General features: G+C 41.1%; 59 protein-coding genes and 3 tRNA genes (1 of these 62 running past the window's edge). 32 read left to right on the forward strand and 30 right to left on the reverse strand.

Annotated elements, in window-relative coordinates:
* Positions 1-296 precede the first annotated feature (296 nt).
* The 5 genes from EHQ64_RS05745 to EHQ64_RS05765 are packed head-to-tail and all read right to left on the reverse strand — an operon-like array spanning position 297 to position 5,651.
* The gene (locus EHQ64_RS05745) at positions 297-680 is read right to left on the reverse strand and encodes a PilZ domain-containing protein (protein WP_135648539.1); all 384 of its coding nucleotides are present in this window, start codon (positions 678-680) and stop codon (positions 297-299) included.
* Positions 681-687: 7 nt separating this feature from the next.
* Positions 688-1,434 (reverse strand): NRDE family protein, encoded by a 747-nt coding sequence (locus EHQ64_RS05750; protein WP_135648540.1) that lies wholly within the window; start codon positions 1,432-1,434, stop codon positions 688-690.
* 2 nt (positions 1,435-1,436) lie between these two features.
* The gene (lsa66, locus tag EHQ64_RS05755) at positions 1,437-3,209 is read right to left on the reverse strand and encodes a fibronectin-binding adhesin Lsa66 (protein ID WP_135648541.1); all 1,773 of its coding nucleotides are present in this window, start codon (positions 3,207-3,209) and stop codon (positions 1,437-1,439) included.
* Between the two features lie 34 nt (positions 3,210-3,243).
* Entirely contained in the window at positions 3,244-3,795 is a 552-nt protein-coding gene (locus tag EHQ64_RS05760) for an NUDIX hydrolase (protein WP_135648542.1), read from the reverse strand.
* A complete protein-coding gene (locus EHQ64_RS05765) occupies positions 3,792-5,651 on the reverse strand; it encodes a carbon starvation CstA family protein (protein ID WP_135648543.1) in 1,860 nt (619 codons plus the stop codon). The genes EHQ64_RS05760 and EHQ64_RS05765 overlap by 4 nt, the downstream gene beginning before the upstream one ends.
* Positions 5,652-5,757: 106 nt before the next feature.
* Here EHQ64_RS05765 and EHQ64_RS05770 point away from each other — a divergent pair, with 106 nt between their 5' ends.
* Positions 5,758-6,669: a DnaJ domain-containing protein gene (locus EHQ64_RS05770; RefSeq protein WP_135648544.1), complete on the forward strand. Its 912-nt coding sequence runs from the start codon at positions 5,758-5,760 to the stop codon at positions 6,667-6,669.
* Here EHQ64_RS05770 and EHQ64_RS05775 read toward each other — a convergent pair whose 3' ends face one another.
* Entirely contained in the window at positions 6,670-7,128 is a 459-nt protein-coding gene (locus EHQ64_RS05775; RefSeq protein ID WP_135648545.1) for a YHS domain-containing (seleno)protein, read from the reverse strand.
* 46 nt (positions 7,129-7,174) lie between these two features.
* Here EHQ64_RS05775 and bufB point away from each other — a divergent pair, with 46 nt between their 5' ends.
* Both bufB and EHQ64_RS05785 read left to right on the forward strand, forming a co-directional pair.
* Complete coding sequence (gene bufB, locus EHQ64_RS05780) at positions 7,175-7,990, forward strand: MNIO family bufferin maturase (protein WP_135648814.1); 816 nt, start codon at positions 7,175-7,177, stop codon at positions 7,988-7,990.
* Complete coding sequence (locus EHQ64_RS05785; protein ID WP_135648546.1) at positions 7,987-8,733, forward strand: HvfC/BufC N-terminal domain-containing protein; 747 nt, start codon at positions 7,987-7,989, stop codon at positions 8,731-8,733. The genes bufB and EHQ64_RS05785 overlap by 4 nt, the downstream gene beginning before the upstream one ends.
* Here the strand turns inward: EHQ64_RS05785 and bufA2 are convergent.
* Together bufA2 and EHQ64_RS05795 are read right to left on the reverse strand one after the other, a co-directional pair.
* Positions 8,723-8,980, reverse strand: a complete 258-nt coding sequence (gene bufA2 / locus EHQ64_RS05790; RefSeq protein ID WP_135648547.1) for a BufA2 family periplasmic bufferin-type metallophore — start codon at positions 8,978-8,980, stop codon at positions 8,723-8,725. The two genes, EHQ64_RS05785 and bufA2, sit on opposite strands and share 11 nt — an antisense overlap.
* A gap of 170 nt (positions 8,981-9,150) precedes the next feature.
* Positions 9,151-9,738: a YceI family protein gene (locus tag EHQ64_RS05795; RefSeq protein WP_135648548.1), complete on the reverse strand. Its 588-nt coding sequence runs from the start codon at positions 9,736-9,738 to the stop codon at positions 9,151-9,153.
* 178 nt (positions 9,739-9,916) lie between these two features.
* Between EHQ64_RS05795 and EHQ64_RS05800 the strand changes: the two genes are divergently transcribed.
* Positions 9,917-11,479, forward strand: coding sequence for an LA_3751/LA_3752 family putative glycosyltransferase (locus EHQ64_RS05800; protein WP_246048602.1), 1,563 nt, complete (start codon positions 9,917-9,919; stop codon positions 11,477-11,479).
* Positions 11,480-11,487: 8 nt separating this feature from the next.
* Here EHQ64_RS05800 and EHQ64_RS05805 read toward each other — a convergent pair whose 3' ends face one another.
* From EHQ64_RS05805 to EHQ64_RS05815, 3 genes are read right to left on the reverse strand one after another with little or no spacing between them, the layout of a single operon-like run.
* A complete protein-coding gene (locus EHQ64_RS05805; protein WP_100721952.1) occupies positions 11,488-12,183 on the reverse strand; it encodes a glycosyltransferase family 2 protein in 696 nt (231 codons plus the stop codon).
* Positions 12,180-12,974 carry a hypothetical protein gene (locus EHQ64_RS05810; protein ID WP_135648549.1) on the reverse strand — a complete coding sequence of 265 codons (795 nt, stop codon included), beginning with the start codon at positions 12,972-12,974 and terminating at the stop codon, positions 12,180-12,182. The genes EHQ64_RS05805 and EHQ64_RS05810 overlap by 4 nt, the downstream gene beginning before the upstream one ends.
* Before the next feature lie 10 nt (positions 12,975-12,984).
* Positions 12,985-14,097: an LIC_10450 family protein gene (locus EHQ64_RS05815; RefSeq protein WP_135648550.1), complete on the reverse strand. Its 1,113-nt coding sequence runs from the start codon at positions 14,095-14,097 to the stop codon at positions 12,985-12,987.
* 439 nt (positions 14,098-14,536) lie between these two features.
* On the opposite strand from EHQ64_RS05815, the gene rpsT reads away from it, so the two are divergent.
* The 10 genes from rpsT to EHQ64_RS05865 all read left to right on the forward strand — a co-directional run bounded on the left by rpsT (position 14,537) and on the right by EHQ64_RS05865 (position 24,164).
* On the forward strand, positions 14,537-14,809 hold the full coding sequence (rpsT, locus tag EHQ64_RS05820; RefSeq protein ID WP_135648551.1) for a 30S ribosomal protein S20: 273 nt from the start codon (positions 14,537-14,539) through the stop codon (positions 14,807-14,809).
* A 16-nt stretch (positions 14,810-14,825) separates the two neighbouring features.
* Positions 14,826-14,898: transfer RNA gene (locus tag EHQ64_RS05825), tRNA-Val, on the forward strand.
* Between the two features lie 37 nt (positions 14,899-14,935).
* Positions 14,936-16,327, forward strand: coding sequence for a phosphoglucosamine mutase (glmM, locus tag EHQ64_RS05830; RefSeq protein WP_135648552.1), 1,392 nt, complete (start codon positions 14,936-14,938; stop codon positions 16,325-16,327).
* 3 nt (positions 16,328-16,330) lie between these two features.
* The gene (glmS, locus tag EHQ64_RS05835; RefSeq protein ID WP_135648553.1) at positions 16,331-18,163 is read left to right on the forward strand and encodes a glutamine--fructose-6-phosphate transaminase (isomerizing); all 1,833 of its coding nucleotides are present in this window, start codon (positions 16,331-16,333) and stop codon (positions 18,161-18,163) included.
* 5 nt (positions 18,164-18,168) lie between these two features.
* Positions 18,169-19,212: a GlmU family protein gene (locus EHQ64_RS05840; protein ID WP_135648554.1), complete on the forward strand. Its 1,044-nt coding sequence runs from the start codon at positions 18,169-18,171 to the stop codon at positions 19,210-19,212.
* A gap of 18 nt (positions 19,213-19,230) precedes the next feature.
* A complete protein-coding gene (locus EHQ64_RS05845) occupies positions 19,231-20,838 on the forward strand; it encodes a carboxyl transferase domain-containing protein (RefSeq protein ID WP_135648555.1) in 1,608 nt (535 codons plus the stop codon).
* Positions 20,839-21,157: 319 nt separating this feature from the next.
* A complete protein-coding gene (locus EHQ64_RS05850; RefSeq protein WP_135648556.1) occupies positions 21,158-22,456 on the forward strand; it encodes an ammonium transporter in 1,299 nt (432 codons plus the stop codon).
* Positions 22,457-22,492: 36 nt separating this feature from the next.
* Positions 22,493-22,837 (forward strand): P-II family nitrogen regulator, encoded by a 345-nt coding sequence (locus EHQ64_RS05855; RefSeq protein ID WP_008595143.1) that lies wholly within the window; start codon positions 22,493-22,495, stop codon positions 22,835-22,837.
* Positions 22,838-22,980: 143 nt separating this feature from the next.
* A complete protein-coding gene (locus tag EHQ64_RS05860; protein ID WP_135648557.1) occupies positions 22,981-23,406 on the forward strand; it encodes an SRPBCC family protein in 426 nt (141 codons plus the stop codon).
* A 29-nt stretch (positions 23,407-23,435) separates the two neighbouring features.
* Complete coding sequence (locus EHQ64_RS05865) at positions 23,436-24,164, forward strand: L,D-transpeptidase family protein (RefSeq protein WP_210410815.1); 729 nt, start codon at positions 23,436-23,438, stop codon at positions 24,162-24,164.
* Here EHQ64_RS05865 and EHQ64_RS05870 read toward each other — a convergent pair.
* The 8 genes from EHQ64_RS05870 to fusA all read right to left on the reverse strand — a co-directional run bounded on the left by EHQ64_RS05870 (position 24,161) and on the right by fusA (position 31,529).
* Entirely contained in the window at positions 24,161-24,424 is a 264-nt protein-coding gene (locus EHQ64_RS05870) for a hypothetical protein (RefSeq protein ID WP_135648559.1), read from the reverse strand. The two genes, EHQ64_RS05865 and EHQ64_RS05870, sit on opposite strands and share 4 nt — an antisense overlap.
* 273 nt (positions 24,425-24,697) lie before the next feature.
* On the reverse strand, positions 24,698-25,561 hold the full coding sequence (prmC, locus tag EHQ64_RS05875) for a peptide chain release factor N(5)-glutamine methyltransferase (RefSeq protein WP_135648560.1): 864 nt from the start codon (positions 25,559-25,561) through the stop codon (positions 24,698-24,700).
* 7 nt (positions 25,562-25,568) lie between these two features.
* Positions 25,569-25,645: transfer RNA gene (locus tag EHQ64_RS05880), tRNA-Arg, on the reverse strand.
* A gap of 28 nt (positions 25,646-25,673) precedes the next feature.
* A complete protein-coding gene (locus EHQ64_RS05885; RefSeq protein WP_135648561.1) occupies positions 25,674-26,315 on the reverse strand; it encodes a Crp/Fnr family transcriptional regulator in 642 nt (213 codons plus the stop codon).
* Positions 26,316-27,371: a tetratricopeptide repeat protein gene (locus EHQ64_RS05890; protein ID WP_135648562.1), complete on the reverse strand. Its 1,056-nt coding sequence runs from the start codon at positions 27,369-27,371 to the stop codon at positions 26,316-26,318.
* Between the two features lie 24 nt (positions 27,372-27,395).
* Positions 27,396-28,625, reverse strand: coding sequence for an amidohydrolase family protein (locus tag EHQ64_RS05895; protein WP_135648563.1), 1,230 nt, complete (start codon positions 28,623-28,625; stop codon positions 27,396-27,398).
* 43 nt (positions 28,626-28,668) lie between these two features.
* Positions 28,669-29,316 (reverse strand): LIC_10271 family cell wall hydrolase, encoded by a 648-nt coding sequence (locus EHQ64_RS05900; protein ID WP_425460393.1) that lies wholly within the window; start codon positions 29,314-29,316, stop codon positions 28,669-28,671.
* 92 nt (positions 29,317-29,408) lie between these two features.
* Positions 29,409-31,529: an elongation factor G gene (gene fusA / locus EHQ64_RS05905; protein ID WP_135648564.1), complete on the reverse strand. Its 2,121-nt coding sequence runs from the start codon at positions 31,527-31,529 to the stop codon at positions 29,409-29,411.
* A gap of 355 nt (positions 31,530-31,884) precedes the next feature.
* Here fusA and EHQ64_RS05910 point away from each other — a divergent pair, with 355 nt between their 5' ends.
* Positions 31,885-33,453 (forward strand): TrkH family potassium uptake protein, encoded by a 1,569-nt coding sequence (locus EHQ64_RS05910; protein WP_135648565.1) that lies wholly within the window; start codon positions 31,885-31,887, stop codon positions 33,451-33,453.
* 2 nt (positions 33,454-33,455) lie between these two features.
* Here the strand turns inward: EHQ64_RS05910 and EHQ64_RS20170 are convergent, their stop codons facing one another.
* Complete coding sequence (locus EHQ64_RS20170; protein ID WP_167882364.1) at positions 33,456-33,623, reverse strand: hypothetical protein; 168 nt, start codon at positions 33,621-33,623, stop codon at positions 33,456-33,458.
* A gap of 413 nt (positions 33,624-34,036) precedes the next feature.
* Here EHQ64_RS20170 and EHQ64_RS05915 point away from each other — a divergent pair, with 413 nt between their 5' ends.
* From EHQ64_RS05915 to EHQ64_RS05925, 3 genes are all read left to right on the forward strand, one after another.
* Entirely contained in the window at positions 34,037-34,936 is a 900-nt protein-coding gene (locus tag EHQ64_RS05915) for a decaprenyl-phosphate phosphoribosyltransferase (RefSeq protein ID WP_135648566.1), read from the forward strand.
* A gap of 18 nt (positions 34,937-34,954) precedes the next feature.
* The gene (locus EHQ64_RS05920) at positions 34,955-35,470 is read left to right on the forward strand and encodes a redoxin family protein (RefSeq protein ID WP_135648567.1); all 516 of its coding nucleotides are present in this window, start codon (positions 34,955-34,957) and stop codon (positions 35,468-35,470) included.
* Between the two features lie 72 nt (positions 35,471-35,542).
* Positions 35,543-36,322 carry a hypothetical protein gene (locus EHQ64_RS05925; protein WP_135648568.1) on the forward strand — a complete coding sequence of 260 codons (780 nt, stop codon included), beginning with the start codon at positions 35,543-35,545 and terminating at the stop codon, positions 36,320-36,322.
* On the opposite strand, the gene EHQ64_RS05930 is transcribed toward EHQ64_RS05925, so the two are convergent.
* On the reverse strand, positions 36,319-37,575 hold the full coding sequence (locus EHQ64_RS05930) for an SH3 domain-containing protein (protein ID WP_167882365.1): 1,257 nt from the start codon (positions 37,573-37,575) through the stop codon (positions 36,319-36,321). The genes EHQ64_RS05925 and EHQ64_RS05930 overlap by 4 nt on opposite strands.
* Before the next feature lie 128 nt (positions 37,576-37,703).
* Between EHQ64_RS05930 and EHQ64_RS05935 the strand changes: the two genes are divergently transcribed.
* Together EHQ64_RS05935 and EHQ64_RS05940 are read left to right on the forward strand one after the other, a co-directional pair.
* Positions 37,704-38,180 (forward strand): SgcJ/EcaC family oxidoreductase, encoded by a 477-nt coding sequence (locus EHQ64_RS05935; protein ID WP_135648570.1) that lies wholly within the window; start codon positions 37,704-37,706, stop codon positions 38,178-38,180.
* A gap of 133 nt (positions 38,181-38,313) precedes the next feature.
* Positions 38,314-38,967 carry a DsbA family oxidoreductase gene (locus tag EHQ64_RS05940; protein WP_135648571.1) on the forward strand — a complete coding sequence of 218 codons (654 nt, stop codon included), beginning with the start codon at positions 38,314-38,316 and terminating at the stop codon, positions 38,965-38,967.
* On the opposite strand, the gene EHQ64_RS05945 is transcribed toward EHQ64_RS05940, so the two are convergent.
* A complete protein-coding gene (locus tag EHQ64_RS05945) occupies positions 38,964-39,851 on the reverse strand; it encodes a hypothetical protein (protein WP_135648572.1) in 888 nt (295 codons plus the stop codon). The genes EHQ64_RS05940 and EHQ64_RS05945 overlap by 4 nt on opposite strands.
* Before the next feature lie 180 nt (positions 39,852-40,031).
* On the opposite strand from EHQ64_RS05945, the gene EHQ64_RS05950 reads away from it, so the two are divergent.
* Both EHQ64_RS05950 and EHQ64_RS05955 read left to right on the forward strand, forming a co-directional pair.
* Positions 40,032-40,595, forward strand: coding sequence for a polyhydroxyalkanoate synthesis regulator DNA-binding domain-containing protein (locus EHQ64_RS05950; RefSeq protein WP_135648573.1), 564 nt, complete (start codon positions 40,032-40,034; stop codon positions 40,593-40,595).
* 90 nt (positions 40,596-40,685) lie between these two features.
* Positions 40,686-41,564: a HEAT repeat domain-containing protein gene (locus EHQ64_RS05955; protein WP_135648574.1), complete on the forward strand. Its 879-nt coding sequence runs from the start codon at positions 40,686-40,688 to the stop codon at positions 41,562-41,564.
* 230 nt (positions 41,565-41,794) lie between these two features.
* Here the strand turns inward: EHQ64_RS05955 and EHQ64_RS05960 are convergent.
* Positions 41,795-41,868, reverse strand: a tRNA-Val gene (locus EHQ64_RS05960).
* 327 nt (positions 41,869-42,195) lie between these two features.
* On the opposite strand from EHQ64_RS05960, the gene EHQ64_RS05965 reads away from it, so the two are divergent.
* Positions 42,196-43,047 carry a metal-dependent hydrolase gene (locus EHQ64_RS05965; protein WP_135648575.1) on the forward strand — a complete coding sequence of 284 codons (852 nt, stop codon included), beginning with the start codon at positions 42,196-42,198 and terminating at the stop codon, positions 43,045-43,047.
* A gap of 16 nt (positions 43,048-43,063) precedes the next feature.
* On the forward strand, positions 43,064-43,915 hold the full coding sequence (locus tag EHQ64_RS05970; RefSeq protein ID WP_135648576.1) for a metal-dependent hydrolase: 852 nt from the start codon (positions 43,064-43,066) through the stop codon (positions 43,913-43,915).
* Between the two features lie 71 nt (positions 43,916-43,986).
* On the opposite strand, the gene EHQ64_RS05975 is transcribed toward EHQ64_RS05970, so the two are convergent.
* The 3 genes from EHQ64_RS05975 to EHQ64_RS05985 form a co-directional block, all read right to left on the reverse strand.
* Positions 43,987-44,283 carry a YciI family protein gene (locus EHQ64_RS05975; RefSeq protein WP_135648577.1) on the reverse strand — a complete coding sequence of 99 codons (297 nt, stop codon included), beginning with the start codon at positions 44,281-44,283 and terminating at the stop codon, positions 43,987-43,989.
* Positions 44,284-44,347: 64 nt separating this feature from the next.
* Entirely contained in the window at positions 44,348-45,433 is a 1,086-nt protein-coding gene (locus EHQ64_RS05980) for a fatty acid desaturase (protein WP_135648578.1), read from the reverse strand.
* 117 nt (positions 45,434-45,550) lie between these two features.
* Complete coding sequence (locus tag EHQ64_RS05985; RefSeq protein ID WP_135648579.1) at positions 45,551-46,834, reverse strand: UvrD-helicase domain-containing protein; 1,284 nt, start codon at positions 46,832-46,834, stop codon at positions 45,551-45,553.
* Between the two features lie 132 nt (positions 46,835-46,966).
* On the opposite strand from EHQ64_RS05985, the gene EHQ64_RS05990 reads away from it, so the two are divergent.
* On the forward strand, positions 46,967-47,473 hold the full coding sequence (locus tag EHQ64_RS05990; RefSeq protein ID WP_135648580.1) for a GAF domain-containing protein: 507 nt from the start codon (positions 46,967-46,969) through the stop codon (positions 47,471-47,473).
* A gap of 32 nt (positions 47,474-47,505) precedes the next feature.
* Here the strand turns inward: EHQ64_RS05990 and EHQ64_RS05995 are convergent, their stop codons facing one another.
* Positions 47,506-48,408 (reverse strand): prohibitin family protein, encoded by a 903-nt coding sequence (locus tag EHQ64_RS05995; protein ID WP_135648581.1) that lies wholly within the window; start codon positions 48,406-48,408, stop codon positions 47,506-47,508.
* Positions 48,409-48,537: 129 nt separating this feature from the next.
* Here EHQ64_RS05995 and EHQ64_RS06000 point away from each other — a divergent pair, with 129 nt between their 5' ends.
* Together EHQ64_RS06000 and EHQ64_RS06005 are read left to right on the forward strand one after the other, a co-directional pair.
* On the forward strand, positions 48,538-48,888 hold the full coding sequence (locus EHQ64_RS06000) for a hypothetical protein (protein WP_135648582.1): 351 nt from the start codon (positions 48,538-48,540) through the stop codon (positions 48,886-48,888).
* A gap of 49 nt (positions 48,889-48,937) precedes the next feature.
* Entirely contained in the window at positions 48,938-49,591 is a 654-nt protein-coding gene (locus EHQ64_RS06005; protein ID WP_135648583.1) for a DedA family protein, read from the forward strand.
* A gap of 6 nt (positions 49,592-49,597) precedes the next feature.
* Here EHQ64_RS06005 and EHQ64_RS06010 read toward each other — a convergent pair whose 3' ends face one another.
* Both EHQ64_RS06010 and EHQ64_RS06015 read right to left on the reverse strand, forming a co-directional pair.
* Entirely contained in the window at positions 49,598-50,491 is an 894-nt protein-coding gene (locus EHQ64_RS06010; protein WP_135648584.1) for a hypothetical protein, read from the reverse strand.
* Between the two features lie 147 nt (positions 50,492-50,638).
* The gene (locus tag EHQ64_RS06015) at positions 50,639-51,457 is read right to left on the reverse strand and encodes a hypothetical protein (RefSeq protein WP_135648585.1); all 819 of its coding nucleotides are present in this window, start codon (positions 51,455-51,457) and stop codon (positions 50,639-50,641) included.
* A 417-nt stretch (positions 51,458-51,874) separates the two neighbouring features.
* Here EHQ64_RS06015 and EHQ64_RS06020 point away from each other — a divergent pair, with 417 nt between their 5' ends.
* The 5 genes from EHQ64_RS06020 (at position 51,875) to EHQ64_RS06040 (ending at position 55,936) form a co-directional block, all read left to right on the forward strand.
* Complete coding sequence (locus EHQ64_RS06020; RefSeq protein ID WP_135648586.1) at positions 51,875-53,080, forward strand: DUF4785 family immunoglobulin-like domain-containing protein; 1,206 nt, start codon at positions 51,875-51,877, stop codon at positions 53,078-53,080.
* 65 nt (positions 53,081-53,145) lie between these two features.
* On the forward strand, positions 53,146-54,222 hold the full coding sequence (locus EHQ64_RS06025) for a DUF262 domain-containing protein (protein WP_135648587.1): 1,077 nt from the start codon (positions 53,146-53,148) through the stop codon (positions 54,220-54,222).
* On the forward strand, positions 54,219-54,839 hold the full coding sequence (locus tag EHQ64_RS06030; protein WP_135648588.1) for an MAE_28990/MAE_18760 family HEPN-like nuclease: 621 nt from the start codon (positions 54,219-54,221) through the stop codon (positions 54,837-54,839). Before EHQ64_RS06025 ends, EHQ64_RS06030 begins: the two co-directional genes overlap by 4 nt.
* Positions 54,840-55,085: 246 nt before the next feature.
* A complete protein-coding gene (locus tag EHQ64_RS06035; RefSeq protein WP_135648589.1) occupies positions 55,086-55,424 on the forward strand; it encodes an ArsR/SmtB family transcription factor in 339 nt (112 codons plus the stop codon).
* A 2-nt stretch (positions 55,425-55,426) separates the two neighbouring features.
* Positions 55,427-55,936: an SRPBCC domain-containing protein gene (locus EHQ64_RS06040; protein WP_135648590.1), complete on the forward strand. Its 510-nt coding sequence runs from the start codon at positions 55,427-55,429 to the stop codon at positions 55,934-55,936.
* A 48-nt stretch (positions 55,937-55,984) separates the two neighbouring features.
* Here EHQ64_RS06040 and EHQ64_RS06045 read toward each other — a convergent pair whose 3' ends face one another.
* Positions 55,985-56,406 carry the 3' portion of a hypothetical protein gene (locus tag EHQ64_RS06045; protein ID WP_135648591.1) on the reverse strand. 343 nt of this gene lie beyond the right edge of the window, so 422 of the gene's 765 nt are visible here — the last part of the coding sequence; its start codon lies beyond the right edge, outside the window; the stop codon is at positions 55,985-55,987.

Consider the following 56,406-nt stretch of genomic DNA (forward strand, 5'->3'; position numbering starts at 1 on the left):
AAGTTTTATGATACGCGTGCTTCGATCGGCGCGAGGTACCACCACACCGGCCCCCACCCTAAGTAGGGTGGGGAATGCTTTTACACCAACTGTCTCCGGAACGTGGAATCTAAATTCAGCAATGTATAAACTATTTCTGAGAAGGTCGCAGATAGAAAAAGTGCATATCCGAAAACTACGCGACAGCGATGTGAAGGGGAAGTCTCGAAGAGACCGAAGCGAATGCGTAGCCCGTAGCAGCGCGGTCCGAGCGAAAGCGAGGAGTCGCCCAATCTTATAATTAGGAGTTAAAAAACTTAAGATAAAGGTTTTTTGTCTTTATCGAAGAACTTCTTATGGATCAGATCTTGGATGAGATCCTTATCGTCTTCGGCTAGGCTAATAAAGATCACGTTTGCTTTTTTTCCGGAAACTCGGATCACTTCGGATTCGAGCTCCATATTTTTGCCGTTAATATTTCCGAATAGGATGATACGATCACCTTCGAAAACGGAAGTGCGAGTTTCGATACCCGCTCCGCCTGTTCCGATATCAACTATGAATACCGGAAATCTTTGGGTTCTCCCCTTGACTATAAAATCACCGTCTATAGTGATCTTGACACGAGCATTCTTCCTCTTTTGTTGAGAGGGGTCCCGGTATTCGTATTTGTCGTCGAAAAGGGAATTCGTGCCCGCCATACGACAATCATGCAGAAGTTCGAAATTCAGTCAAAGTGAAATTGTAATCTTCTTCAGGTCCCTCTTCGCAAGGTTGAGAATTCTTGTAGGAGAAATAAACGGAGGCCCGGTCCAAAGTAATAACTGTCCTAGAGACAGAATGTGCGTCCCTTCTATGCATACAAGGAGACAAAGCACCTTGTTCAGGAAGATGAGAAGATAAGAAAGATTTTGCCATATGTATGAAATCTTGTGCATCAGGAAGTTCGGATGGTCGAAAATGAGAATCGAAAGTCTCTCTCCTGGAGATCTGGGCCTTAGGCCCTTGAGTAAAGGAGCTACCGAAAACAGCAAAAGTTTCTGAGTCCATTTCCGTTTTGTAGGAGTTCCCATCCCAAATGAAAATTTCGGTCTTCTCCTTTTGTACTCTAAAAAGTTTGAAAGGATAGTATTTCTCTAATTCGGAAACCGAGTAAGATTCTGGAGTTCTTTCTCCTAGAAGGACCGACCGGACCAATAATCCTCTACTTACAGGATTTCTGAGTAATTTTAAGGTAGCTTCGTAGAAATTTACCAAACAGATAATTTCTCCTGTTTGGGAAATTCCGATCCATGTTCCTCCTGCCTCTCCGTCGATAGGAGCGATCGCTTTTCCGGATGAGGATTCCAACAATTGGGGAGATAAGGAAGGTTTTCTTTTGAAGGATTCGTCTCTATTAAAGCCAACTCCTAAGATCCCTTTGCTTGGATTACGATATATAAAAGAAGTGCACATATTTATTTAGACACGCTCAGAAAGAAATCCAGTCTTTCGTTTCGATCCGCTTCGTAAGATCCGTTTCCCGGAATTAATGGAAGAGTCTCTCCATATCCTCTATATCTATATCTTCCGAATTCATAATCTTTTCCGAATAAAGATTGGAATACCTTCTTCGCTTTTTCTTCCGAGTATCTTAAATTATATTCGTCGTCTCCTCTATGAGAAGTGTGAATTTGAAGTTCTACTTTATAACCTGGAAATTTACCCAGTGTGGATTTTAGTTTAGAAGGAAGAGTCCACCATCTATTCTCAAAGATCCGATTCGGTACTGAAAAACGAAAACCGTCTTTTTCTCTCGTGATTAGGATATCCGTTTTAAGATCTCCTAATTCTTCTTCTTTTTCTTCTCCGAAAATATCCTTATAAGAAAGAACAACCTTAAGGTCCGCAAAGGAACCGATCCTTCTGCCTTGATCATCTAATCCGTACCAAATTAATTTGTCAGGGCCGTTACCTGTTCCGGTCCAGTTTCGGACGATCCTTTCTTCCGGTTTGTCTCCATCGTAGAAAGATTCTATAATATTGATTTTCCAAGAAACGATAGGTAGGCCTTTGGATCTTACCCGGATCTCAACTACGTCTTTCTGCCAGTCCCCATCCGGGGTGAAACCGTTCGGAGAAACATCGTAGGAGAATTTCGCCTTTTGATCGGAAAGTGTGAATTTTTTGGCTAAACTAGTATAACGATCATAACGGTTGAATATCGTTAGACGATACATGTATGTCCCGGATCCTAAAGGTTTACCTTCCTTATTCTTAGGTTCCCAAATCAATTCCGCGGGAGGTTCTCCTAAAGATTTTTGAGAGAATACAAGATTATCTTCTTTTACTTCGTTTTTGAAAACTTCCAACTCGTAAGAATCAGATTTTAATTTAGAGGAAACGAATGAAGAAAACTTAATGCGATTGAGAGGGTTTGCCGGATCTGCCGGAAAAAGATCACCTTCTACGTTTAGATCTATCCCTGCGGACTCAGACTTTATGGTAATATTTTCTATTTTATCCGAGGATTCGTTACCTGCAGGATCTCTTCCGGTAAGTTTGTATGTGTATAAACCTTGAGAGACTAATTTTCCATTGGAATCAGTCCCATCCCAAACCAACTGAAAAGGAACTTCTTTCGCTCTCCAAGTATATGCTTTTAAGGATCTTCCTTCCTGGTCTAAAAATTCTCCTACAAAGATATCTGCGGATTCACCTGAAGTTTTTTGTTGGATGATAATTTTGGATAAATTCCTGTCTTCGGTCAATAGAAGTTTCGTTTTACAATTCACTTCCGATTTAGGAGGTCTTGCGTCTAAATAGAAAGTGGACTCTTCCGAAAGTATCTTTTCCTTATTCGCAGTTAGAAGATATAATTGGTAGGTATAATATCCGTCTCCTACAGGATTTCCGTTTTCATTTTCTCCATCCCATTCTAGAATAGAAGGAAGATAAATATCTTCCGGAGCGAATTCATTCTCGTCTCCGAATATGGTGAATCCTTTTTTTCTGATCTTCCCCGCTTCGAATTTACGGACAGTTTCTCCGGACGCGCTTCGGATAGTCAGTTCCCAGTCTTGCAATTTAGGTAAAGAAGAAGTTTGGATCTTGAAACGGATTAAGTCCGAGACTCCATCCCAGTTGGGCGAGAAAGAGCCTGATTCAGTGCTGATCAAAGAATTTGCGGAGACGGAAACGGAGAAGAATACTCCCAAAATCCAGAAAGAAGGAAAAAATTTTCCGAACATGCTACTAGGAAATTCCTTCCGAGAAAAAATGCACTTATGTTTTATCCTCTAATTTTCTAGTTCGAATGGAACCTAAATGGATCCCAGTATCAGGGATCTCCGATTTTTCAGTATAACGTTTTAATGCGAAGGTGACTGAAGCGAATGCGAGCTCTTCCCAAGGAATTTCGTTCGGAGAAAATAGTTTAACTTCTTCCGATTCAGGGCTTTCTGAAAAAATTCCGTCCACTAAGTTTGCAAGAAAGAACATATAAACTTGGCTGATATACGGAATACTATAAACGGAATGAAGACGAACTATATCGATCTTGGCGTTAGCTTCTTCTGCAGTTTCTCTGGCGGCTCCCTCTTCTACAGTTTCTCGATTTTCTAAAAAGCCCGCAGGTAATGTCCAATATCCTTTTCTGGGCTCGATCGCGCGTTTACAGAGAAGTATTTTTCCTTCCCAGATAGGTATGGTTCCAACGATTACCTTTGGATTTTGGTAATGTATGGTCCCACAGTTCTCACATACATATCTAGTGAGACTGTCTCCCTCCGGGATTTTTTGGATTACTTCGGATCCGCAGACGCTGCAAAATTTCATGCTTTAGAAAACCTTCTCCAAGCTAAAATCGCTTCTATCAAAAGCCAAAGGGTCAAGAAGATCAAAACTCCTCCCACTCCGGCTAATAAATAACTCGGGGATTTGGAGAATAAGAAATCGTAGAAGTTGATTACCATCGCCCATAGTGTTGCACCTAATACGAATATCATAGGGATAAAACTAGTCCAGGTCTTTTTCTTGGAATATAGAAGATAGACTGTGATCACAAGAAGAGCAAGCCCGGCGAGAAGTTGGTTTGTAGTCCCGAATAGTTTCCAAAGAGCAAGCCCGGCGGTAGTCTTCTTGCCACCCTGATCTATTTGTAGGAAAGCAAAAAATCCGATTGCGACGCATGCGAGAATACTGGATACATAACGATTTCCTAAAATTTTCTTGATCGTTTCGGATCCGAAACTTTCGGCAATTTCTTCTATATTATATCTTAATAATCTAGTAGCGGAATCCAGAGAAGTTAATGCAAAACTTACCACCACGAGTGCGATGAATCCTTGTGCAAAACCTTCGTCGAATCCTAATTGAGAAATAAATCTTCCTGTCCCGTAAATATAAGCTCCTACGGAAGGCGCAAGTCCTTGGATACCCGACCAAGACTTATAGAAGGAAGACCATTCTGCAGCCGATGCAAATCCTATCGTGCAGGCTACCACAGAGGTAAGTCCCAATAAAGATTCTCCGATCATTCCACCGTATCCGATCACTCTCGCGTCTATTTCTCGATCTAATTGTTTTGCAGTAGTTCCCGAGCTAACCAATGCGTGAAAACCGGAAACAGCCCCGCATGCAATCGTGATGAACACAAACGGTATAATATCCATATCCACTTTTTCGGAACGGATCGCTTCCGCATTAAAGGAGGAGAATTCTCCGAAAATACTTCCTTTTACGAAGCCGAAATAAATTGCGATGATCCCTAAGTATAGAAGGAACGAATTGATATAATCTCTACTCTGCAAGAGCAACCATACCGGAGTTACCGAAGCAAGAAATGCATATGCAAGAAGTATAATTTTCCAGAGAGGAACTCCCGGGGATTTATCTATATCATTTAGTCCGGTCCAAGTAAGGATCGATTCGTTCATTCCCGCTACCATTACCACCAAAGTAAGCGCTACGGAGGCATAAGTAAGAGGGCCGAGTTTCATTCCTTTTTTATAATGAAGCCAACCCACTAAAACTGCAAAGATCATGATCCCTGCCGTTGGAATTACGGCCTCCGGGAAATGGCTTCTAAGTTTAATCGGAGAAGAAGGAGTTTCCACTCTAATATCCGAAGAATGAACATGATCCTTAATACTAGGAGTTGTAGTTTGGGTTTGTTCTATCTGAACCGGAGTTGGTGCCGGCAATTTTAATTTTGGATCTGCGGAGAACATTTCCGCAAGAACGATCACAAAAACTCCCATTGCAAGAGCTACTAAGAAGAAGATGATTGCATGAAATAAACTTCTTGCCCTTGGACCTAAAAGATCCTGAGCAACCTGTCCGATAGATTTTCCCTGATTCCGGACTGAAACTACGATCGCACCGAAATCATGCACACAGCCTACGAAAATCCCACCTAAAACTACCCAAAGCATCGCAGGTAACCAGCCCCAGATCACTGCAACAGCAGGTCCTAGGATCGGAGCAAGACCCGCTATGGAAGCATAATGATGTCCGAATAATACGGCAGGTTTTGTAGGAAGATAATCCACACCATCATTGAACTTATGAGCAGGAGTATCTCCTGTAGTCTCTTTGAGTTGGAAGACTGATTTGGATAAATATCCGGAATAGAACTTATAACCTAAAAAATAGAGAACGAAACAACCTAAAACCGCGAGAAGGGGTAACATGTGGGAAAAATCTCGTTTAAGCCGGTCCCGATCAAATCTTTTTTCTCGGGAAAATAGGTGGACAAACTCGATTTGAGGCAGAGGGTCTAAAGTATAGGGTCTCGCTTTGACTACTCGCAGTTTTGATCAGGTAAAAACTTCTTTAGAGGACGTAATTTTCGAAATACAGTCTTCCAGTACTGATTGTGAGTGGTTTATTTCTTCTGACAAATTGATCGAAATTTTAGAGATTCGCAGAGAGGATTATTTCAAACTTTTATATTCTCTCAGAGGAGAGCGGGAATATTCTTCCAGAGGCTCCCAAGGATTTACCCAGGATCATGCGGATATGTTGATCCTGTTAATGGAAAAAGTCCTTAAAATCGAGGGCCTTGCTTATGAATTCGCAAAAGCAGGGGTCTACTTCGACGATATCTATTTGGACGAATTCCGTTCCTTCTTAAAAGAGATCATACTCTCCAAATTGGAAAGGCATGATCTGGATAAGGAACTCCTACTTCTTCTGATCTCTTCCACAAAAAAATTCGAAGATGCATTTGATTCTTACTTCGATGATAAGTTCGATATGCAACGACTTGTGGATAACGGGATCACTGAGTTTTTGGATAGAAAAGGTTTCTCTTCGGATTACGGAGCGGATGTTTTTTTAAAAGGATACTTCTTTCAGATATTAAACACTAAACTATTCCCGGTCCGCCAGATCACTTCCGAATACAGAGATAGGGCATATTACGAAATTTTCGGAAGATTCAGGGAAGAAGAAAGAGAGAAGACTAAAAAGAAGAAGTCAAACTTCCGCAAAAAATTCTCCTCTAGATCCTTTTACGAGGACGAAGATGTGGAAACAAGAGAGCATCGAGAATTTTTGGGCCTCTCCGAAGAATATACAAAGTCAGAATTAAAAAATAAATACAAAGAGATGATCAAAAAATATCATCCGGACGTAAACAAAGACGGCCTGGAGATGACTCAGAAGATCATCGCTTCGTATAATTATTTAATCATGAAAGATCGTTAATCAAGGTCGAACTTCCTTTCTCGGAAGGACTTTCCATTGATTGTCCGCTTTATTAATATTACCTGGAACATCTCTTTCCCAAAATCCATGGACCTTTTCATTATAGTTCAGATATAATTTCCCGGAGACTACTTTCCAAGCTTTTGGATCCGTTTCATACGCTTCTCCGTCTCTCATTGCATAAGCACAATATCCTCCGTATTGTGGAGCATAAGTTTCAGGAGATTTTTTAAACTTCTCCAAATTTTTTTCGGAAGAAAATTGCCAGTCGGCTCCTTGCCAATGATAACTGAATTTAGAATTTCCTTCTTTCGGTTTGGATTCTGTAAAATAGGAGACAGGGTCATAACCGCGAATTGCGGTCTTACCGTCGTTTTTAAAGATAGGATCTACGATTTGCCTTCCTGCACAATCGAATAGAAGTAAAACGAAGAATGTTAAAAAATACAGCTTGTTCATGAAACATCCTTCGTATGAAATCGAATTAAGTTACATAGAGAAATATATGCCTTCTATCGGAGTCGGACTTAGAAAAGAACATTATCCTTATTTAAGAAAAGGAGAACCTGTCAGAATTTCCTGGTTCGAAGCGATTACTGAGAACTATATGGATAGTCTCGGAAAACCTTTGGAAATGTTGGAATCCGTCCGCAAAAATTTTCCTGTCGCTTTGCATGGAGTTTCTTTATCTATTCTAGGAGGAACATTTCCGAATCAGAAATATTTGGAAAGATGGAAGGAATTGATCCGTAGGATAGATCCGTTTTTAGTCTCGGATCATCTTTGTTGGACGGAACAATCCGGAAAGCAGTTGCATGACCTTCTTCCATTTCCATTTACTAGAGGATTTTTAGATCTCGCCATCGAACGTACACAAAAGATCCAAGAGATCTTAGGAAGAAAGATCCTTTTAGAGAATGTTTCCACATATTTAGGTTTCAAAGAAAACGAAATGACCGAGTGGGAATTTATTCGAGAACTTTCACAAAGGAGTGGTTGCGGGATCTTATTAGATATTAATAATATTTATGTAAATTCGATCAATCATGGATTTTCCGCTCTTGAATATTTGGATGAGATCCCTTGGGAGAATGTAGGTCAGATCCACATCGCAGGTCATACGGATACTGGAGAATTTTTATTCGACACTCATTCAAGGCCGGTTGCAAAAGAAGTATGGGATCTATTTTCCTCTTATGCTGATAGAATGGATCAAATTCCAATTCTACTGGAATGGGATGAGGATATTCCGAGCTTTCCAGAAATGGAAGAAGAGGCCTTGAAGGCTAAAATTATTCTGGAATCGGTACAAAAAGTATGAGGCCGGAAGAGTTTAGAGAACTTTTTTCTGCCGTGATCTTACAAGGATCCGATTCATTCTCAGATTTGATCTTTCCTGCAGGTAAATTGAAATCTGTCTCTGCATTAGAGGTATATCAAAATGCATATCTCGCAAGATTTACGGATGCATTGGGAGAAAAATTCGAAACCGTTTGGAAAGTTTTAGGAGACGAAGATTTTTTCGAGACTGCAAAGAATTATATAAGAGAGAATTTTTCCGGCTCCTATAATATCTCCGACTATGGAGGGAATTTTCCGGATTTTCTAAAGGAAAATTATCCTGAACACCCTTTTCTGGCCGAAATTGCAGATTTCGAATATCAAGTTTTTCAAATATTTCATCTTTCTAAAAATCTAGGTACCGATATCCAGAAACCTACCGGGGCTGAATTCGAGGATTTTAAGATCTCATTCCATCCTTCTTTAAGATTTTTAAAATATACTTATCCTATTTATGATCTATGGAAAGCGGATGATTCAGAGGATCTTTCTATCTTTTTCCAGGAAAAAGATCAGTATTTGATTTTGGGAAAAAAAGGATCCGATCTTTGGATTTTGCAAATCGAAGAATGGGAATATATTTTTGGGAAAAATTTATCCGAAGGAAAGACAATACTGGAGTCTTTGGAAAATTCCGGAACTCTCCCGAAAGGGCCGGAGTCTATTTCCGAATTCCTTTCGAGATTGACCCAAAATTTTTTGGTGATTGCAATTAGCTCTTAAAAGTTCCTTTTTGAGCTTCGCAATCTTTTTTAGTAAGAGAGATCCAGCCCTGTCCTTTGCAGGAATTTTTTCCTGCGCAGGAATGACCTTTTCCACCACAATCTCCTGTTCCTTTACAGGAATTAATTCCGTGACATTCTCCTTTCGCTTCTTCCGATTTGGCTTCTTTTTTTTCCGCCATAGTTCCGGTAGCAAATAGGCCGGTCAATGCTGCGCCTACGATCATTGTTTTAGTAAGTCCTTTCATTTCATTTCTCCGAAAGTTTGGTTCGAAACTAGGATTGTTTCGACCGTTCTTTTAAGTTCGAAGTGCGAAAAGATAAGTTACTGTAAAAAGGATAGTTTGGGAAAAATTAGAAGAGAAAGAGGAACAGAAAACAAGACCTTCGTAAGGAAGGCCTTGTTTGAAGAATAGAATTATTCTGGGATTGCTTCGCCTTCGATGCGGATAGAAACTTCTTCTCCGATCAAAAGTCCGCCTTTCTCTAAAGGTTTGTTCCAAGCGATATCGAAATCAGCTCTTTTGATCTTAGTTTCTGCTTCGAATCCTAAGTGAGTGTTTCCCCACGGGTCTTTCGCAGAGCCTGCGAATTTAACTTCTAAGGTAACCGGTTTAGTAATACCTTTGATAGTAAGTTCTCCTTGGATCTTGGAAACTCCACCTTTTTTAATTGTAGCTTTTTTTGCTTTGAAGGTAAGGGAAGGATGATCGTCTGCGCTGAAGAAATCTTTTCCTTTTAAGTGTCCGTCTCTTTTTTCATCGTTAGTAGAAATGGAAGAAGCTTTGATAGTTACGTCTAGATCAGAAAGAGTGCTAGTAGCTTCGTCATAAGCGAATTTTCCGCTGAAGTCTTTAAAACTTCCAGTTACGTTTGAAATAGCAAGGTGTTTGATCTTAAAGCCAACGCCTGTATGAGCGTTATCTAATTTGAAATTTCCTGCTTGAAGACCTCCGAAAGTTAAAAGCACCAGAAGGCTAGGGATCAGATAAAGTTTCGTTTTCACGAGTGATTTTCTCCTTTGAGAATGTTTTGGGTTTTAGACTGATCTGTCGGTGTAATTAATGAAATTACAAGTAAAAATAGTTAATTTCCTCTGGAAAAAGCAATCTTTCAGGAATTTTATCCGTAAGAATTCGTTTCGTAAATAAGGGGGTAGGGTATGTTTGCCTTCGAATATGAAAATGACCGGAATTTCAAAAGGATCCTTTATCTTTTGTACAATTTATTTTGCAATACTAGTATTGCTTAAACCCTGGGAGTCCCTTTTTTCCGATCAGTTCTTAAAATACCACCAAGCATATTCCATGTTCCAGTCCGGTTTCAGCACTGAGAGCTTAATTTATCCTTCTTTCGACATAGATCCCAAATACGATTATTTTCTTTGGAAGGCCCCGATGGTCTTTCAAATGGGAGAAAGAATGATCGGTCAATATCCGATCTTTCTTACCTTACTCATCTCTCCGTTTTTGGTTTTTCATTGGATCCCTATCGTTTCGGTTTTGATGGCTGTCTTTAATTTAATTTCCGCATTTATACTTAGGAAGTATTGGGGGCTTTCTTGGTTTTGGATCTTATTTACTTTTTTCGGAACTTATATCTTCTTAATGGGGCCGGAACTTTCGGAACATCCTCCTCTTCTATTATTGGAATTACTCGCATTTACTTTCTTTTATAAAGGAGAGAATAGATCCTTAAATAATATTTTAGGTGGAATAGCACTCGGAATGGGAGTATGGCTTCGTTTAGAAGTCCTGATCTTCTTTTTTGTTTTCTGGTCCGGCGGATGGATTGTTTACGGAAAGGATTGGTGGAAGAGATCATTTTGGTTTTCCTTCTCCTTTTCGGTGGTCGTTCTTCTCTTATTAGTTTTCCATACATTAGATTATCATCATCCGATCGGTCCTAGATATTTTCAGAATTTTAACACCGGAGAAGATCAAGGCACCGTTCTTTCCAGAGCCTTTACCATCCTGATCGGATCTTATTCTATGCCAGGACTTTTGCTTTATCTTCCTATCTTAGTTCCTCTTTTGTATTTTTTCAGGAAGAAGATCCGAAATCGTTCCTTAGAAGCTTCTTATTATCATCTTGGACTCGTCGCTTACGCATTCATTTTATTGATCGCGTTTTTGGCTCCGAATGACGGGGTTTCCAATTGGGGACCTAGATATGTAGGACTCGCATTGATCCCTTTTGTATTAGTCTTAAAACAAGTTTCTGAGGGATCCGGATGGAAATTAGGGATTTCAGGACCTAATTTGGCGTTCACAACTTTTATACTTTATTCTTTTGGTATGACACTCGCTGGTTTTGCGTTTTATCAAAGGACTTCCAAAGAAATGAGATCGATCCGTTCAGTCTACGCTGATTCTAAAGCGAACCATCTTCTATTTTTGGATGATATGCTTTGCGGATCCGTAGGACCTTCTTATTTCGAGAAAAGAGTATTATGTGTTCATAATGAATCTTCCACTGAAGGAATAGGATCGTTAGTATCTAAACTTTCCGAAAAATTCCCCGGGGAGAAGGTTGGTTTTATTTCTTATTCGGATGCGGTGAAAGAATACGCTGCGAAACTTCCGGAATCAGATAATAGTTTAATGAATCAATATCGTAAGAAGGTTTTAGCAGAAGCTGAGATCCGCCCGGTTTGGTTAGATCGTATGGAGAAAAATTGGAAGACTGGGGAAGTAAAAACGAAAGGTCTTTGGGAATATCGAGAATTCGAAATTCCCAAAGAGTAATTGGAATATTAAGAAAATAGATTGTATCTTAGGATACAGTAGATTGCTCTAAATCCGTCTTTCCAACCGATCTTTTTTCCTTCCGCGTAAGTGCGCCCGTAATAAGAGATCCCTACTTCGAAAATTCGAATATCAGGAATTTTGGAAATTTTTGCAGTGATCTCAGGCTCGAATCCGAATCTGTTCTCTTTGATATCAATCCCTTGGATCACTTCTCTACGGAAAGCTTTGTAACAAGTTTCCATATCCGTCAGGTTGATATTAGTGAACATATTGGAAAGTGTTGTAAGGAAAAGATTTCCGAGACGATGCCAGTAGTATACGACTCTATGAGCTCTTCCCCCCATAAATCTACTCCCGAAAACTACATCCGCTTTTCCTTTGTAGATCGGATCGATCACATCAGGGATCTCGAACGGATCGTATTCTAGATCTGCATCTTGTACGATTACGATATCACCTTTGGCTGCTTTAAATCCTGTACGGAGAGCTGCGCCTTTTCCCTGGTTTTTTTCGTGGAAAACAAGTTGGTCCACAAGCTTCTTAAAAGGAGCGGTCTGTAAAAGTTCTCTAGTTCCGTCCGTGGAAAAATCGTCCACGAGAATGATCTCCTTATCCTTGTAAGGAACCTTCTTTACGGTCTCTAAAATGTTTTTAATTGTCTGTTTTTCGTTATAACAGGGAATTACGATAGAAAGTTTCATTTAGCGTCCAGACCGACTAAATCGCTCATCCGGAAATCCCGGATGATATTTTCGGCTCTAACAATTATTTTTTCCAATGCGATACCGAAAAGTAAATTCTTATAGGCCTCGTTGGCTTTGGGGAAGTCCCGATCGCTGATTTGAACGGTCATACGATCACTGACTAAATTTTTATCCACACATTCCAGAGCGGTTTTGCGTAAAGCTGCCAAAGCGATGCAGACCTCTTTTAGAATAGTCTGGGAATCCCTTTCCATTGCGGATTGGTTTCCGTTTGCGTCCAATAACGCTTTGATATGTTCTGCGATCCTTAGAGATGGCATCCCTCTTTTGGTCACTCCGATCCTTTCGATCATGGAGATACTGTCTTGAAAGGAGGAATATTCCGGAGTTCCTCGGAAAATATGGATAAGAACGGGCAGATCTGTATCCGCAAAATTCGTCATTGCACCGTAAAAATATCTCATTTCCGGTCTTGCTAAAGGATGGAAATCGACTCTCTGGTATTTGGAAAGTTTCTCTTCCTGCTCGTCCAGGATCCGGTTGATCGTTTCTCCCTTGGAAGCGTTCCTTTTTTCGGTGAGTTCCTTATGTTTGCCTTTGATCTTTTCTAAGAAATCAATTTCATCTTTTAGGAAATTATCCAGATTTCCCCTATGTTTTAGGGTTTGGATATAACGATCTTCGAAACCCTTGGCATCGAAAATTTTTGGACTTTGTTTAGATCCTTCCCGGTACTCGGTTCGGAGCTTTTCTACGATGTTTTTGATTTCTTGATCGCTAAGTGCCATGCAAAGGGTTCTATCCTTCGCTATCGGCCCATTTTTGCAAGGAGATAAGTAGTGCTCCGATATCTTCCGAACAATATAATAATGCGCTTCGGGCGTCCTTGTACATCTGCTGCTGGTTATACGGGACTTGTTTTAAATGGTTTTCGTTCTTTGTATTCAGAACGTTCAATGCGTTTAACACCATTTTTTTGAGTTTTCTCGCCAAACTAAGAAGAAGTTCCTGCATTTCCCAACGGATCACCAATTTTAGCTTTTCTTGATCCGTTGTTCTGGATTGAAGAGCTTGTTTTCTATGTGATTCGTATTTTGCCACGTAATACGTGACAGATCTAGGATAAGAAGTGAGCTCCTTATGATAGTTCAGGATCTTCTCCAGTTTCTGAAAGAACTCTATATCGAATTCTCTGTTCAGGTTCCCTACGATATTTTTGTTATCGGAAGGGTCCCCTGTTGCTTCGAAAATTTTAGAATTGCGGATATTATTCAGAACCGATTCGATCCGATCTTTGATCTTTTGGAACTGTTGGACACTGTCTTCGATATATTTCGTTTCTCTAGTAGAGCCTGCTTCTACAGCTTCTATAAAGACCGGAATGTCCTCTCTTCCTGCAGAAGTGGAAAGCCCTGCGTCTGAAATATTCAGATCCACTTTGGAAAGATCGAATATATCATTTTGGACAGAAGTCATCCTTGAGGATAGGTCCTGAGTTTCTGTAGGAACACTTGAGGTCTCGATCTCTCTTGTAGGAGTAAAGGAAGGTTTTTCCGAATTTGCTGCAGAAGGTTTTGTATTTTTAGTCTTTTCCGCAAGATTTTCGATCCAGTCTGCGCTCGGATGTTTTGTTGTTTTAAGAAGATTGGATAATTTCTGAAGATCTAAAGGATTCGCGCCCTTTGGGTTCATTCTTCCGAGTTTAGGTTTAGTTGCTTCCGCTTCGGAAGCTTTTTGGAGAGTGATACGAATGATCTCTGCTTTTCTACTTTCCTTGTTAAAACGAACCGCATAACGGTTTCCGTTCCGATCCAAGTATTTGGTACCTAGCTGGGTCAAAGAAAGTTTATTCGGATCGATCTCATCTATCGAATTCACTATTATATAGTCTTGAGCCTGCCTAGATATCATCGTAAAAGCGTCCTTAGGAACGTTACATAGGACGAGTAATTAATTTCCAATCTACTGGATTATAAAAAATAAGATAAAAATAAGTACAAGCAAAGCAAAAAATTTTTTCAGACCGAAGTTTGGGAAATTTATTTCCAAACTCCCTCGTTTGAGTAATGGCTCATCCTCCAATCGGATTTGAAAACTCGGAATTAGGGCCATAAGAGATAAGAGCGAGTAACGTATCAGTAAAATTCGAAGTCTTCCTTAGTGTTGCCGCTCGACTCTTGGATATGATTATCCGCCGACCTTCGGGCAGATGTGCTTCTGCCTTTCCTCGAATTTATTTTTTCTAAGTTTAGAAGAGAATGGAAATAGAAGGTAGATTTGCTAAAACCGCGTTGACAGGCGGCCTGGGTACGAAAATCTGGGCCTAATCCCTTAATAGGAAGTAGAGTCCTTGGCGAACATAAAGTCTTCAGAAAAAGATATCCGTAGAACGAAACGCAGAAATGCGGCAAATTCTCAAAACAGGAACCGCCTTAGGACCCAAGCTAAAAAGATCCTGAAAGCGCTTCAAGACGGAGAAAAAGACTCCTTAAAATCTTTGTTCAATCAGTATTCTTCACTTTTGGACAAAGCTGCGAAAACCAACCTGATCCACTCTAAAAATGCAGACCGCAAAAAGAGTCGGATGGCATTGCGTATCAATAGCCAGGCTGCGAACGCATAATAACCGTTATCATAACGGGCGATTAGCTCAGCTGGGAGAGCGCCTCCCTTACAAGGAGGATGTCGGCAGTTCGATCCTGTCATCGCCCATGTCTTTATCCCAAACCTCAAAACATTCCCCGGATCTATGGCTCTAAATCCTCAAAAACCGGTCTTCCAACACCCGGATTTGATGGTTTCCGTGTCCGGAATCCGGGGAATTATTCCCACCGGCCTAAGTCCCGACGTAATTTTTCATTCTCTCATGGCCTTTGGGTCCAGGCTCAAGGGAAATACCGTAGTCATCGGTAGGGATTCTCGTCCGAGCGGAGCTTATATAGAAAATATCGCGATCGGGATCATGCTCGGAATGGGCAAAAATGTGATCCAACTCGGGATTGTTCCTACTCCAACCGTAAAAGCTGTGGTCCAGCAATCCAACGCTGCCGGCGGGATCATGATCTCTGCTTCTCATAATCCGGTAATTTGGAATGCATTTAAGTTCATCGGGCCAGGCGGATTTTTTACGAACGCTCAAGATTTAGAAGGTCTGTTAGATCTAGTTAGAAAAGAAGATTATAAACCTTTTCAGTTTAAGCCCAACTCGAATGTAGAAGATGGGACGGATCGGATCCAAGCTCATATCGATTCGGTTCTCGCTCGAGTGAATGTCTCCGCGATCAAAAGAAAAAAATTCACTGTGTTTTTGGATGCGGTGAATGGCGGAGGCAGCTTCGTTTTACCGGAATTGTTAAAACAATTGGGTTGTAAGGTGATTTTACAACATTGCACTCCTGACGGAACATTTCCTCGTCCACCGGAACCTACTCCGGATGCTCTCAAACAATCTTCTCGTTTGATCAAACAGTCCAAGGCGGACATCGGTTTTGCCCTGGATCCTGACGCAGACAGACTCGTAGTTTTATCTCCTAAAAAAGGCGCAATCTCCGAAGAATTAACTCTTCCTCTGAGTTTTATGTCTTACCTTGCTTCCAATTCGGTTCCGAAGAAGGCTTCTATCACTGTGAATCTCTCCACAAGTTTTGTGAATGATTGGGTCGCAGACTCTGTAGGAATTCCAACTTATCGATCTAAGGTGGGAGAAGCGAACGTTGTGGCAGAAATGATACACCGTAAATCCGTTTTCGGCGGAGAAGGGAACGGAGGTGTGATCGATCCGGCTATTCCTTCTTTTGGAAGGGACTCTCTTTCGGGGGTGGCACATATTCTGAATCTGCTTGCCCTCAAGGGGGAAGATGCTGATACTGTGATAGGTAGTCTTCCTGCGGTCCATATGCGCAAGATCGCATATAAAATCGCGGGGCAAAAGACGGAGCAGATTTATTCTAAGTTTCGCAGCGCCTTCTCCGAATATAAAGAAGATGCGAGAGACGGTTTACGTTTAGCGAACGAGAACTCTTGGATACATATTCGACCTTCGAATACCGAGCCGATCCTCCGGTTGATCGGAGAAGCCAGAACTAAAAAGGATCTGGACTCTCTATTAAATAAAGCCGGAAAGATCATGGAGAATTCATAATATATGTGTGGAATCGTAGGATACGCAGGCGATAAAAACGTAGAATCAGTACTGATCGTCGGACTCATCGGACTTGAATATCGCGGATATGATTCTGCAGGGATCGCCGTTTTGGACAGGGGAGAGATCCAAGTCCGTAAACAAAAAGGTAAGATCAAGGATCTTGAAAATTACCTAAAAGAGCATCCTATCCGTGGAAATGTAGGGATCGGCCATACTCGCTGGGCAACTCACGGAGAGCCAAATCAGATCAATGCTCACCCACATACGGATTCAAAATCCACAGTTGCAGTCGTTCATAACGGAATTATAGAGAACTATTCCGAACTTCGCCAGGAATTGAAACAAAAAGGTTTCGTGTTCCATAGTATGACGGATACCGAAGTTCTTCCGAACCTCTTAGCAGAAAGCAGAAAAAGAGGCTTATCCAATAAGGATGCTTTTTTAGAATTATTTAATAGAGTTCATGGTAAATGGGCGATCGCGGTAGTATTCGACAACGAACCGGACAGAGTATATTTCGCTCAGGATGGAGCTCCTTTACTTTTGGGAAGAGGAAAAGAAGAATATTATTTGGCTTCCGATATTTCTCCTCTCACTCGTAACTGTAGAGAAGTATATTATATCAACTCTAAAGAATGGGGATACTTTGCAAAAACCGAATGTAAGATTTTCGGATTTGATGGCTCTGAGAAAGAATTCGAATTCAAAACTCAGGATATTAAATTTGAGGATGTAGATAAAGGCGGTTATCCTCATTATATGATCAAGGAGATCCACGAACAACCTGGGATCTTCCGCAGGATCATCCAATCTCGCATTAGTGAAGCCGGAGAGATAGAATTTCCGGAGAGCACAATCTCTAGAGAGATGATGTCCAAAGTAAACCGTATCATTATCCAAGCAGCCGGAACCAGCTATTACGCAGGGATGCTCGGAAAACATTATCTGGAAAATTTCGCAAAGATCCAAACGGATACGGAGACTTCTTCGGAGTTCCGTTATAGAAACCCTGTTGTAGAGGGTGATACTCTTATCGTAGGAATTTCTCAGTCCGGAGAAACTGCTGATACTCTTGCTTCTCTTTTAGAAGCGAAAGCGAAGTTTATTAAGGTACTTTCTCTTGTGAACAATGTGAATTCTACAATTGCAAGAGAATCCGATTCATTCATCAGAACGGATGCAGGTCCCGAGATCGGGGTCGCGAGTACGAAAGCTTTTACAGCTCAGGTAATTAATCTTCTTCTTTTCTCCTTATACGTTGCTCGTTTAAAATGGATCGTTTCGGATGATGAATTAAAAACTCTGATCGAAGAGATCCGACTTCTGCCGGGAAAAATGGAAAGGATTTTGGCCCAGGCTCATATTCTGGAAAACTGGGCAGCGGATTTTACGAAAACCAAAGACTTCGTATTCTTAGGTAGGACTTACAACCATCCTGTAGCATTGGAAGGCGCTCTGAAATTAAAAGAGGTCTCCTATATCCACGCATCTGGTTATGCGGGCGGGGAATTCAAACACGGGCCGATCGCTCTCATTACGAATGAGGTCCCGGTGGTTTGTATTGCAACGAAGTCGGAAATTTACAGCAAAATGCTTTCCAATATCCAGGAAATCAAGGCTCGTAACGGTATTATGATCTCAATTGTTACAGAAGGTGACAAGGAAGCAAAAGAACTCTCGGATTATTGTTTTGAAGTTCCGGAATGTCCGGAAATTTTAAGCCCGATCCTGAATGTTCTTCCACTCCAACTTCTCGCCTATTATTCTGCCGTGGCTAGGGGTTGTCCTCCGGATCAACCGAGAAACCTGGCGAAGTCCGTCACAGTGGAGTAGTGAGAGTGGGCAAAGTTCAGAGAATTTGGATCGACGAGAGAGAAACTCCTCCCGGTTTGGGGGCCTTAACTCGGATCCGATCCTTCTCCGAAATTAGAGATGGAGTTTTAACTCCTCTCCAAAGGATCAGAGAGCAATACTCAGACGCGAAGATCCTATATTCTCATTCCAATTCCGCATTCCAAAAAACATTTTTCGAAAGAAATCCTAAGATCGGCGAATACGACGGCAAAGACGTAGATCTGATCATTCGCCCTGATGAGTTCCTACCTTGGAAATCCTTGGAGTCTGTGGGCAAAAACATAGACCTGGATCTGGAAAATCATAAGGATCTCAGAAAATGGGTCCGCAAACTCAAAGTAAAAACGGGGGATTTCCACGTTGTCGGGAAATCCAAACATGTTCATATCCATCCTTCCGCTAAAATTTATCCTGGAGTGGTCATAGACGTAACTTCGGGACCGGTGATCATAGACAAGGACGCGAAAGTAACTTCTTTCAGTTTTTTAGAAGGCCCTTTGTATATCGGCCAGGGAACTCATGTAGACAACGCTAGGATCACGGGGAATACAACGATCGGGAACGTTTGTAGGATCGGTGGAGAAGTTGGCGATAGCATTATATTAGATTTTACGAATAAACATCATGAAGGTTTTCTCGGGCATTCCGTTGTGGGAAGTTGGGTGAATCTTGGTGCATTATCCACCACCTCCGACTTAAAAAATAATTACGGAGTCGTCAAGATCAGAGAAGAGAATACGGATGTCACCACAGGCTCCATTAAATTCGGTTCCATCATAGGTGATTTTTCCAAGATCGGGATCGGAGTGATGTTGAATACCGGGACTGTGATCGATTTCGGTTGTAATGTTGTTTCTTCCAAAGCGAGCGGATATATTTCTCCTTTCCGTTGGGTTGATGGCCAAGCGTATATCCTGGATCTATTCCTAAGAGATTCTCGCAAAATTATGGCGAGAAGAAATCGAGAACTCTCTCAATCCGAATCAGAACTTATTAGAATATTATACGAAACCAAGGTCCGGAAATAAAAAAGGACCGGAGGCTCCATGGAAGTTTTGGAATCGCGTATCAGTACGTCTTCCCCAGAATATAAAGAGAATTATAAGGATCTTTCGGAGAAGGTTGCGGATCTACGCAAACTTTTCGAGAAAGTGAAGTTAGGCGGTGGAGATAAATCCATCCAAAAGCATAAGAGCAGGGGAAAGCTCACTGCGAGGGAAAGGATCCAAGGACTCATCGATCCGAATACTCCCTTCTTAGAATTTTCAGCTCTTGCTGGAGAAAAAGTTTATTCAGACGATGTTCCTTCTGCAGGGATCGTGACAGGGATCGGAAAAATTTCCGGAACACCTTGCGTGATTGTTGCAAACGATGCTACTGTAAAAGGTGGGACCTATTATCCTTTAACAGTTAAAAAGCATATTCGCGCCCAAGAGATTGCAGCAGAGAATCGTCTACCTTGTATTTATCTAGTGGATTCAGGCGGAGCATTTTTGCCGATGCAGGACGATGTATTTCCTGACAAATGGCATTTCGGACGAATCTTTTATAACCAAGCAAACTTATCCAGAGCAGGGATCCCTCAGATTTCAATCGTGATGGGAAGTTGTACCGCAGGCGGTGCATATATTCCAGCAATGTCCGACGAGTCCGTGATCGTAAAAGGAAACGGTACTATTTTCTTAGGTGGGCCTCCTTTAGTAAAGGCGGCAACCGGAGAGATCGTCACTCCCGAAGAATTGGGAGGAGCAGATGTTCATTGTAGGATCTCAGGTGTCACGGATCATTATGCAGAGAACGATCCTCATGCTCTCGAGATCGCAAGACATATCGTTTCTAGTCTAGGAGCCAGAGCGAAAAAACTCCAAGAATCCATTTCATACGAAGAGCCGTTGTATCCTGCGGAAGAAATTTATGGGATCATCCAAAAGGATATCCGTAAACCCTACGATGTGAGAGAAGTAATCGCAAGAGTTGTGGACGGTTCTCGTTTTCAAGAATTCAAAAAATATTATGGAACCACGATCGTAACCGGTTTTGCGAATATTTACGGAAAAACGGTGGGAATCATCGCGAACAACGGAGTTCTTTTCTCCGAGAGCTCATTGAAGGCGGCTCATTTCATCCAGCTTTGTAATCAGAGAGAGATCCCTTTACTCTTCCTACAAAATATTACAGGCTTCATGGTCGGAAAAAAATACGAAAACTCAGGAATTGCAAAAGACGGAGCCAAAATGGTAAATGCTGTCTCCACTTCTGTGGTCCCAAAATACACCGTAGTGATCGGCGGATCCTATGGAGCAGGGAATTACGGAATGTGTGGAAGAGCTTTTGGTCCAAGATTCCTCTGGATGTGGCCGAATGCTCGTATTTCCGTGATGGGAGGAGAGCAAGCAGCGAATGTTCTTCTTACTGTGAAAATGGAACAGTTGGAAAAAGAGGGGAAAGCTCTCTCTGATTCGGAACAAACAGAGTTTAAGCGCCCTATATTAGAAGATTATGATACAAGATCCTCTTGTATCTATTCTACTGCAAGACTTTGGGACGATGGGATCTTGGATCCTGCAAGAACCAGAGAAGCTTTGGGTCTAGCTTTGTATTCGGATCTCTCCGAAAAGGGTATAGATCCTTCTTATGCCATCTTCCGGATGTGATTTAGTTCCCAAAAGGTTTGATACCTAAGTATAGTTTCTTTTGAAGAATGGCCGGAAATCTTCTATTTTTCCGGCATCTTCTAAAAATTTGCCTAATAAGTACGCAAACTGCTAGGCCGAACCTGAAAAGTAAGTCCCTGAAATAAGGGAAATCCTGCCTCTTCTAAAAAAATCCCAAGATTTTCTAGTGGAAAACCTGATTCAGAGGCGTATAATCTTTGCTTCGAACTTTTTTTCCGATTTTACGGAGAATTTTTTTCTCAGGTACTCTTTTTGCATTAATGAGATAAAACATATTTTCGAGATGAGATTTGAGAAAATGAAAATTGCCCAAAAACTTATCGTGCTCTTGATCCTCCTTCTACCAGCTTTGATCTGGGGACAAGACGCCGCACCCGCTCCCGAAGCAGCACCTGCTCCAACATTGGATAAAGGTGACACTGCATGGATGATCGTCGCTTCCACCTTCGTGTTCTTTATGATCCCAGGACTTGCCTTGTTCTATGGCGGTATCGTAAGATCTAAGAACGTTCTATCTACAATGATGCACAGCTTCATCGCGATTTTAGTTCTCACTCTTCAGTGGACTATTCTCGGATACAGCTTAGCATTCTCCGGAGATAACCCTTACGTCGGTGACTTCGGATTTGTACTTCTGAACGGAATTACTGACGAAACTTTGGAAGGAACGATTCCAAAATACATTCACTTCCTATTCCAAGGAATGTTTGCTCTGATCACTCCGGCTCTAATCTCCGGTGCGATCGCTGAAAGAGTAAAACTTTCCGGTTATATCGTTTTCATTTTAGCTTGGGCTACTTTGGTATACGATCCAGTCGCGCACTGGGTATGGTCTGGAAACGGTTGGTTGTTCAAGAAAACCGCGCTGGATTTCGCAGGTGGAACAGTAGTACACTTGATTTCCGGTATCGCTGGTCTTGCAGCTGCAATCGTTTTAGGAAAACGTAAAGGAGAAGGTCCTGCACTTATCGCTCCGAACAACCTAACTTACACCTTGATTGGTGCTGGTTTCCTTTGGTTCGGATGGTTCGGATTTAACGCAGGTTCCGGACTTGCCACAAACGGACAAGCAGCAAGAGCTTTCGTAGTAACTTTGATTGCTCCGGCTACTGCAGGTGTTGTTTGGTTACTAATCGAATATCTTCACACTAAAAAAGCTACCGCATTGGGTGCAGCTTCCGGTATCGTTGCCGGTCTGGTTGTGATCACTCCTGCTGCAGGATTTGTGGACGCGACTGGTGCTCTTCTAATGGGTATTATCGTTTCTCCGATCTGTTACGGAGCGATCCTATTGAAAGGAAAACTCGGATATGACGACTCTTTGGATGCATTCGGTATTCATGGTGTTGGTGGTGCTATCGGAGCGGTTCTTACTGGAGTATTTGCACTTGCAAATTACATTCCAGAGGGAGTAACTCGTGGAGATCAGATCCTTGTTCAGGTAATCAGCGTAGTTGCAACTGGAGCATATTCCATCGTAGTATCTTTGATCCTCGTCTTCATTATTGAGAAAACGATCGGATTCAGGATTTCTGAAGAGAAGGAAATTGCGGGACTCGATTCCGAAATTCACGGAGAAAAAGGTTATATTATATAACCTTTATGAATTTATACATTAAGTAAAGGAGAGCATATGAAATTAATCGTAGCAATTATCCAGCCACATAAACTGGAAGAAGTAAAAGCGGAGCTTACTAAGAATGAAATTTACAGACTTACCGTAAGCGACGTGCAAGGCTACGGGCAGCAGAAAGGAAAAACCGAAGTATTCCGCGGACATGAATACCAAGTGAACCTTTTGAGAAAAGTAAGATTGGAAATCGCCGTAAACGATGAATTCGTTAAACCTACGGTAGACGCGATCCTTAAAGCTGCCAAAACCGGCGACGGAAAGATCGGTGACGGAAAAATTCTTATTCTTCCGTTAGAAGACGTGATCCGTATCCGTACCGGAGAAAGAGGAAGCTCAGCGATCTAATTCTTCCCCAATACGAGTCGAAACTAGCTTCGGGGTCGGTATTTACCGGCCCCATTTTTGTTTTAGGGTTAACTCTTGTAGTTGGCATACGCGGAATTTTGGATTTACATTCGTTCGTTGGAATTCCAACATTCGAAACCGACATGAGCGAAGAACTAATTGTAAGAAAAGAGATAGAGATCGCAGCGAAACCTTCCGAAGTTTGGAAAGTATTAACAAAATCGGAATTCATAAAACAATGGGATGAGCTTCCTGAGGATTTTTTGACGGAATTTATTTCTCTCGGCACTGTGATCGAATGGGAAGGTTTTTCTAAATTAACAGTAACCGGTTTTGATCCTGAAAACTTTTTAAAATTCTCCCTATATTTGCCTCAGGTAGAGTTGGATCCGAGCCAATACGATATTTTTTATTCTTATACTTTAAGATCTCAAAATTCAAAAACAATTATGATCGTTGAGATTGGAGATTTTTCGCCTATTCCAAATGGGGAAGATTATTATGAAGCCTCTCTAGAATTTGCAGAAGAGGGAGGTGCTAAGATCAAAAAATTGTCTGAAAGTTTATGATCCGAATATAGTTATTTTCAGTGTTTCACTTGAAAAAGAAATCGGCTTTTATCGTCCTTGGTCTCGTTCTAGTATGTTCCGGAGTTTATCTTCTAAGAAAGTCCGGAAGTATTTCGTATCTTTTCGCTATTATAAAAGGTAAAAAAACCGTAGATCAGGTTTTACAAAGAACGGAACCGATCGTTGATAGGAAATACAAAGAATTATTTTCTTCGAAGGGTATTTCTTATCCTCCTGCAGAAATTCTTTTGGTTGCCTATAAATTAGAGAAAAGTTTGGAATTATGGGCGAGGTCGTCCGGAGATTTTAAATTGATCCGAAGTTTTCCGATCCAAAAAGCGAGCGGCAAACTAGGCCCGAAGCTAGCCGAAGGAGATAGTCAGGTTCCGGAAGGAATATATCAGATTATCGGCCTGAACCCAAATAGTAGCTTTCATCTGTCTTTGAAGTTAAATTACCCGAATGATTTCGATCTAGAAAAAGGAAGATTGGATCATAGGGACAGATTGGGGAATGATATCTTTATTCATGGGAAAGCGGCTTCTATCGGTTGTTTGGCAATGGGTGACGAAATTATCGAAGATCTTTTCACCTTGGTCGCAAAAACCGGCAAAGAAAATGTATCTGTGATCATTTCTCCGAATAGGAAAGTGAATAAGCTGCCGGAAGTTGTTTATCCTAATTGGGCGGAAGAACTTTATACGGATATTAAGAGAGAATTATATATCAAAAAAATAAATACAGGATCCGACCGCTAAGGCTTTTGATTGTTTGATAGAAGTTCTTTGTCGGGGTCAAAAAGAATTGTAGGCATTATTTCTTTGGATAAGCCAAAAATACCTGCAAGACCTATCATTGTGGAAAGTACTTCATAATAAGCTAAAGCTCTTCCACTGTTGAAAATAAGATCTTGCTCGCTTGAATTTTCAGATTTTAGCTGACTATCCGCTTTTGCTTCCTTTGCTTTTTCTATAAGCAATTTTAAAATATCATCTATATAATTTTGTTCTACTGTCATTTGGAGAAACCGGGTATATAAGTATCACGTTTAAATTATTTGCTGAAACAAGCTTTAATTCATCTCATTCTTAGTTTTGAGAAATTTATGGATCAATTTGAATATCCTTTCTGCACGGAGTAAGATCTTCTTTTTAAACCCGCCAGGGATGCGAAAGGCGCGAAGCGTCTCGAAGAGACGAGGGCGAATGCCCGAGCCTGTAGCAGCCCGGTCCTTGCGAGCTGGAGTTTGGTATGCACTCGTTTCCAATGGATCCTCGCAAGGAGGCGGCCATTAAATTTGGAATCTTACGAAACTTTCTCTTCCAGAAAGATCTTTTTTTAAAACCGCGTCGGAATATCCGAGTGAAAGTCCCGTTTCCTTTAGCCATCCGGAATATCTTGGATGGGTCTCTAAATAGAGTCTTCCGTTCGGTTTTAATTTTGTTTTTGCTTCTGTTAAGATCCTTGTGTGGAATCCTTGGAAGTCTGAAACGAAAAGTGCAAGATGTGGTTCGTAGTCTGCTACGTCAGGCATGATCGTAGATTTGTCCGCTTCAGGTATATAAGGTGGATTGGATACGATCAGATCGAATTGTTTTTCGGAAGGAATAGAGGAGAATAGGTCTCCATTATAGAGTTCGAATTTTTTCTCCGTATTTAAGATTTCTTGAATATTCTTTTTATTGATCTCGAGTGCGGTTTCGGATGTGTCCGTAAAAGAAACTTCCCAACCATTTCTGGCTTTTGCGAGGCTGATCCCTATACATCCGCTCCCGGAGCATAGATCCAATACTTCGAGTAAGTTTTCCTTATTCGGATATTCTTCCAATACCCAGGCGACCAATTCTTCCGTTTCAGGTCTAGGAATGAGAACGGATTCGTTCACAAAAAATTCTGAATCGAAGAACGCTTTTTTACCTATGATGTATGCTGTGGGTTTGAATTTGGATCTTTGAACGATCCTTTCTCTATATTCGTCTTTTTCGGTGAGAGAAAGTGGTCTTTCGAAATCTATATAGAGTTTTACTCTTTGGATCTTGAGTAGATCGGCGAGTAGGATCTCCGCATCTAGTCTTGCGGATGGAATGTTTTTTTTCTTTAGGAACTCTTCCGATTTTTTGAGAAGATTGATTACGTTGTCCTGAGAATCTGCCATAGTTTGATGGTGGCCCCGAGAGGATTCGAACCTCCGACCAAAAGTTTAGGAAACTTCTGCTCTGTCCACCTGAGCTACGGGACCTTTTATCTTTGGAAGAACTAAATCGCTTTTATGCGGGTTTGCGCTTCTGAGAGACTATTCTCTGGAAGTCATTAATATTGTGAATTACGATTTTGTCGGAGTAGATCTCGATTTTACCGCTTTTAGCGAATTGGTTCACTACCTTTTGGACTTCTCCTACCGGTTGGGCGCACCAATCTGCTACATCTTCGACGGTTACGTTAAGAACCACTTCTTTGAATTCAGTATGTGTATGCATTTTTTCATACAACATCAGGAACACGTCCGCCACTTTTCCGATGATATCATCCAAGAGGAGGATGAGTAGTCTTCGTTTTGCATCGTAGATCCTGACCGAAAAGATGGTTAGGATCTTTAACGCAAGTGTAGGGTTCTTGGTCATTAATAGTTCGAAATTTGCTCTGTTGAAGTTGAGCACTTTCACTTCGGAGATTGCGATCGCAGTTGCACTTCTGGGCTGTTCTTCTAGGATCGCCATCTCTCCGAAAATATCCCCTTGTTCCAAGATATCCAAGGTTTTGATGGAATTTCCTACTGTTTTGGTGATCTTCACCTTTCCAGCCTGGATAAGAAAGAAATCGTTTCCCGGTTCGTTTTCGCAGAATATGATCTGGTTCGGTTCGAAGGTCTTTCCGAACTTAGAGAACATTGACTCGAGCATTAAATCCATTTAGGCGCTGAGCTCCTTGGCTTTTTGCCTAGCTTTCTGGGAAAGACTGTCTCTTTCCGGAGGAAGTAAGGCTACTTTACCGAATAACATTCCCGCTCTTTGGCGATCTCCTTGTTGTTCCGCGATCTCTGCCAAATGAAATAAGGACTCTTTTACGGATTCTCCGGATGGATGCTTTTTGATATAAGCCGAGAATGTATTACTTGCCGTGTCCAAATTATTGAGTTTGAGGAAACAAACTCCCATTTGGAAAAGTGCATTGTCTACGAGCTTCTTCTCGCTATCGTATTTGAAATCCGTGCGAATCATTAGGTCTTTGAAGATAGTAGCTGCCTCTTCGAACTTACCCACGTTTAAGAATGTATGAGCTCTATTATATAGGGAAGTGATCGTATTATCAGTTCCGGCTCCCAGATTCGTTTTCTCCGTAGCAGGTTTCATGATATTCTGCAGGTTTTCCTGGGTCATTCTGGTAGAAGCAGCATCATAAACTAGGGGAGGCATATTGATCGGATACGGAGTTCCTTTTCTTGCCAGGTCTTGTAGCTCTGTCGCTCTACCTGCATATGGTCCTGTAGGATAATGTTCCAGATATTTTCCGAAACCGTAAGCCGCGTGCTCGAAGTTATTATTTTTGTAAAATACTTCGGCGACGTTCATAAGTTCGAATGCAGGGTTTCTCGCTTCTGCCTGGCCCAAGATCTCTCTGAGTTTTTTATGGACTAGCCTAAGTTGGCTAGAGAACACCTTCATCATTTTTAGGATGAGATGGGTTTTTTCAGCTACGAAGGTTTCGAAATCGGAAAGTTTGAAAACTAAGACGGTTGCTCCGCCTACTACCTGTGCGGTCTCTTCCCTAGGATACTTTCCAAGTGCGGATTTGACTCCGAAAAATTCTCCCAGGCGAACATCTTCTTTTACTTCGTAGCCTGAATCGATTGCGGTATACGTGAGAACGACTCGACCTTGTCTGAGGACGTAGATATCCTCCGATCGATCTTTCTCGAAGTAAATAATAGAACCGCCTTTATAAGTTCGGATTATGGGCCCAGCCAAGACCGTTACCTTCTATTCTAAATCTTACCCGACAGGAAAAAATGCCAAATCCTTTTTGTAACCAAGGGCCCGGGTGACCGATTCTAGTAACCCCAGGGGGTCTCCTGCAAGGTATTTATCGGTTTTTGCGATCTTAATTTCGCGTCCGGCAACGCCCGTTTCGTCAAAAAAATCTTTCAAAGAAAGGTCTCCGTAGGAAGGTTTTCCATCCTTCACAACCAATCTCACAGATCCCAAATCCGCGGAAGAAAGTGCTGAGTAAGCGTCTTCTTTTTCCGAGGAAAGCACAAGTAGATCCGCTTTTTTTCCAGTTTCTAAACTACCTAAATGATCCCAAACCCGTAATGCTTTCGCCGGATTTTCAGTTACCATTCGGAATAGAATTTTAGGATCCAATTCTTTTCCATATTCTTTTGCGTAAAATTCTCTGGCAGTTTTGATCTCTTGGAAAATATTTATCGATCCGGACATAGGGGAGTCAGTTCCTAAACTCACATTCACCCCTGCATCGAGTAGTTCCCGGATCGGAGCAGTCTTTCCAAACATGAACAGATTGGATTCAGGACACCAAACCAGATTTGCTTTTGCCTTTGCTACTTCTTGGATGTCTTGCGGATCGAAAGCAATCCCGTGAACGAGTACTGTATTTTCTCCTAGGCAACCCAGGGATTTTAATTCTTTCAGAGCATTTTTGGACTCTTCGTCAAATCCTTCCGAAATATGGGTCACAAAAGGAAGATTTCCTTCTTTTGCCCGAGCATACTCGATCTGTGGCCCATCTCCCCAACCGAGAGAATAAGAGCAGATACTATGTGCCAGGGTGAAACGATCTAGGATACGAACGGGAGAATTTTCCAAAAATGGTTTTTGGACGAAATGGGGGATATGATCCAAAACGGAAGTAACTCCGCTGATCAGATTTTTATAAGAACCAAGTAGATAGAGTTGCTCCGGCTCTAATTGTTGTCTTTCCGCATATACGACCGAGGATTTGAGATCGTTATCCCAAGGAAGCCAATTCAGATAGGGCCGATTTGTTCCTACTTTAGGGAGATAGGTGCCGAGAAGATGATCATGTGCATTGATCAGTCCCGGATAAACGAAATTACCTTTTAAGTTTAAACGAATAGGTAGGACGTCCTTCGGAATTCCGGTAGAAATTGAACTGATCTTTCCGTCTTGGATCCGGATGGTTGCGTTTTCCAAAACGCCTTGAGCAGTGACGGCTCTAGAATTTACGATTTCCCATTCCATTTAGTGCAAAAACCTAATATATTCTCTTTAGACCGTTCGATCTTTATCTTAAAAGTGGGATCGGATCCACTGCTTTTGTTCCTTGGTTGATCTGGAAGTATAGGCCTTTTCCTTCTTCCAATTCTCCCAAAGAATCTCCCGGTTTCACAGTTTCCCCTTCTTTGACGGAAACTGATCTGAGGTTTGCGTATACGCTGGAGTATCCGCCTTTATGTTCTAAAATAATATATTTCCTGTAACCGTCCATTTGGTCCAGTACAACTACTTTGCCGGAGTGGATCGGATGAACATCCTTATGTCGGCTGGCTTTGAATAAAACACCTTTATTCGGATAAAAGGAAACATTGGAATAAGGAAGAGAAACCGGAGGCAAAACTTTTAAGGGAGAATGAAATCTTCCATGATGGAAAGAAGTAGTTTCGGAAGATGTTTTTTCCTCTCGGACAGCAGTATGAAGTTGGTTCGGGATCTTCAATTTTTCTCCCACCTGCAAACCTTCCGTTTCTTTTTTGCCGTTCCATTCCAGAAGGATTTTCCAATCCATTCCGTATTTTTGGGAGATAGAGAATGCGGTTTCTTTCGGTTTAACTATATGGGTCTTTGTAGTCGTTCCTGCGGGTTCGAGCCGAATGGGAAGAAAGAATACGATCATTCCGAAACATATCAGACGAAGGAAAAATAGCTCCCGCATACTCTAAAATATCGGCAAAAGGAATGCCTTCCAAAAAGAAAAGGGAGCCGATTCGGCTCCCTTTTTTCCAAAAAGAAGGATTGTTCTGAAGATCAATCTTCGTCTTTGGAGTTCGGTTTGTATTTTTTCATCAATTCTTCTGCTACGTTTCTTGGAACAGGAGCGTAACGAGAGAATTCCATGGAGAACTCTGCTTTTCCTTGGGTAGAGGAACGGATTACTGTAGAGTATCCGAACATATCTGCCAAAGGAACTTCAGCTTCCACTTTGCAATAGCTGTCTTGCTCGGTGGTGTTTAGGATCATTCCCCGTCTTTGGTTCAGGGAAGCAAGGATTGGACCTTGGAATTCAGCAGGACCGTCCACTTCCACTCTCATGATAGGCTCGAGGATCTGAGGATTTGCTTTGCTGAAACCTTGGCGGAATGCATAGCGTCCTGCGATCTGGAATGCCATATCGGAAGAGTCCACATCGTGGTAAGAACCGTCATTGATAGTCAGTTTTACTCCGATGATAGGGAATCCGATCATGCTACCACGATCCAAACAGCTCTTGAATCCTTTGTCAACAGAGGAGATATATTCACGAGGAATTGCTCCACCCACGACACTGTTTACGAATTCGTAAGTTTTATCTTCTTCTAATGGGATCGGCTCGATGAAACCTGCAACACGTCCGAACTGACCTTGACCACCCGTTTGTTTTTTGTGGGTATAGTCGAAGTCCGCACGAGCAGTGATGGTTTCACGATACGCAACCTGAGGAGCTCCGGTGATTAGCTCCACTCCGTATTCCCTTTTCATCCTTTCGATATAAACTTCGAGGTGAAGTTCTCCCATCCCTTTGATGATGGTTTGTCCGGATTCTTGGTCTACGTGAGTTTGGAACGTAGGATCTTCCTTGGTAAAGCGGTTTAAGGCTTTTGCCAGGTTGTTTAAGTGTTTAGATTCTTTGGCCTCGATTGTAAGAGAGATTACCGGAGCCGGAACGAACATGGATTCCATAGAAACGTTCATTTTTCCGTCGGTAAAAGTATCCCCGGAAGCACAATCAATACCGAATAATGCGATGATATCTCCCGCTTCTGCGAAATCGATATCTTCCATTTCATCCGAGTGCATACGACATAGACGACCAACGTTATGTTTCTTGTTGGTCGACATGTTATATATCGTCATACCTTTTTGGATCCTTCCTTGGTAGACTCGCACATAGGTCAACTGACCGTAACGTCCGTCCTCGAGTTTGAACGCGAGGCAAACTAGAGGTTTGTCTTTATCTGAAGGTAATACTACTTTCTCGGATTCGTTTTTGACATCCAGAGCAGAGTTCACTACGTCCACAGGAGAAGCTAGATAATCCAGAACTCCATCCAGAAGTTTTTGAACTCCTTTGTTCTTGAAAGCGGAACCCATGAAAACAGGAGTTAGTTTAAGGGAGATCGCACCGTTACGGATCGCAGCTTTGACCTGCTCTACAGTAGGTTCTCCTTCCAACATCGCTTCTGTAAGTTCGTCAGAGAACATAGAAGCTGCGTCTAAAAGTTCTTCTCTTTTCTTTTGAGCGAGTTCCTGCAATTCTGCCGGAATTTCTTTTTCAACGATTTCCATTCCGTCTTTTCCTTCGAAATAAACGGCTTTCATAATGACTAGGTCTACGATACCTACTAGATCCCCTTCCAATCCGATTGGGATTTGAACAGGAACTGCATTATGTTTTAATTTCTCACGTAATTGATCGATCACGCGGAAAGGGTTCGCTCCAGTACGGTCGAGTTTATTGATAAAAGCGACTCGAGGAACGTTATAACGGCGCATCTGTCTGTCCACAGTGATGGACTGGGACTGAACTCCGGAAACTCCGCAAAGAACTAAGATCGCAGAGTCAAGAACCCGTAAAGAACGCTCAACCTCAACGGTAAAGTCAACGTGGCCCGGAGTATCGATGATGTTAATAGTATGATCTTTCCACTGGCAGTAGGTAGCTGCGGATTGGATGGTAATTCCTCTCTCGCGCTCCAATTCCATACTGTCCATTTTTGCTCCGACTCCGTCCTTACCACGAACTTCGTGGATGGCGTGAATACGGTTCGTATAGAATAGGATCCTCTCGGTCAGGGTGGTTTTCCCTGAATCGATATGGGCGGAAATACCGATATTTCTCGTCTTTAAGAGTTTTTCGGTGGGTTTGAAGTCCGCAACTGCAGTGCTCATTAGAGTCCTCTTTAAAAAGTTCCACTGAAAAATCAGGGCCTACTTCTTGTGAAAGTAGGATCAAATCTTACGCGGATACTAATCTGACTGGGCTCCCTAGGTAAAGGAACCCTAATTCTTACCAATTTTCTGAAATGACCGCATTTGTAAAGATCGTTTCAGGCGATAGATCGTCGATTTAACTCTGTAAAATGCATTCTGATCCTATTTCTAAGATTCGTTTACCCAATATGAGTGATCGATTTTCGTTTTTCCTAAAAGTCATCTAAGACTCTGATTACTTGGCTTAGGAAATTCATTGCCCCAGTATGCCAGGGTCAAAATAGTTTCTTGGAAGGGTAGTTTCTCCTTCCCCATGAGCCCATATAAATTCCTAAAACGTAACGTAAACCGAATCGCTAGGGCGTTCTTGCTTCTATCAGTGGCAAGAATTCTCTGTTTGGCATTTGCCGGAGCGATACTCGTGGGCTCCTTTTTGATCTATGCTTCGGAAGAAGGTAGGATGTCCTACGCGGACTCTTTCTATCTTGCGGCGTCCGCTATTTGTGTGACCGGGCTATCCACTGTTCCTATCAGTGAACTGACATTTTCCACTCAAGTTATAGTAATGTTCCTCTTTCAGATAGGTGGTTTAGGGATCATTACATTCACTGTTCTTGTGGGGATCTTAGTAGTAAGAGGACTTTCCAGAAGTACAAGGATCGCAGCATTCGTATTCGAAGCCATAGATTCCCACGAATCCGCAGATAGTAAGAGTAAGAACGCACCTTATGTAAGAAGAATTCTATTATCCATTTTGAATATTTCGATTTCTATCGAACTTCTGGGAGCATTCTTATTGTATTGGAGTATGCCGGAAGATCTAAGCGGATTGCCCGGAGAACCGAATCGTCTTTTTTTAAGTTTATTTACCGCGGTCTCCGCATTCAATAACGCAGGTTTCTCTTTATCAAACGATCTTACCTTTTTATCCAAGGAACCTCTTTCCTTACTGGTTGTGGAAAGTTTGGTAGTGATGGGTGGTATCGGATTTCCTGTCATTTTATTCTTCGAAAAAACATTATTAGAGACTTTCAGGAACATCATGCATCGGGTAGAAGTAGTGATGGAAACATATCTGATGTCCAGAGCATTAGAAGAAGGAAAAGAACCTTCTTGGATCTATTTGATGCTTATTAGAATGTCATTTTGGGCCGAAGAAAGATTAGCTCTGTATAGAAAAGCACTAAAGGGAGAAGCGAATCGTATCCAGATGAAACTTCTACTTTATGGAACTTTAATATTAGTCCATGTCGGCGGGATAGGCGTTCTTTTGTCAGAATGGGATAATCCGGAAACGATCGGAAAATTCCATTTCGTAGATAAACTTTTCAATTCATTCTTTCTTTCCGTATCCTCTAGGACCGCAGGCTTTAATACCTTTGATCTTTCTGAGATGAGAAGTCCTACATATGTTCTTCTTTGTTCTTTGATGTTTGTGGGTGGAGGTCCTCAAGGAGCTGCAGGAGGGATCAAGATCACAACATTCGTTATTCTATTAATGTATCTTAGGAATGTGATCAGTCCTCAAGCAAGAGTAACGATCATGGGCGAAGAAGTTTCCAAAAACTCGATCGCAATATCTACAAGGATCTATTTTCTAGCAACGATATCTATAGTATTCTTTATGTTGGTGATTACGATCGCGAACGGTCATAGACATGGGATCGAAGAGATATTTTTTGAAGTAATGTCTGCTTTCGGAACCGTGGGATTGTCGAAGGGATTAACTCCTTATATCACAGGAGTGGAAAAATTCTTATACCCTTGCATTATGTATGTGGGAAGGGTCGGAGTATTTACTTTATTGATCGCGTTTACAGGTCATTCCGGACTTGGGACTTTAGGAGCCCAAGATGACGGAGTCAAGATCCAGGTAGGATAATATCAGCTTAAATGAGCGTCCGATAATTTGAAATAGTATATGTAACGATCTAATTTTAGATCATGTACTACGGAGATCAATTCGAAACCTAACGCTCCTAAAGGATCAAAAGCATCTTGGGTTAATGGATCCTTGCTCTCCACTATCTTATATGTAATCTTCTTATGCATAGTGGGAAATTCATAAGCTAACAATAAGTAACCGTAAAGCTTAAAACTAAAAAAGTTAAGATCTTGTCTTAGCCCTTTTAGATTAATTTTTACGTTTTGTCTCTTCTTTCAAAATTTCATTATGCTCGAACCTTAAAGGTTAGATTAGTTTATAATTTTTTTACTTACTCTTATTGAAGAAGGCTTTGGTGGAGAATTTTATTTTGGTCTTTGCCGAATAGTTCGATATGAAATTTTTATACGTCTCGTGTGAACAAGGAACCGGTTTGTCTGTTACAAAACTGAGTTTCGTTTCAGTCTGTTAAGGGATAAATTCCAGGAAATTCGACTGGATTTACACTTTAAAATTCCCTTGCAAGCCTTTGATTTCAGATCAATCTGTCCCCAAAAGCGGATCGATTTCGGGAGAGAGAATGTTATTTTCCTATATAAAACTATTAAGACCCCACCAGTGGATTAAGAACATTATTCTATTTGCGGGTATTATTTTCGGGAAAAAATTGGGAGACCTGGAATCGGTAGAAAGGGCGATTTTCGCGTTTTTTCTTTTTTCTCTCACTGCAAGTTGCCAATACGTACTCAATGATTTTCTGGATCGTAAGGAAGACGCTCTTCATCCGGAAAAAAAACATAGACCTCTCGCTTCCGGAGCGATCTCTCCGACGATCGCACTTCTTTTAACTGCAGTTTTACTTTCTATCACACTTGTACTTTCCTTCAAATTACAGGCAGAATTTTTCTATTGGGTCGCGGGTTACCTCATCTTCAATATCGTTTATAGCCGTTTCCTAAAACATATGGTCATTCTGGATGTGATGAGCATTTCTTTCGGATTCGTAGTAAGAGCGATCGCAGGATCCATCGTAGTAGGTGTTAGCTTCTCTTCTTGGTTACTTCTTTGCACATTTATGTTGGCACTTTATTGGGGATTCGGAAAGAGAAGAGGAGAACTGATCATTCTGGAAGAAGGGGCCAAAGGGCACCGAAAAATTTTGGAAGAATACTCCGTAAATTTTCTAGACCTGATGATGGGCATCGTTGCCACCATGACCCTGGTCACATACGTTATGTATGTAACAAGTCCTAGTACGATCGAAAACTTAGGAACGGATAAGATGGTGTATACCATTCCAATCGTAGTATATGCAATTTTCAGATCTCTTTATATAATCTATATTAAGAATATGGGCCATAACCCGACGAAGGCGATCCTAACAGATTGGGGTGTCCTAATGGCGGGATTTTTATGGCTTTTACTTGTGGTTTGGATTATGTACTCGGGTTCCGGACAAAGTCTTCCTTTTCAGTTATAGTCTAGGTCTAACTAAGGCATGAATAAAAAAGTAAAATCCGGATTACAATATGGAGGAGCATTGGCTCTTCTTTTGTCCGCGACTTTTTTTCTAGCCTGGTTTAGAGCCTTGGATACGGAACCTGTTGTGAGTTTGGATGGAAAAGAATTCAGAACTCCGATAGGTGAAAAAGCACATATCAACGGAAAAACTACTGTGGTTTATTTTTGGGCCACATGGTGCGGAGTTTGTAATACGAATCTTCCTTTAGTAAAATGGTATGCTTCTTCTTTAAAGGACCAAAATCATTTTGCATTCATCAGTGTGGAAGAAGGTGAAAGCGCATCCGCATTAAAAGATTATTTGGAAAAACAAGCTGTGGATTTTCCTGTAATTGTCGGAAATCCAATGTTACTTAGGGATTGGGGCATCAGAGGATATCCTAGTTTTTATATTTTGGACGGAGAAGGTAAGGTCCGTTTTGCAGAATCCGGGATCATGAGCCCCTTGGGTATGTTCCTAAGGTTATTCTGGACCCGCATTTTCTGGTCCTAAACTAAGTATTTAGATCCGTTTCTTCTTTCCTATCTTTGAATTTTAGGCCATAATTTTCCGATAATCATTCCAATGGATTCGTACAAACCGAAACCGCTTCTAAATAAGTCGGAACTCAAACAAATCAAACGTTCCAGAACTCGAGTACGTGGCCAGAAGGTCATTACCGACGACGTAAAAAAGCTCAAATCATTGAGTGTCACTCCGGACTTACCGGAAGAAGAATTAGTAAATTATTATAAAGAACCTATCTGGATAGAATATTATATTCCAAGAGAATCCCGCTTCGCGTACGAGATCAAATATTTGTATGTGTTTCTAGTAAATTCGGAACCAAGACCTGCTCCTATGGATTCTATTTTAAGAGAGGCAATCAAAAACGATAGTTTCGTAGATCTTGTAGAAGTAACTAGGCTTCATCCTGAGAAGGAAAAGTTGATCCGAAATTCTTATATCAATTCTTGGCCTTTTTTCGAATCCATTTCAAACGGATATAAACAATACCAACAAACTAAGGATCCGTATTATCTAAGAGTTCCGTTGTACCATACGGAAAACTTGATGAAGAGAGAGCCTTCTCTTGCTACTTTAGAATTCACGGGAAATTTCTTCATACATAATCTGAATTGGTTGGTTCGTAGGATGAATCGTGGAGGAAAAGAATTCTCCTTAGAAGACGAAACGATCTCTATCCTGATCAAAAGAAGGAACGAATACTGGGAGAAAAAGAATCTCCCGGCAGACGAGGACTTCGATCTTTTTGCGGCGTTATTCTATGAACAAGCCTTTCCAAATCGAGGTCTGGAAGAGATCGAAGCCGCAGAACTTTTGGACGAAGACGCTTATCTTTAATCCGTTTCGAAAGTACTTCCGTTAAATTTATATACAACTTCTGTCTTAACGCCTGAGGGCCCCTCTCCCTCCGGTGGAGAGTATCGATCTATATTAATGGATCGATCGCTTTCGTAGAAAAAAATACTATCTCCATCTGAATTGAATATCGTTTCTAAGTTATTTCCAACTTTTGAAAATGCAAAAACATAATAATATTCAGAGCAAGCGAGCCCGGAACAACTACTGTATCCACTTAAATATTGAAAGATGATTACGAAATACGTTTTGTTCTTATGTTTAAACGTTTCTATTTTAACGTTTTCCACATCAATTTCCCTTTCTCCGCGTCCGTCGATTTTTTCTAAGATTGCCTTGGTGGTTGCGTCCTTTGGGTAAATTGATAAATAAAGCGGGGTATATCTTTTAGCAGTTTTTACCAATTTTGCAGAAAGATAACCTTCTGCTAAGGTGGTAACTGTAGTATCATCTTCAAAACCTGGTCTGCTCCCATCCGCCTTATACACTTTGAAATAAACTTTGCCATCAGCTCTGACCAATCTTCCTGTGATCGGAAGAAATTCTCCCGAACGAATATCAGCAGATTCGTTTTGTGCTTTTAGTTTTCCATTTTTAAAATCATACAGTTTGTCTGGGGCTTCTTGGATATAAACCCAACCATCTTCCTTCATTTCTAAGTCTTTTTGGGTCAGAAGTATATTTGGATCTTCTCCTCTCATGATATAAGGAGTGAAAACGAAACCTATTTTACCATCGTTGGATTTTACCTTTGCCCAGGTCCCGGAATTTCCATCGATTAAAACTTTATTCTGCCCTTCTGCTAAGATCTCTAAAGTTTCTCGGGTTTTAAGTTTTCCTAAAACTTTGCCTGCACTTCCGGGATAATCTCTTAATAATAATTGAGTGGCGGTAACGATCCCGAATTTTTCTCGGATCGGAGGTAAGAAGATCTGGATCCCGTATTTAGATTCTCTATTTTCCTCTTGAATATACCCTGTTTTATCATTTTGTCTGATTTTCAACCAAGGAGTTCCGTTAATTGAATCCGAATCTTTAATGTTTGTGGCAAGTATATCGTAAGCACTTGCCTTATCGACGGAGAATACCACTTCACTTTTTACAGAAGAGTTACGATACGCTTTTAGATCATTTCGGGATACATGCCCGAAACCTTTTGGGATGGTAGCGCAGAATTGAGAAAATAGAAATATAGTTAGAAAAAATAGAAGAATATTGTAATGTTTAAGTTTCAAAACTTTGGTCTCCGCAGGATGAAAGTTCGATAAACGCCGAAAAATGTCGACAGGGAAAATTTTTTAGGGAATAATTTTCATAAGGATAAGATGTATTCAAATTTTGAACTATCGTTACGGAAGGTTTTATGAGCTCCGAAGAAAAAACAAAAGAAGAAGTTTTAATTCTATATCGTAAACTGTTGACAGCGTGGAATAAAAGAAACGCTTCCGCGATGGCGTCCTTACTTTCTTCGGAAGGAGACTTAGTGGGTTTTGATGGAAGTCAGATGAAAGGACCGGAGGAAGTAAGAACGATCGTGGGCGGTATCTTCACTCATCATAAAACAGCCGCGTTCGTTTCTATCGTGAGAGAGATCAGGATCTTATCTCAAGATTCCGTTCTACTTAGAGCTGTCGTGAGTATGGTTGCAGAAGGAGAAAAAGAGATCAACCCAGCAGTAAATGCGATCCAATCTTTGGTTGCCTCTAAGGACAAAGGAGAATGGAAGATCTCACTTTTTCAAAACACTCCTGCAGCATTTCATGGAAGGCCGGAAGAAGCGGAAAAACTTTCTAAAGAATTGCAAGAAGCATATTCTTCTTCCCAATCCGAACCAAAGTAGATAAAAAAATGATGCAGTTTTAGATGCTTGTAAGAACTGGTCTGGGCAGGGTTCTTGAAGTCCGACTGACTATTTATTGAAGGTCTCGACTTTTTAACCGGGCTATAAGTCTAATGATTACAGGGTAGGCTTTGTGGAAACCACGATCTCAATTTATTCGGACGTAGTATGTCCTTGGTGTTATATCGGCAAAAAAAGATTAGAGAAGGCGATCGAGTCTTGGGAATCCGATCATCCGGAAGATAAGATCAAGGTAAGTTGGAAACCTTTTCAGTTGAACCCGGATCTTCCTGAGGACGGAGAAGATCGAGAATCCCATATGGTGAAAAAATTCGGCTCCTTGGATCGAGTAAAGATGATGACCCAAAGAGTTTCAGATATCGCAAAAGAAGACGGATTGGAATTTGCGAATATACTTCAAGGCCATCAGCCAAATACATTCTTACTACATGCTCTGATACGCAAGGCTAGAAATTATAATAAAGAAGCGGAACTTGCAGAAGTTTTCTTTGAGAAGTTTTTCTCCCAAGGAAAAAATCTTTCGGACGATTCTGTTCTTAAGGAATCTTTGACCCAGCTTGGAATTCCAGAATCCGAATTGGACGAAGTTCGTAACGATCCAGCTCTAAGATCTCAGATCCATACGGAAGAAAACGAAGGTAAAATGTTAGGAGTGAGCGGAGTTCCTTTTTATATTTTTAATGAAAAGTATGCAGTTTCCGGGGCTCAACCTTCCGACTTATTCCTTCAAGTTTTTGAAAGATTAAGAACTGAAAAGGAAGTTTAATAAGAGATTTCAGAACCTCTACTGGAACCTTCTCCCAGCCATAGGAATAGGCGGCGTATTCTGTATAGATATGCCGCTTCCGCTCTTTCTAAAACTCCATCGGGTACGATCGGAAATTCATATTCTCTAATATTTCTAGGGCTTCCTGCCCAATCGATCGCTTGGTAAGAAGAATCTTTTGGAGGAGAGCTTAAGGCTAGCCTGTCTCTTAAAAAAAGAAGAAGATCCTTGGATTCGAAAAATGCCTTTGCTATATCCTTGAGACCGGTCGCTAAGTTTTGATACACGTTTTCTCGGCTAAAATCGATCAAACAGAAACTTAAAGGAAAATAAGGAGTTCCTAAAAGGCCTTTCATTTTAGGCACCAATTCTCTGGAAGAGAAAGATTCAGAATCCAATAATAAGATCCCGGGTTTCGTCTCTTTCAGCATATTAGGAAGTCCTAATATATCCTTACACCAATGCGCATTGGATGCACATGCTCTAAGAAGGGATCTGTATTTTGTGAAAAGATCCGAGCTCTGGGTGAGTATCACCATCTCCGGATGCAAAGGTTTGGAGAATTTGAAGAATGGGAATTCTTCCATTGCGAAAGAATTTAGATCATAGATCCGAGTGGCTCCAGCCCTGAGAAAGGAATTTTTTTCCTCATTATCGAATCTGCCTATCAGACAAATTTCTCTGGACCAATCTACCGCTAAGCGAACGTCTTCGGGATTTGATTCCTTTTTCCAAACTAAAACTTCTTTCGAGGCAGGAGGGAATCCTGAACTAGTGATCCATTCTAAATGATCTATCCCTTTCCATTTGAGTAATGCGGTCAGGAACTCATGTTCATCCGAGTTGAGTCGGTGGAGAAGTAATACATCGGATAGTAAGTTCATCTCTTTGCAAAGGAAGGGTTTTTTCCTTGACCTTGGGGATTTTCGTCCGATCCTAGAATTGGTGCGTTGCGAAAAACCCGCAACTAGAAAGGGGAATCGGAAAGAAAAACGAGTTTGTCCTTTGACAAACAACTGCTTTAGGCCTTGTCCTGAAAGCGTTGATTACGAGCAAAACCAAGAATGAAAGTTCTCAAAAGATACGCAAACAGAAGGCTATACGATCCCGAAACTAGTAAGACCATTACTTTAGAAGATGTCGCCGAGATGATCATTGCCGGCGAGGAAATCAAAGTGATCGATAATATGAGCGGCCAGGATATTACCCCTAAGATCCTAGGCCAAACCTTCCTCAAAGTAAGTCTTGGTCAAAGAAACGAAGAATTTTCCAACTATATGCTTTCCGCGCTGATCCGGGAAACCGGAAAGAATATCAGCGCTTTATTCGGTCGTCTGGTATTGGGCGGGATCGGCCTTGCCTATCTCACAAAAGAGAAAATGGACCGAATTCTCCAGAGTATGGTGGCTTTGGGCGAACTTCGTCTGGAAGAAGTGAAAAGTTACCGAGAGGATCTATTGACCAATTTGGCCCAAAGAGCCAGTGAAAACAGCGAACAGATCCAGGAAGACCTGAAAAAAGTCGGCCGAGAATTGGAAGAAGGCGGCGAAAAGGAATTGGCGGTCGAGGATCTTTCGGAGAAAATTCGCAGGATTGCGGAAAGAGTCAAGGAAACCGAATCCTTATAAAAAGGCCATTGCCTTTCTTTAGCCAAGAATCCGGCTTCCAGAAGTTAAGATCAACCTAGGCGAATCCGATATATAACATAGGGGGGACCCATGTCTGCTTTAAGAATCCCAGTCCTTGGAATTATATTACTTTTTACGGTTCAGATTTCCGCTAAGGAAATGATCTATGAGAAGTTGGACCAATTATTCTACGACCAAGTGAAAAAATTGGAAAGTGGCAATTTGGAAGAACGGATCCAGGCTGCCGACTATTTAAGATTCGTCAGTAGCAAATTGGCGGTCCGTCCTTTATTAAAAGCGCTTAAGGGAAATGTCAATGTTCCTAAGGCGGAAGAAAACTCTCCTACTTTAAAATTCACCATTGCCCAAGCATTGGGAGTGATGGAGTCCGATATTGCCGGACCGGGAATGATCGAAGAGTTCAAAAAGATCGCAGCAACTATCCAAGAGAGTGATAATCCTACTTATAGTTCTCCGGAAGGTTATAACTTGGTGATCGCAGGAGGAGAACTTATTCGTAATATAGGCCTTCTTCCTTATACGAAAGAGAACCAAGAAGCGATCGTAAACGCTTTAAATCATCAGAATTATTATATTCGTGCATCCGCGGCCGACGGATTAAAAAACCTGAATCGCAAGGAAAATCTTTCCCAACTCAATTCTGCGATCGATAAGGAAAAAAATCCTTTTGCGAAAGTAGCGATCTTGAATGCGATAGTTTTCATCAATAGGATCGCGAACCAAAAATTCTATGATCTATGCGCATTCCTGAAAGACGAGTCTCCTTTGGTCCGTTATAGAACTTCTATGGCGGTAGGAGAAGTGGACTTAAAAGCAGGAGAATATTCTTTAAGAGAAGCTCTTTTGGTCGAGCATGATCAATTAGTAAGAGAACAGATCAAAAAGGACCTTGCGAGTGTGACCGGATTTAAGATGCCTGCAAGTTCTCCGATTATTTTTAAAGAATAGTTTCTTAAGAACAATCCATAAGACGAGAAAAGCCTTCGAGAGATCGGAGGCTTTTTTGTTTTGTAAGCCCGCGAAGGATCGAGCCGGAGTCAAAAAATTGCTTTAGAAATTTTTTGACTGAAGGGGAGAGCCTGACCCGAGCTATTCTGATCTTTGTTTTGATTTGTGGGATTTTATTTGCTCCTGATGGAGCGTTTGCGAGGGGCGCGGCAATCGAAAATTCGAAAACCTGGGAGATACTGGGATCGAACCAGTGACCTCTACCATGTCAAGGTAGCGCTCTAACCAGCTGAGCTAATCCCCCGGTATTAGTCAGTATTTCGGTCGGAAGCCTAACGTAAAGCCTTTGTTGTTTGTAAAGCTCGAGAGAATCTATTCTTCTTGGAGTAAAATGAAATCTCGTATTTCGATTTTTTTGAAAAGAAGAAGCATTGCTGCTACTCAAAATTCCCTTTTTTCACCTCGTTTTATAGAAGAACGATTGTTATAAAAAGAGCTTTTTGAAAGAAATTCGATTCTTTTCCTAGTCGATTTCGAAATCGGCAAGGGTTTTCCGAGATCGGCGGGCGGACTTGTTTGGAAAGAGTTATAGTAGGCATCACAAAACCCGAAAAAAACGGGGGAGACACAGATGTCAGCAACGGCTCAGAAAAAAGAACGGACTATTAAACCAATTAACGGCGATTCCCCAAGCGTTCGTAAAATGGACTTTGAAGGGTTGGATCAACTTTCGGATTTTTATATAGCTGGGAATTCTTTCCTTACTCATACGGTGAATGCGTATCATGTGATCTTTCCGGAAGGGGAAAGATTCTTTATTAAGAGTGTAAAAGCTTTTGCGGATCAAGTGAAGGATCCAGCTCTTCAAACAAACATCAAAGGATTTATCGGACAAGAAGTCCAACACGGTAAAGAGCATGAGAAGGCTTTGGAAATGTTGGAGAAACAAGGACGTCCCGTTTCTAAGATCCTGAATTTTTATGTGAAGACTGCTTACGGATTTTTCTGGACTGTTTTAGAATTTCTCTTCGGTAAAAAGTTGAAACTCTCAGTGACTGCAGGTTTGGAACATTACACAGCTTCTATGGGAGAAGTTACTTTAAGATTCGGACTTCATGAACAAGCGGAAGGAGAGATGAGAAATCTTTTACTCTGGCATGCTTGCGAAGAGATCGAACATAAATCGGTTGCATATGATGTTTTACAAACCGTTTCTAAAAGTTATATCTTAAGGACTTTCGGATTCCTGATCGCTTCCGTAATGTTCTGGGGATACGCTTTTGTATTACAACATATGTTCATCTGGGCGGATCCTAAGATCGGATTTAAAAGATATTTTTCCGATTTCGCCGCTGCCGGGCCTTACGCAAGAACACTTCTGGTAGAAGTCGGTAAACTTGCTTTCTTATATTTCAAACCAAACTTTCATCCGAATCAAACCGGCGGTTATGATTTGGCGAATGCTGCTTTAGCTACAATTTGATCGGAGGAAAATTAGAATGAGCACTCAAACGATCTCTAAGAAAAAGACCCTCAAACCTATCGACGCGAATTCCCCAACTGTTCGTAAGATGGATTTCGAAGGATTGGAAAATTTACCGGATCATTATATTGCAAATAATGCATTCTTAACTCATACGGTAAACGCGTATCATATTCTATTTCCGGAAGGAGAAAGATTTTTCATTAAAAGTGTAAAGGCTTATGCAGACCAAGTGAAAGATCCGGGCCTTTCTTCCAGAGTGAAAAGTTTTATCGGGCAGGAAGTCCAACACGGTAAAGAGCACGAAAAGATCCTAGAGATCTTGAAAGGACAAGGAAGACCGATCGGGATTATGGAAAGGGTTTATAAATGGACCGCTTTCAGTCTTCTTCTTCCTGTCTTCGAATTTATTTTCGGTAAAAAACTGAAACTATCCGTGACCGCAGGTTTGGAACATTATACTGCTTCTATGGCTGAAATTTCCATCCGTCATAGTTTTCACGACGATGCTTACGGCAATATGAGAAGTTTACTTCTTTGGCATGCTTGCGAAGAGATCGAACATAAATCCGTTGCTTACGATGTTCTTCAAACCGTTTCCAATAGTTATTTCTTAAGAGTGTTCGGATTCTTTATCGCGTCCCTGATGTTCTGGGGTTACGCAATCAGTCTTCAACAATGGTTTCTATTAGCGGATAAGAAAGTAGGATTTCGTAAATACTTCCAAGACATGAAGTCCGCTCGTAGGATCGGAAGGATCTTATATCCGGAACTTTTCAGAGCGGCACTTTTATATTTCAAAAGAGATTTTCATCCGGACCAAACTGGCGGATACGAGCTTGCAAATGCGGCTTTGGTAACTATCTAGCACCCATCCAATCACTTTGCTCCCCGCTTCCCGTTCTCCTTAACCGGAGAGTGGGAGGCGGTTTTTTTCTATTAAGAGCCTAACCAATCCTTTAAGAAAGTCTGGTGTTTTACCGGATGGAATTCTGTGTATTTGTAGTTTGCGTAGCCTAATTTTGCAAAAGGATCATCCTTCATGATCTCTGTGATCTTTTCTAAAGAGATCGATTTTGCGATGATCATCCCACCATGTCTAGGTTCTTTAGGTCCGGATAATAGGAAAGTTCCCACATCGTAAAACGTTTGTAGGAACTCTCTATGAGCGGTAATGGACTGGTCCAATTTTTCAAGAGGTACTAAATATTCTAATTCGATCAGAAAAAATTTCATTCTGAGAAACAGAGTTTGTTAGCTCTTCAAAAAATCAATTTGCAATCCTAACTTTTATGGAATTTTAGGTAGCGACCGTGTCCAATTCTGCCTCGGATTCATCCTCGTCGTTGAACGCCTCCGAGTATGTCATCCATCTGCCCGTATCCGGGTCGATCAGTTTACATTTGGAAGTGGATTCGAAATAGTCCTTCCAAAGAGATTCTCTTTCCACAACGTATTTTCCGTAATGGACTTTGATCTCTTCCAAAGCCACCCCTAGTTTATAGAAAGGAATTTTCATATGAACATGGTGGGGAGAATGGATGAATATATTATGCATGAAGAAGTTTAGAAATCCCGGAACATGATAATTCACAGTTCCTCTCATTTGTCCGTAAAATGGAGTCCACTCATCCGCTTCTTTCCAAGGAACTTCAGGACGGATATGATGCACGTAAACGGAAACTCCGATGAAATAATTCCAAGAGATAAAAGGAAGCAACCAAACTTTTAGGAAAAACCAAGCTCCTAACTGTGCATTGAAACCGAGTGGAGAATTTCCTCCGAAATAGAAAACAGCTCCTGCAGAACCGAAAGCGAACGCTAACATGAGTAATTTATCTCTGAGAGCTTCTTTCATTGGAGCGGTGAAAAGTACCATACCTTTCAACCATATTTCTACCAAGTAATAGATCCCGGCTCCGAATGCAGACCATGCAAGACGATGAAAACCTTTTCTGAGAAGTCCGAACTTTTTGTACTGATTCGGAGTGATCGGATGCCAAACGAAATCTCCCTTCAATTTGATCGTATGACCATGGTGGATCCTGTTATGTCCGTAGGCCCATTGGTTGTACGCATGCAAGGAAGGTAACATTGCAATTTGCCCGATCCAATAGGAAAGTTTTTCACTTTTGAATAAGGATCCGTGAGCGCTATCATGTCCGATGATAAAAAGAGAAGCGATGCTTAATCCAGCAAATGTCCAAAGAGGAAGAAGAAAATACCAACTGTCGACATTCCAAATTAGGAACATGATCAATCCAAAGAAGAATAAATCTCTTAGGAAGTATGAAATTCCAAGATAGGTGGGGTTATCGAAACTTTTTTCGGAGAGGATCTCTCTCACTCCCCCTAAGGTTTCTTTCGGTTCATTTCCATTTTTCATCTTATTTCCTACGCTTCTTTCGGATGAGCGGGTTTTTCTTTCAGTTTGTAAGATGAGAGAGAAAGAGCGTATTCTTGTTGCAGAAAAATTGAAAAATTAGACCTAAAAATCGCCAGTTCAAAATTTTATGAGAGGCACTTCCTTATTGAAATAAGAGAAAAATAAGTCTTCTGCGGTTTCTCTATTGGATCCCGTCTTTTTTCCTAAGATGATCAAACAATCCTTCGCCCTGGATAAGGCTACGTATAAGATCCTTCTTTCTTCCTCCCAAGAAGACTCAGGGGAATCTTTCCTTAAGTTCCAGCCGTCTGCAAGATCCACAAATACAGTATGAAATTCTAATCCTTTGGCTCCATGGATCGTAAGCAATAATTCGGAAGGAACTCCGGCTCGGATATATTCTCGGATCCGATGATTTGATCGACATAATATCTTCAATTCTCCCTGGCTTTGTTTATAAAATTCTCCTAAGTAAGAGAATAGCTCGCTGATCCGATCCATTTTGATCCTGGAAACGACAGCCTTTCCTTTTCGATGGGCAATGACTTGTTTTTCGATCTTGTTCTTATTCTTTTCGATCGGGATAGAAGAGAGTTTTACTATTTTAGGAAGAGATCTGTAATTCGTGTTTAGGAATTTTCGAGTGCAGGGTTGAAATAGTTCCGGAAAGTTCAGAAAATTTGAAACATTCGCTCCTCTGAAAGAATAGATTGTCTGAGCATCATCTCCTACGACTAAGATCCTGGAACGATCCGACAATAGTTTTAAGAATCTAAGTTGTTCCGGATCCGTATCCTGGAATTCATCCACGAGTATCCTTTTTAGGATTTGTTTTGGTATTTCTGTCCAAGATTCCTCGTTTTCTAATGAATCTAAAAACAAGGTCACTAGATCGTCTAAATCCAATTTTCCTTCTTTACGTTTAAATTTTTTATAATCTTCCATCAAAGGGATTTTCCAATCTTGAGGAAAATAAGAAGGCAATGGATTCGTTCCGGTTAAAAGTTCGTAAGGGATCCCTCCGATTATATTTGCTTCTTTACGAAACCATTCTCTAAAGAATAAATTTTTCTCTGTCGTTTTTAAGATAGAAGGTCTGTTCTTTTGAAAATGAGGATGCCAGGAGACTAAGGCTCTTAAACAAAAAGCATGGAATGTATGAACTCTGACCGTATCGATAGAAGTTTTCTTTTTGATCCTTTCTTTGATCTCTCCCGCTGCTTTACGGGTAAAACTTAGGATTAGTATTTCTTCTCCTTTTGTTCCGTGCAAAAGTTCGTTCTCTACTACACCTACTAAGGTGCTTGTTTTTCCGGAACCAGCAGCAGCGATTACTTGTAGGAATCTGGATCTATCTTCTATGATCTCTTGTTGGTCTGGGTTGAATTTGGATACGTTCATGCATGATACGTTTCACTGGCCGATCAAGTTGCGCAGAAAATTTGCGCATTTTAGAATAAAATTTTTGAATTCTCCAATTCTATGCTTGATCGGCAATAAATGCAGAAGGTTGTATTGGATAAGGGGTTTCGAATGTCCGAATCGATCTTAGTCAGTCAAGGAGCGAGTAGAGAAGTTTTATACGAAGAACTACTTCCTCAATTAGAAAGTTTGGTATCTTCTGAAACGGATCTGATCGCAAATCTTGCGAATATTATCGGAGCGTTACGTCAAACATTCGGATTCTTCTGGGTCGGAGTTTATTTCGTGAAAGGAAATGAATTAGTATTAGGCCCCTTTCAAGGACCGGTGGCTTGCACTCGGATCGCTTACGGAAAAGGAGTCTGCGGATCTTCTTGGAAAAGAAAAGAAACGATCCTGGTCCCTGATGTGGAAAAATTCCCGGGACATATTGCATGTAGTTCGGAATCAAAATCGGAGATCGTAATTCCTGCGTTAGACGAAGAGGGAAATGTATTTTTGATTTTGGATGTGGATAGTGACCTGTTGGATGATTTCTCGGAAGCGGATCGAGTCGGACTCGAGAGAGTGATCCTTTTGATCCAGAAGATCTGGAGCAGGAATCCTTCCTCCGTTTAATTGATCCGAAGGAAGGCTAAAAAACTTCTTCTTTATTTATCTGCTGGACTATGAAGATCTAAGGATTTCGGACCATCCGTCGGAGTATTTATGATCATAGGAAGAGAATCTTTCCCTGTAGGAACAAACAGAAGTTTTGTATTCGGATTCTCGAAAGCTTTTAGTTGCAGATATTGTTTTGTTAACTGTGCCGCGATCATCTTTTGTGCCTTAGCTCTTGCTTGCGCCTCGATCACTGTTGCTTGAGCGGTTCCTTCCGCTTCGATCACTGTTGATTTAGCTTTTGCTTCCGCGTGGATCACAGTGATTTCAGCATCCTTCTTTGCTATATTGATCTCGAATTTCATCTGCTCTTGTTCTTGCTCTTTAGTCAATTTACCTTCGATAGCAGTTAGGATCGGGCGGCTATATTCTATATCGTCAATGATCACGTCGTCTAATTCGATATGTTTTCCTCTCAGTTTTTCTCCTAGAACTTGGCGAATATCTTGGGAAACTTTAGGAGTTTCTTTAGAAATACGGATCATACTATAAGCGGATAACGCGTTACGAACGGAAGTCCTGAATTGAGGACGTACCACTTTTTCGTAATAGTCCGGACCGATCTCGATTTGAAGATTATATATTTCCCCAGGAACAGGTCTTAGGATCACCGCTGCAACCACGTTGATGGTCAAATCGTCCCTAGTGAGAACATCCACTTTTTCTTTGTAGGAGGTCCACTGTGTAGGATAAAGAATCACATCGTTCCAAGGAGCATAGAAATAGATCGCGTTGGTCAAAAGATCTTTCTGTAGCCCGCTTGTGAGAGGATGATATCTTAAACCAGCTTCCCCCGGGCGAATATTCGTATAACAACCCGTTCCGCCGATAAGGCTTAGAATGAGAATTGAGGAAGAAACCAAACTTTTTGCTGTAAATTGAAACCTAGTCATATTAATCTCCATAGGACTACTCTAGTTGGACCGACTACAGATAAAGAACGTTTCCTTTGAAAAAGGAAACGGAATAGGCGATACAAAAAACGAATGTACGGATCCTAAGTTTTTCCCTTATCTGGTCTTATGGCCGGGGAAAGTAAGGAAGAAAATCTTCAAAACTTGCCTAAGATCAGGACAAGATTCAAAGGGATTGTCGAATCTATTTCTACGGATGAGAATCCTGAAAAATCCAGGATCTTGGTCAAAGACATAAGATTGCTTGTGTCCGGACGAAAGGTCTTACATGCTCAGGATTTTTATTATTCCTATCGTTTTAGAAAACAGAATTTGAAACAGGGTGATCCTGTAGAATTTGATGCGAGGATAAGACCCGATAGAAGGGGAGTTTCCTCCGGAAAAATCCGTTTAAATTATCCTACAAAAATTTATAAACTAGGCCCGGACCAGGCCAGCTTGTTTCCGGAATCCCGCTAGTCGTTTGACTTCTTTACCCTACCCCCCATTCTGACTCCCGGAGCTAACATTGGAAACTATCAAATATCTTTTGGACTTCTTTTTGCATCTGGAGCAACATTTGGATGCATTGATCCTTGCCTACGGGACTTGGATCTATCTGATCCTATTTCTAATTATATTCTGCGAAACCGGTCTTGTAGTAACTCCTATTCTTCCTGGAGACAGCTTATTGTTTGCCTTAGGTGCTTTTGCAGCTAGAGGAAGTTTGGATCTTGGAACACTTCTCATTCTACTCATCATTGCGGCGATCTTAGGAGACACAGTCAACTATGCGATCGGTCATTTGGCGGGTGAGAAGATATTAGCAAGAGAGAAGGTGCCTTTCTTAAACAAAAAACATTTAGAAAAGGCTCACCAATTCTACGAAGAATACGGCGGTAAGACGATCATCATCGCAAGATTTATCCCGATCGTAAGAACATTCGCACCTTTTGTTGCAGGTATCGGAAGTATGACTTATACAAAATTCATTTTGTATAATATAGTCGGCGGAGTAGTTTGGATCGCAGTATTTATATTCGGTGGATACAAATTCGGAAATCTTGAATTCGTGCAAAGGAACTTCAAGATCGTAATACTTGCGATCATCGTTATTTCCGTAATGCCTGCAGTCATAGAATATTTCAGAGAAAGCAGAAAATCAAAATCAGGACATAAATAATTTTTGTCACTGACTACAATCTTTGATCTGGGATAAACTTTTTACGAAAGGTTTATCCTTATAACGTTTATAAAGAGGAGGCTCCATATCCCTTCCGATATCGGAATCTCCTCCACTTCCTCCGGGACTGATCCCAACAGGTCCGAAATTAGAAGCCGGATAAAAACAAACCGGGAATTCTTTAGCGATCTCCAACTTTTTAGATTTTTCATTCGTTCTGAAAACAGAGTCACCGATCCGCACATAAAGATGATTGGAAGTCTCCGACCAACGGATCCTAAACTCAGGAGTTTCTTCCCAACGAGTCAAAGGGTATTCGAAATAATATTTATCGTACGTAGAAGATTGTCCGTTTACATCCGCTAAGATCAGAGTAGGAGATCCGATCTGCAAATCGGATCCTAAAGTCCCGAAGATGATCGCAACTTTTCCACCGTCCGGAGAAGGTACGAATTGAAAGATGGTTTGTCCTTCCTTCTGGAAATTTTTTGGTTCGAAGGAATGAAATCCTTTAGGAGACCATACTCCCGGAGAACGGACAGCTCCACCGTATTCGTCATTTGATCCTTGGATCCAAAATAAACGATTCGTAGCAGAGTGAAAATATACCGAGCCAGGTAAAGCCCAGGAGCCGATCTCGTAGGAATAAATAGGAGGATCACCTGAATCATTCCCTGGTCCTGATATTTCATAAATTCTGAATTTAGTTCTATAATTCTTTTTATGAGTGGTTCCGCTCAAAGGATTCCAAGCGTCTTTTTCTTCGTAGATCACTTCCGTCTGGACGATGTTCTTCCCAGTCTCAGACCAACCCCTTTCGACTGCGAGGCTTGCCGGCCTCCATTGGATCTGGGAACATTGTAGAAGAAGTAAAGGAACGAATATAAATAAACTTTTCATAAAGCACCGTTAGAGATGGATCTATTATTAGAAACCGTTAGGTTCCAGGTTTAGAAGTTTTACAGTATTAATGGGAAGAGGGGAAGTAAAATTATTACTTTGGAAAAACGATAGCGCGCCGATTTCGACGCGCTATTCTGAAGAGGATTATCTCCAGCCTTCGTTTTTCAATTCACTGTGGTTCAGGTATAGTCCTGAGGATCCTACGGAAGGAGCTCTCGTGTGACCTTGGAACTGAGTATAGGTTACGTTCGAGTTGAACGGCCAGATACCTTCGCTTTGGGTCAACGAAGATTGGCAAACGCTCACTCCGCCCGACTTGTTATAAGCACAGGAAGAATGGAAAGCGACTGCGTAATCGTCCTCGCCAGGAAGAATCAGGGAAGCACCAGCCATACCTTTATAACCAGGTACTTGATATACTGTGATACCAGCAGTGTTATTGTGGTTGTAAGCGCCACGAGCGGTTCCAACGATTAGGGACTTGTCCATTGCGTTACCGCCGAATCCGAAGGTTACACCGTTCAGAGCGGAAGCAAGTTCGGATCCACCGGAAGCAGAAGCTAAAGCGGTTACTTTCGTAACATTATAACCTTTGCTAGAAGTAGTTCCACCTAAGTTAGATAACCAATACTCAATCGCATAACAACCCGCGCTATGACATACGATCTTGCAGGAGTTGGAACCCTTGCAATAAGTATTCAAGCCCGTTGTGATATTGGTCTGAGCTCTGGCCGATCCATAATTTCTTGGGTCAGAAGTTCCGTCGTAACCAACGAAAATTTTCGCTCCGGACACAGAGTTCGGTGCGCTTCCCCAATAGTTATTCACGTCCGTAGTTCCCACTCCGTTGTGATTGCTACCAGACTTTCCGTGAATGAAAACCGTATAGGTTTGCGCAGAAAGCGAACCAGCAAATAACGATGCGAAAACACATCCCAATACCATACTTTTCCAATTTTTCATCTTCTCTATTCTCCGATCTTTTGGGAAAACCGAAACCTTAGATTTCGATTTTCCCGGTCTACTAATATGATGTATGTAGGTTATGGAGTCAAGTGATTGGATTCTTTTTAACATAACAGGTTGAATGTAAAAATGAATACAATCATGTAACTATATTATGAAATACTGATGTATAGCGTACGCTATAATAGCATGCAGTGTTAGTTACAATTTATTTCCAACAATCGTTACGGCGTAATTTTGGGTGAAGATAGAAAGATCGCCGAAACAGACCAAGGAACCGAATCGAATTCGTTCTAATAAAACTAATCCTTTTGGATTAGTCATGATTCGCTGAAGTAATTCAAAAATAAGTGTTGAGCGGGCACCTAGATTTCTTATACAGGTGAGCCTTGCATTGGGCATTGAAAAATAGAAATGAGTCAAAAAAAAATTTTTATCTACCTAGGGTTGCTGCTCGTAGCCGCATTAACATTCTATCTATTAAGGGATGAAGCGGAAGAAAGCGGCTGGTTTTTATCGGAAGAAGAGAAAAAGGCGAAAGCAGAATGGATGGCAAAAGGAAGTCCTCCTGGAGGAATTTCAGGAGAAGAGCAAACAAACTTCCTACAAAATTTGGATGAGTCCATTCCTCCGGAAAAGATCTTAAAAGATTATTTAGAATGGGCAGAGTATCCTCCAAACTCAAGGCCTTTAACGAAGTATAATGAGGACTTAACCAATCCATATTTTATCCAACTTGCCGCTATTCAAATGGTGGATCACCCGGAAGATAAGAAACCGAACGGCTACTCTTGCAAATTACAACCTTTACAATGGGCTGCGATCGGAGTAAAAGACCCGGTCCATATCACATTAGAATGTTTTAATACTTCTAATTACGAAAAAACCACCGTGAACGTTCGTAGTGTAAAGCTTTGGAAAGAATTCGACGGCAATAAATTCGTGGCCCTTCCTCCGGATGGGAATGATAAGGGGATCGATGGAGATGCCCACGCGAAGGATAATATATTCACCTTCGAATGGAGGCCTACTTACAAGGACTGGGGAGATATGTTCTTGGAAGTGGAGATGGAATACGGAAAGGAGAAGAAGCAGGGAAAACTACTGACTTCCTTTTTCTCTTCTCCTTATATCCCTGCAGAATGGAGCGGATATTTTTTAGATATTCCTAAAGAAGGTTCTTTGAGCGTAAAGGCCGGATTGAACGTATTCAAAGCCGGAAATTATCATTTAGAAGCAAACCTCGTAAATTCGGGGAATGGGGACCCGATCGCCTGGGCCAGTTTTGACGGAAAGTTGAACGCAGGCCGCCAAGAAGTAGAATTTCTATTTTACGGAAAATTGATCCGGGAAAGCGGCTATGAAGGCCCATACGCGTTAACCCAGCTTAGAGGCCATAGGGTAAATCTTGCAGTCGATCCGGATTGGTTCGCTCAAGGCGAAGAAGGAATGAAACGTATCCTTGCTGCCAAGACCACGGAGCCGGATAAGGAGCTACTTGGTCCTCATAAAGAAAACTATATTACGAAAGAGTATAACTTAAATAATTTCTCCTTAAAGGCATATGAATCACCAGAGAAGGATGCAAAAGTTAAGCAGTTGCAAGATTTAGCACGTTAGACAGGATTTGCTTTTGCAGAGTTCGATTAGCGAATATTTCCCTAAAAATACAAAAAGGATTGGAAATGGAAGAAGACATATTATTGAAAATTGATGAAAAAATCGGGGAAGTTCGTACCGAATCAATCGATATTTCATGCAATGAAATCATGTCTCTAATTGAAAACAAAGAAATGGTCATTCAACCTGACTACCAAAGATTATTTAGATGGAGTGATGAACAAAAATCTAAACTTGTCGAATCTATCATTTTAGAACTCCCCATTCCCGAAATATATGTTGTTGAAAACGAAGATGGGATTTTTGAGTTAGTTGATGGCCTTCAGCGAGTAAGTAGTATAACACAATTCGTTAACCCTGAGATTTTAAACTTAGATGGGTTTACATTAAATGGGTGCGATCTCATTGATGATTTGAATGGGAATCAATACGAGGATCTTCCTTTACGCCTAAAATTAAGACTCAAAAGAGCAGTCTTGAGAACTGTAATTATTAAAAGGCAAAGTAAAAAGCAATTACGCTACCAAATGTTTAAGCGTTTAAACACTGGAGGGAGTAACTTGTCTGAGCAGGAGATCAGGAATGTTACTGCGAGGATGATTGGAGAAAATGGAAAAGAATTTTATGATTTTTTAAAGAAAATGTCCGATTACCCTGCTTTTCAAATCTGTATAGAAACTTTACCTGATACAGAGATTTCGAAAAAAATGGATGAAGAATTGATTCTTAGATTCTTTGCAGCGAAAAATTTTCTTGCTCAATACAGAGGTAATATCGCGAATTGGTTGAACGAATATATGGAGAGCATTCTATTAAAAGGAAATATTTTTAATTATCGTAAAGAAGAAAAGATTTTTGTAGATACGTTTACTCTTTTGTCAAATTCATTAGGGGCGGCTTCTTTTGTGAGATATAAGGCTGGCCGCCCACTTGGTTCATTGTCTCCAGCCTATTACGAAGCAGTAGCTGTAGGTTTGGCAAGAAGCCTTGATTTTGGAAAAATTCCGACGATACAAATGCTAGAAGAAGTTGTCCCAAAGAGGCTGCAAGAAGACGTATTTAAAAGATTTACCGGTCCGAGTGCTAGTAAGAGATCTGATATTGAAGGTAGAATTAACTCAATATTTGAAATTATACCATGAATATAATAGAAAGTGATTTGCAGTGGCGAGAAGAAGAGTTAACTCTTTTAAAGAAAGAATTTTTCCAAACCCAGGTGAATTCAAACAAAAAGCTCTATTTGGCCAGGGCTTTAATTTTAATCACATATGCGCATTATGAAGGTTTTATTAAATTTCTTTGGGATCATTATGTAAGTCACTTAAAGCAGCTTAATCTTGAATTAGGCGAATTTAAAGACACGATAAGAATTTATATTTTTGAGGATGAATATAAAAAATTCAAAAACACATATGACATACGAAACATTTTAGAGTTATTGCAAAACCCTGGCCATATTCTGAGAAAAAGAATGCAAAATCTTGAATTATTGGACACTAAAAGTAATTTATGGCCGAATATACTTGAGGAAAATAATAAGAAAATTTGTATTTCAAGTAAAGAGTTAGAGGATCATAAGCATACTTTAAGTAAATTAGTTGGGTTGCGAAATGAAATTGCACATGGAAAGAATATTACTTTATCTAATATTAATGAAGTAATTGATATATCCAATTCAGTTACAAATGTATTATATGATATGGCAATTCAAATTGATGAGGCTATTAACAGTCAATCATACCGGCAAAATATCACGTAACCGGCCTCGACTGTAATTCAAGATGTTTATGTATTCAAACACTTATCTTTAGAATATGCGACCTATTAGAGCCAGAAGCAGATTCGCTAAGGCCTGCTCCACTTACATTAGCTTCAAGTAGCATGTGACCGCGTAACTACCGTCTCCAATCCCCCCAAAATCCCCTCCCTTTTTCAATAACCCAACCCATAAAAAAGATTGACATTTTCTTTTTATATAACTACATTATTATATAACAAACTAGCTATGCAAAACCTCGATTCTACCTTTGCCGCACTCGCTGATTCGACTCGCCGCGCGATATTGATGCGCCTCGCGAAAGGCGATTTAACGGTCATGGAGCTCGCTAAACCCTTCAATATGAGCCAGCCTGCCATTTCAAGGCATCTCAAAGTTTTGGAGGAAGCCGGCCTTATTTCGACCACGATCCGAGCTCAGGAGCGACCGCGTAGACTTGAAACTACGCAGCTCAAAAAAGCCACGGATTGGATCGAGAAATACCGCCAGATGTGGGAGAAGCGTTATCAAGTACTCGATGGGCTACTCGAAGAATTGCAGACGATGCAAATAAAAGGAGATCAATGAAAATGACTACAGATCAAAAAGAAGTAAAGGTAGAGTTAAAAGGCGAAAGAGAAGTAGTGCTCACACGTTATTTTGCGGCACCTCGCCAATTGGTATTCGATTGTTTTACAAAACCTGAGTTGATGCGCAGATGGCTGACCGGTCCGGAAGGATGGACAATCGATTCTATAGAAAATGATCTGAAGGTCGGAGGCAAATACTTGTATGTCTTTGCGGATCAAAAAGGAACCAAGATGGGTATTTATGGAAAATTCCTAGAAGTGGTTGTTCCTGAAAAATTTTCGAATAACGAGAATTATGCGACAGATCTGGCAGCGTTTAATCCGGACGGTCCGGAAAATCCGGATGCTACAGTCGAGTCTCGTAAATTTACCACCGAAGGAAATCTAACTCTTCTGACTCATGTGTGGACATATGCGTCTGCAGAAGTACGCGAGGCGGAACTTGGTGCGGCTGATGGTTGGAAGGAACTCTTCCAAGGGCTCGATAAATTACTCTCCGAGCTTTCCTAAAAATTCTAGAACTGTGGCCCGATCATTCGTATCAGGCCACAGATAGGATCACCAATCTTGGTTTGCACTGTCCCAATTTCGAGGAGCTAGCCAAAGTGCTTCTGCGATCGCAAATAATCTTTTAGAATCCGATTCGAAAATAGCAGTCATTACTTTGAATGCTCTGGACATTTTCTGCAATCTCCAACTTAGAACTGTATAATCTTCTCCGATCTTAGGGTGTTCTATGATCTTACCTCGGATTTTGCTTAATACGATTAGTTGAGGCTCATATAAAACAGCCGAGAATCCACCTGGGCAGTCCAAAGCCCCCCAAATTGCTGCATCTCTAACAGAACCATCTTGCGATGAAACTGATTGGTCCGGCAACCAATGTCCTGCCATAAGATTTTCAAATCCAATTTGTTCCGGAGCAGGACCTACAAATATTCTCATTCCGTCATGTACTTCTCTTTTAGGACCGCAGACAA

The organism is Leptospira sarikeiensis, assembly GCF_004769615.1.
In the GTDB taxonomy this organism is placed as follows: Bacteria; Spirochaetota; Leptospiria; order Leptospirales; family Leptospiraceae; genus Leptospira_B; species Leptospira_B sarikeiensis.

Excerpts from the sequence above, each read along its gene's own strand:
- EHQ64_RS05850 (WP_135648556.1), top strand. The coding sequence starts at position 21,158 with ATGAAAATTGCCCAAAAACTTATCGTGCTCTTGATCCTCCTTCTACCA.
- EHQ64_RS05920 (WP_135648567.1), top strand. The coding sequence starts at position 34,955 with ATGAATAAAAAAGTAAAATCCGGATTACAATATGGAGGAGCATTGGCT.
- EHQ64_RS06030 (WP_135648588.1), top strand. The coding sequence starts at position 54,219 with ATGAATATAATAGAAAGTGATTTGCAGTGGCGAGAAGAAGAGTTAACT.
- EHQ64_RS05945 (WP_135648572.1), bottom strand. The coding sequence starts at position 39,851 with ATGAACTTACTATCCGATGTATTACTTCTCCACCGACTCAACTCGGAT.
- EHQ64_RS05910 (WP_135648565.1), top strand. The coding sequence starts at position 31,885 with ATGAGCCCATATAAATTCCTAAAACGTAACGTAAACCGAATCGCTAGG.
- EHQ64_RS05965 (WP_135648575.1), top strand. The coding sequence starts at position 42,196 with ATGTCAGCAACGGCTCAGAAAAAAGAACGGACTATTAAACCAATTAAC.
- EHQ64_RS06040 (WP_135648590.1), top strand. The coding sequence starts at position 55,427 with ATGACTACAGATCAAAAAGAAGTAAAGGTAGAGTTAAAAGGCGAAAGA.
- EHQ64_RS05805 (WP_100721952.1), bottom strand. The coding sequence starts at position 12,183 with ATGAAACTTTCTATCGTAATTCCCTGTTATAACGAAAAACAGACAATT.
- EHQ64_RS05760 (WP_135648542.1), bottom strand. The coding sequence starts at position 3,795 with ATGAAATTTTGCAGCGTCTGCGGATCCGAAGTAATCCAAAAAATCCCG.
- EHQ64_RS05885 (WP_135648561.1), bottom strand. The coding sequence starts at position 26,315 with ATGGATTTAATGCTCGAGTCAATGTTCTCTAAGTTCGGAAAGACCTTC.
- EHQ64_RS05855 (WP_008595143.1), top strand. The coding sequence starts at position 22,493 with ATGAAATTAATCGTAGCAATTATCCAGCCACATAAACTGGAAGAAGTA.
- EHQ64_RS06015 (WP_135648585.1), bottom strand. The coding sequence starts at position 51,457 with ATGAAAAATTGGAAAAGTATGGTATTGGGATGTGTTTTCGCATCGTTA.
- EHQ64_RS05955 (WP_135648574.1), top strand. The coding sequence starts at position 40,686 with ATGTCTGCTTTAAGAATCCCAGTCCTTGGAATTATATTACTTTTTACG.
- EHQ64_RS05980 (WP_135648578.1), bottom strand. The coding sequence starts at position 45,433 with ATGAAAAATGGAAATGAACCGAAAGAAACCTTAGGGGGAGTGAGAGAG.
- EHQ64_RS05800 (WP_246048602.1), top strand. The coding sequence starts at position 9,917 with ATGACCGGAATTTCAAAAGGATCCTTTATCTTTTGTACAATTTATTTT.
- EHQ64_RS05745 (WP_135648539.1), bottom strand. The coding sequence starts at position 680 with ATGGCGGGCACGAATTCCCTTTTCGACGACAAATACGAATACCGGGAC.
- EHQ64_RS06025 (WP_135648587.1), top strand. The coding sequence starts at position 53,146 with ATGGAAGAAGACATATTATTGAAAATTGATGAAAAAATCGGGGAAGTT.
- EHQ64_RS05895 (WP_135648563.1), bottom strand. The coding sequence starts at position 28,625 with ATGGAATGGGAAATCGTAAATTCTAGAGCCGTCACTGCTCAAGGCGTT.
- prmC (WP_135648560.1), bottom strand. The coding sequence starts at position 25,561 with ATGGCAGATTCTCAGGACAACGTAATCAATCTTCTCAAAAAATCGGAA.
- EHQ64_RS05935 (WP_135648570.1), top strand. The coding sequence starts at position 37,704 with ATGAGCTCCGAAGAAAAAACAAAAGAAGAAGTTTTAATTCTATATCGT.
- EHQ64_RS05995 (WP_135648581.1), bottom strand. The coding sequence starts at position 48,408 with ATGACTAGGTTTCAATTTACAGCAAAAAGTTTGGTTTCTTCCTCAATT.
- EHQ64_RS06020 (WP_135648586.1), top strand. The coding sequence starts at position 51,875 with ATGAGTCAAAAAAAAATTTTTATCTACCTAGGGTTGCTGCTCGTAGCC.
- lsa66 (WP_135648541.1), bottom strand. The coding sequence starts at position 3,209 with ATGTTCGGAAAATTTTTTCCTTCTTTCTGGATTTTGGGAGTATTCTTC.
- EHQ64_RS05775 (WP_135648545.1), bottom strand. The coding sequence starts at position 7,128 with ATGAACAAGCTGTATTTTTTAACATTCTTCGTTTTACTTCTATTCGAT.
- EHQ64_RS05985 (WP_135648579.1), bottom strand. The coding sequence starts at position 46,834 with ATGAACGTATCCAAATTCAACCCAGACCAACAAGAGATCATAGAAGAT.
- EHQ64_RS05815 (WP_135648550.1), bottom strand. The coding sequence starts at position 14,097 with ATGATATCTAGGCAGGCTCAAGACTATATAATAGTGAATTCGATAGAT.
- fusA (WP_135648564.1), bottom strand. The coding sequence starts at position 31,529 with ATGAGCACTGCAGTTGCGGACTTCAAACCCACCGAAAAACTCTTAAAG.
- EHQ64_RS05845 (WP_135648555.1), top strand. The coding sequence starts at position 19,231 with ATGGAAGTTTTGGAATCGCGTATCAGTACGTCTTCCCCAGAATATAAA.
- bufB (WP_135648814.1), top strand. The coding sequence starts at position 7,175 with ATGCCTTCTATCGGAGTCGGACTTAGAAAAGAACATTATCCTTATTTA.
- EHQ64_RS05765 (WP_135648543.1), bottom strand. The coding sequence starts at position 5,651 with ATGTTACCCCTTCTCGCGGTTTTAGGTTGTTTCGTTCTCTATTTTTTA.
- EHQ64_RS20170 (WP_167882364.1), bottom strand. The coding sequence starts at position 33,623 with ATGCATAAGAAGATTACATATAAGATAGTGGAGAGCAAGGATCCATTA.
- glmM (WP_135648552.1), top strand. The coding sequence starts at position 14,936 with ATGGCTCTAAATCCTCAAAAACCGGTCTTCCAACACCCGGATTTGATG.
- EHQ64_RS06010 (WP_135648584.1), bottom strand. The coding sequence starts at position 50,491 with ATGAAAAGTTTATTTATATTCGTTCCTTTACTTCTTCTACAATGTTCC.
- EHQ64_RS05975 (WP_135648577.1), bottom strand. The coding sequence starts at position 44,283 with ATGAAATTTTTTCTGATCGAATTAGAATATTTAGTACCTCTTGAAAAA.
- EHQ64_RS05810 (WP_135648549.1), bottom strand. The coding sequence starts at position 12,974 with ATGGCACTTAGCGATCAAGAAATCAAAAACATCGTAGAAAAGCTCCGA.
- EHQ64_RS05785 (WP_135648546.1), top strand. The coding sequence starts at position 7,987 with ATGAGGCCGGAAGAGTTTAGAGAACTTTTTTCTGCCGTGATCTTACAA.
- EHQ64_RS05860 (WP_135648557.1), top strand. The coding sequence starts at position 22,981 with ATGAGCGAAGAACTAATTGTAAGAAAAGAGATAGAGATCGCAGCGAAA.
- EHQ64_RS06000 (WP_135648582.1), top strand. The coding sequence starts at position 48,538 with ATGGCCGGGGAAAGTAAGGAAGAAAATCTTCAAAACTTGCCTAAGATC.
- EHQ64_RS05900 (WP_425460393.1), bottom strand. The coding sequence starts at position 29,316 with ATGCGGGAGCTATTTTTCCTTCGTCTGATATGTTTCGGAATGATCGTA.
- glmS (WP_135648553.1), top strand. The coding sequence starts at position 16,331 with ATGTGTGGAATCGTAGGATACGCAGGCGATAAAAACGTAGAATCAGTA.
- EHQ64_RS05970 (WP_135648576.1), top strand. The coding sequence starts at position 43,064 with ATGAGCACTCAAACGATCTCTAAGAAAAAGACCCTCAAACCTATCGAC.
- EHQ64_RS05950 (WP_135648573.1), top strand. The coding sequence starts at position 40,032 with ATGAAAGTTCTCAAAAGATACGCAAACAGAAGGCTATACGATCCCGAA.
- bufA2 (WP_135648547.1), bottom strand. The coding sequence starts at position 8,980 with ATGAAAGGACTTACTAAAACAATGATCGTAGGCGCAGCATTGACCGGC.
- EHQ64_RS05870 (WP_135648559.1), bottom strand. The coding sequence starts at position 24,424 with ATGACAGTAGAACAAAATTATATAGATGATATTTTAAAATTGCTTATA.
- EHQ64_RS05925 (WP_135648568.1), top strand. The coding sequence starts at position 35,543 with ATGGATTCGTACAAACCGAAACCGCTTCTAAATAAGTCGGAACTCAAA.
- EHQ64_RS05915 (WP_135648566.1), top strand. The coding sequence starts at position 34,037 with ATGTTATTTTCCTATATAAAACTATTAAGACCCCACCAGTGGATTAAG.
- EHQ64_RS05990 (WP_135648580.1), top strand. The coding sequence starts at position 46,967 with ATGTCCGAATCGATCTTAGTCAGTCAAGGAGCGAGTAGAGAAGTTTTA.
- EHQ64_RS05750 (WP_135648540.1), bottom strand. The coding sequence starts at position 1,434 with ATGTGCACTTCTTTTATATATCGTAATCCAAGCAAAGGGATCTTAGGA.
- EHQ64_RS06035 (WP_135648589.1), top strand. The coding sequence starts at position 55,086 with ATGCAAAACCTCGATTCTACCTTTGCCGCACTCGCTGATTCGACTCGC.